The sequence below is a fragment of the Agrobacterium sp. 22-226-1 genome (assembly GCF_053522345.1).
Map to the genome: position 1 here is coordinate 115344 of NZ_JBNWCP010000005.1, position 55863 is coordinate 171206.

Sequence of the window (55863 nt, forward strand, 5' to 3'; positions counted from 1 at the left end):
AGCCAGATAAGGGCCGTAATGACGGGCCGCATCGGCATGAGCCTGCGAGGGCATGGCGAAGAGGACGATGCCGGCGCCGGCCAGCACATCGGGCTCGGCGGAAAATTCAAGCGCATCCGGCAGATCGACGCCCGGCAGGGCCGCCTCGTGCACGCGGTCGCTCCTGAGGTCGGCCATCAGGGATGGGTCGCGGCCGAGCAGGGTCACGTCATGCCGGTTTTCCAGCGCGATGACGACGGCGAGCGCTGTTCCGAAAGCGCCGGCGCCGATGACGACGATTTTCTCCCGCTGCATCAGGCCTTGGCTCCCCTTTTACCGAAACCGATCAATGTCTCCGCACTGCCATCCAGCGGCCAGCGCGAGCGCGGCGGGATTTCGAGCGGATCTGGGTCCCGGCCGTCCGCCATGCGCTCCAGCCCCGCCCAGGCGATCATCGCGGCATTATCGGTGCAGAGCCGGTGCGGTGGCGCGACGAAGCGGAAGCCATGGGTATCGCAAAGCGATTGCAGCGTCTGGCGGATTTCCTGATTGGCGGCGACGCCACCGGCGACGACCAGAGCAGACTCGGTTTCTGTATGCGGAAATTCCTGGCTGAAACGGGCAAGGCCGCGGCCGATCCGATCCTTGAGCGTGCGCGACACCGCTTTCTGGAACGAGGCGCAGATATCGGCAATATCCTGCTCGGAAAGCGGCGCGATGGCGGTAGCCGCCTGCCGCACCGCCGTCTTCAGCCCGGAAAAGGAAAAATCGAGCCGTGCTTCGCCGACCATTGGACGCGGAAGCGGAAAGCGGTTCGGATCACCCTTCGCCGCCGCCTTCTCGACCGCTGGCCCACCGGGATAGGGCAGGCCCAGAAGTTTCGCGGTCTTGTCGAAGGCCTCCCCCAGCGCGTCATCGATGGTGGTGCCCCAACGCTCATAATCGCCCACGCCACGCACCAGCGCGAGCTGGGTATGGCCGCCGGAGACGAGCAGCATCAGATAGGGAAAAGACAGACCGTCGGTAAGGCGCGCTGTCAGCGCATGACCTTCGAGATGGTTGATGGCGTAAAGAGGTTTGCCCGCCGCCTTCGCAATTGCCTTGCCTGTCATCAGGCCCACAAGAAGACCGCCGATGAGACCAGGCCCGGATGTCGCCGCGATGGCGTCGACATCGGCAAGGGTGACACCCGCCTGCTCCAGCGCTTCTTCGACCAGCGTATCCAGCGCCTCGACATGGGCGCGAGCGGCAATTTCCGGCACCACGCCGCCATAGGCGCTGTGTTCCTCAAGCTGCGACAAAACGACGTCGGAGACGATCTCGCCATGGCCGTCCGCATGCCGAACCACAATGGATGCGGCGGTTTCGTCACAGCTTGTCTCTATGCCGAGGATACGAAGAAAGGGGGTCATCAAATCTGTTCGTTCATTGCGATCATGCGCTGAGTTGGTCTAAGACAACTCCGGTAACAATGGATAGACGCGGATGCAAACAAAACCTTTCCGAATCGGCACGCGCGGCAGCCCGCTGGCGCTCGCGCAGGCTTACGAGACGCGCAACCGTCTGATGGCGGCGCATGGCCTGCCGGAAGAAATGTTCGAAATCGTCGTGCTGTCCACCAAGGGCGACCGGATAATCGATCGCGCTTTATCGGAGATCGGCGGCAAGGGCCTGTTTACCGAGGAGCTGGAAAGCCAGCTTCTGTCCGGCGAACTCGATATGGCGGTGCATTCCTCCAAGGACATGCCGACCGTTCTGCCCGAAGGGCTCTATCTGTCCGCTTTCCTGCCGCGCGAAGACATACGCGACGCCTTCATCGGTCGCACCGCACCGAAGCTGCTGGAACTGCCGCAGGGCGCCGTGGTCGGCTCCGCATCCCTGCGCCGCCAGGCGCTGATCCGCCGCCTGCGGCCGGATCTGAGCGCCATCATCTTCCGCGGTCAGGTCGATACGCGCCTGCGCAAGCTGGAAGAAGGTCAGGCGGATGCGACGCTTCTCGCCTTTGCCGGCCTGAAGAGACTTGGTAAGGACAATGTGCCGACGGAAATTCTCGACCCGAAGGAATTCCCTCCTGCTCCGGCCCAGGGCGCAATCGGCGTGGAAAGCCGCATCGGCGATACGCGCATGGACGAACTGCTTGCTCCCATAAACGACAGGCCCACTCATGATGCCGTCACCTGCGAGCGCGCCTTTCTGGCAGCACTCGATGGTTCCTGTCGCACGCCGATTGCCGGCTACGCCACCCGCGATGGCGAGGAATTGCATTTTTCCGGCCTGATCCTCACCCCCGATGGCCAGACGAGCCACGGCATCGAAGCGTCCGGCAACCGCCGCGATGCGGCAAAGCTCGGCCGGCAGGCCGGCGAAGACGTGCGCGCCAAGGCGGGCAGCAATTTCTTCGAAGGCTGGAACTGAGACGATGCGGATCGTCGTCACCCGGCCGCAGCGTTCGGGCGAAAGGACGGCCGCTAAGCTTGAAGCGCTTGGCCATGCGCCGGTGCTTCTTCCGCTGTTTTATCCCGCCCATCATGGCGAACGCGCCGTCTCGGCGCTATCCGCCCCGCTGGCGGCCATCGCGGTGACCAGCGCCGAGGCGCTGCGAGCACTGGAAACATCACGGGACGGGCTGGCTCCCTATCTGTCAAAACCGCTTTTCGCCGTCGGCGCAGCAACGGCGGAAGCGGCGGAAAAAACCGGCTTCGAACAGATTTTCACCGCCTCCGGCGACGCCGTGAGTCTGACCGCGCTGGTGACTGAGCACCAGACTCTGTTTTCCGAAGAAGAACCCCTGCTCTATCTCGCCGGCAGGCCCCGTGGCGCCGTCTTCGAGGAAGGCCTTGCCACCGCCGGCATTCCCTTCAGAACGGTGGATTGTTACGGGATGCTGCCCTCCGACATTTCGGAGACGATGCTAGAGACGGCGCTTGTCGAAAGCGCTGCCGATGTGGTCCTGCTCTATTCATCGGAAGCGGCGCGGGCCTTTTTCCATCATGTATCGACGGAAAAATACGTGGCGGCGCTGGCAACGACACAATTCATCTGCATAAGCCGCAACGTGTTTTCTCTCGTTCCGGAAATCTTCCACGCAAACGCCAAGGCCGCCGAAGAACCGAGCGAGGCGGCGATGTTTGAACTTCTACGCCATAACTCTGGAACCTAATTCGAGCTCGCCTCTTTCCTTTGCCGCCGTCACTGACTAGGTTTAGATTACTGCAGGCAGAAATGAGGTTGTCATGGTATCGGGAAAGCCGCCACGCCACTCCAAGTCCAAAGCCGAACCGGTCACCATCGACCTGGACGCCAAAGACGTGAAAGCAATTTCCGCCGACGTGGACGCTGCCAAGACGGACGAAAAGCCCGGTGACAAAACACCTGAGGCCACCGCAGAGCCGGGTGTTTCGGAGACAAAGCCCGAAGCAGCCGCAACGGGAAACCCCGCCCCCATCTGGGACCAGCCCAAGAAAACCCCTATCGAGCCCGAACCCAATGTCGGCAAAGCGGAATCCGTAGCCACGGCACCGAAGGCTGAGAGCCCCGCAGACGACCAGCCCGCAGACACGCAGAAAGAGCCCGTCTCGCCGGCCCCTGTTCCGCCCAAAGCCGATACAAAACCGTCGACGGGCACCACTGACACGAGCGCGGCTGCGGCTGCAGCAGCTGCTGCGAAGCCGGCCTTCGGCTCCACAGCGTCCTCCGGCGCATCCAGCAGCGCCACCGCCGCAAAACCATCGACGGCGACCTCCTCTTCAGGACCGGCAAAGCCCTCCACATCACAGCAGGCGGAGCGCAAACAGGCGGCGACCTCCGGCCTGATCGCGGCAGGTATCGTCGGCGGCCTTGTGGCGCTCGCCGCCGCCGGCAGCATGCAATATGCCGGCATCCTGCCCTCCTTCAATGCAGGCAGGGCGGGAAGCGAAGAAATCGCCGCACTGAAAACCGATCTCGGCAGCTTGCGGCAACAGCTTGCCAATGCGCCGGTCGGCGACACCTCCGCGCTGGAACAGCGCATCGCAACCCTCGAAGGCGCAAAGGGCGAGGCACCGCAGGTGGATGGGCTGTCGGAAAAAATCGCCGCGCTGGAATCCACCCTCCAGTCGGAGCGATCCGCGCAGGCATCGGCGACGGCGGAACTGACACGCCGTCTTGCGGATGCGGAAGCCAAGATCAACGAGCCGCGCGACGATATCGAAGTCGCCCGCGCCATCGCTTCCGCCGCCCTGAAGGCCGCGATCGATCGCGGTGGGCCGTTCCTGACGGAACTCGACACGCTGTCCAAGGTAACGCCCGACGATCCGGCCATAGCATCGCTGCAATCCTTCGCCGCAACCGGTGTGCCGTCGCGCTCAGAGCTGATGCAGAAATTCCCAGACGTCGCCAATGCAATGCTTTCCGCCATCAACCAGCCTGACCCCAATCAGGGCATCATGGAACGCCTGACAGAAAGCGCCTTTTCGCTGGTGAAGGTACGCCCGGTCGGAAATATCGAGGGCGAGACCTCTGAGGCCAAGATCGCGCGCATGGAAAACAAGCTGCGCAACGGCGATCTGCAGGGCGCAGCGCTTGAGTGGAACGGGCTTCCCGATGCCGCCAAGACGGCATCCGCCGATTACAAAAAATCGCTGGATGCGCGCATCGAGGTCGAAAATCTGGTCGGCGGCACGTTGAACCGCGCCATCACCAGCACCGGCAGGCAGGGGTAAGGGCATGACCAGAATTCTGACTTTCGCCGTTATCGTTCTGGCTCTCGGCTTCGGTTTCTCCTGGCTGGCCGACAGGCCGGGTGTGCTTTCCATCGTCTGGCAGGGCCAGCTGATCGAAATGAGCCTGATGGTCGCCGCCTCCATCATCGCGGCGCTGGTCGCCGCCGTCATGCTGGTCTGGTGGATCGTCAATGCCATCTGGACCTCACCCAATGCCGCCCGTCGTTATTTCCGCGCCCGCAAGCGCGACCGGGGTTATCAGGCGCTCTCCACGGGTCTCATCGCCGCCGGGGCCGGCAATGCCATCCTCGCCCGCAAGATGACGGCCCGTACTCAAGGGTTGCTCAGCGCTGATCAGGAGCCGCTGATCCATCTGCTCGATGCGCAGGCCGATCTCATCGAAGGCAAGTATGACGAGGCGCGGCGCAAATTCGAAGCCATGGCCCGCGATCCCGAGACTCGCGAACTTGGCCTTCGCGGTCTTTATATCGAGGCCCGCCGTCAGGGCGCCTATGAAGCAGCCCAGCAATATGCCGAGGATGCAGCGGAAAAGGCTCCCTATCTGCCCTGGGCCGCGCAGGCGACGCTGGAAAACCGCTGCCGCAACGGACAGTGGGACGATGCCATCCGCCTGCTCGACCAGCAGAAGGCAGCCGGCGTCATCGAACGCGGTGAGGGGGAACGTCTGAAAGCCGTGCTTCTTACCGCCAAGGCCGGCGAAAAGCTGGAAAGCGATCCGGTCGGCGCGCGCGAGGATGCCAAGCACGCTCTCAAGCTTGCCAGGAGCCTCGTTCCGGCAGCGCTGATCGCGGCGAAATCCTATCTCCGGGAAGACAATCTGCGCAAGGCAGCCACGGTTCTGGAACCCGTCTGGAAGAACGATCCGCACCCGCAGATCGCCGAACTTTATGTCCGCGCACGCAGCGGCGATACCGCCATCGACCGGCTGAAACGGGCCGAGCGGCTGGAAAGCCTGAAGCCCAACAACATCGAATCCCTGTTCGCGGTGGCGCAGGCAGCGCTCGACGCCAAGGAATTCGCCAAAGCGCGGGCCAAGGCCGAGGCCGCCGCCCGGATCGAGCCGCGCGAGAGCATCTTCTTGCTGATGGCCGATATCGAGGAGGCCGAAACCGGCGACCAGGGCCGTGTGCGCTACTGGATGGCGCAGGCGCTGCGCGCGCCGCGCGACCCCGCCTGGGTGGCAGACGGCGTCGTTTCGGAAAAATGGCTGCCGGTCTCGCCGGTCACCGGCCGTCTCGATGCTTTCGAATGGAAAGCGCCTTTCGGCCAGCTCGAAGCTCCAGTCGAAGACCTGACAATCGAAAACGCGATTGCCGCAGCGCCCGCACGGGCCGAACCGGCCGCGAAGACGATCATTGTCGAAGCCGCGCCGGAGACACGCATCGAACCGAAACCCGCCCCGGCCGCACCGATCGAGGTCAAGCCAGCCGTATCGGTCCCGCAGGAGAAAAAGCCGGTCACAATCGAAGCGCCAGTGGAACCCGATGCCACGGATGAAAAAGCGGAAGCCGTGCCGTTTTTCGGCGGCGCGCCGGATGATCCGGGCGTCAAGAAACCCGGTGCGGAAGCCGAACCCAAGACCCGGCTCAAACTCTTCTGACGAACAGGATATTGATGTTCCAGCAAATACAGTCGTTTATTCAGAACCTCGTCGGCCCGCATGGGGATGATTTCAGTCCGGACGATCTGAGGGTGGCGGTGGCCGCCCTCTGTTTCCAGGTTATGGAAGCGGATGGCACCGTCTCGAAAAGCGAGCGTGACCGCCTGCGCGAAATCCTGCAGGATTATTACCATCTCGATGCCGGCAAGCTGGACGCGCTTCTCACCGCCGGCCAGGAGGCCGGCAAGGAAGCCGTCGATTATTACCGCTTCACCACCGATATACGCCGCCATCTCGATGAAGATCAGCGCGTGGAGCTTATTGGCATATTATGGGATATTGTTTACGCTGACGGCGAACGAAGCGAAATGGAAGACCATGTGATCTGGCGAGTCGCCGACCTGCTTGGTGTATCCGTGCGCGACAGGGTTCTGCAACGTCAGCAGGCCGCCACGAGGTCCGGGCCCACTGAAGAAAGCGAAAACGAAGACGATGCTGTTTGACCCTTCCAGGCAACAGAGAAAACAACCATCGCTGCTCATCGTCCTGCATCAGGAACGTTCCACGCCCGGCCGTGTCGGCCAGATGCTGGTGGAAAAAGGCTATCGTCTGGATATAAGGCGCCCTGCGCTCGGCGATGACCTGCCGCAAACGCTGGAGAAACACGCAGGAGCCATCATCTTCGGCGGCCCGATGAGCGCCAACGATTCTCATGACTACGTCAAAGCCGAAATCGACTGGCTGAAGGTGCCGTTGAAGGAAAACAAGCCCTTTCTCGGCATCTGTCTCGGCGCGCAGATGCTGTCCAAACATCTCGGCGGCAAGGTGGAGGCCGACAGGGAGGGCAAGGTGGAGATCGGCTGGTATCCGCTTCATGCCACCGAACACGGGCGGCTTCTGATGCCGCATTGGCCGAAGATGGTCTATCATTTCCACAAGGAAGGGTTCGAGCTGCCGCGCGGAGCTGAACTTCTGGCCTCCGGCGAAACCTATCCCAATCAGGCTTATCGCTATGGAAAAAACGCCTGGGGCCTGCAGTTTCACGCCGAACTGACCCGCGCCATGATGCATAGCTGGGTGGTGCGCGGCGCGCAGCGCTTCGGCATGCCCAATGCGCAGGTTGGCAGCCAGCATCTGGAAGGCCGCATGCTGTTCGACACGCCGCTCAGGGCATGGCTCGGCAATTTCCTCGATCTGGTTTTTGAGGGCAAGGCGCAGCGCTAGAGCGGGATGGCGAAAAGTGTGAGCGGTTTTCGCCTGAAATCCCGCGTCTCAACTTTTTGATTTAGACCATGATGATTTTAGGTCGATTCGACCTAAAATCATCATGGTCTAATGCCCCTCGCCATCAGTGCGGCGCGTCCAGATTGTCTATCTTGCGCAGCGTGGAGAAACCGAGCGCCCAGATAACCGCCACAGCAAGCGTGCCGGCCCCGCCGATGACAACGGCCGGCACGGCCCCGACGACGTGGGCCATGGTGCCGGCGCGGAATTCGCCCAGCTCGTTCGATGCGCCGACGAACACCATGTTCACGGCATTCACACGCCCGCGCACCTCATCCGGCGTCCACAGCGCAATCAAGGTCTCGCGCACATAAACCGACACCATGTCGGATGCGCCCATGACAACCAGCGCGGCGATGGACAGCCAAGCGGTTTGCGAAAGCCCGAAGACCACAGTGGAGATGCCGAAGAGGCCGACGCCGGTAAACATCAGCAGGCCGGCGTGGTGACGAATGGGCCTGAAGGCCAGAATGACCGCAACGGTGATGGCCCCGATGCCGGGTGCTGCGCGCAAAAGCCCGAGACCCCATGGCCCGAGCGTTAGCACTTCCTTGGCAAAAATCGGCATCAGCGCCACCGCGCCGCCCAGCAGCACCGCGAAAAGATCGAGCGATATCGCACCGAGAACGATTTTTTCCTGCGCGATGAATTTGAACCCGGCCAGCATGGTTTCGAGACTGATGGCTTTTGCCGGGCCGCGTTGTTCCGGCTTGCGGATCGTCACCGCAAGTGCCGCCGATACGATGAAGAGCACGAGCGCCACACTATAGGCGACGGAAGCACCGAGGCCATAAAGCAGGCCGCCGGCGACGGGACCGAGAATGGACGCCATCTGCCACGAAGAGGAATTCCAGGCGATGGCGTTCGGCAAATCCTCCACCGGCACGAGATTGGGCGCCAGCGACTGGACCGCCGGTCCCATGAAGGCGCGCTCTATGCCGAAGACGACAAGAATGGCGAAGACCGGCCAGGGGGAAAAGCTGTGCGTCAGCGTAAGACCCAGAAGAGCGGCAGCGCACAGCGCCGCAATCAGCAGGCATATGGCCATGATGCGCCGACGATTGTGCCGGTCGGCGACCGTTCCGGTGACGAGGATCAGAAGCAGCGACGGCAGAAACTGGAAAAGACCGATCAGGCCGAGATAAAAGGCGTTGCCGGTCACCTCATACATCTGCCAGCCGACCGAGACGCTGACGATCTGGATGGCGAAAGCGGAAAAAAACCGGGCGCTGAAAAAGCGGCGATAGGAACTATGCCGGAAAGCACCGAAACGGTTTTCGGCGGAAGGGAGGGACATCGGCTGGGTGCTCGCGAGACAATATGAGAGCTTTGCAATAGAGCGATATCACAGGAATCGCCAGCCCTCACCAGCGGGATGACGAAAAGTGTGAGCGGTTTTCGTCTGAAATCCCTCTACAAAGCCATGAACCAGATTGTGATGATCGCCGGTCGATCAGACCAAAGATCATTACGATCCGGCGCGACACTTGCCGGTTCACGGTTCAATGTCTAAATGTCTTGCAACCAAGATACGGAGATATTGATGCTTGCCCTGTTTCAGACCATCGATCTGGCCTTGAACCTCTATACGTGGGTGCTGATCGCCAGCGCTATTTTTTCCTGGCTTTACGCCTTCAACGTCATCAATTCCCGCAACCAGTTCGTGAACGCCATCGGCAGCTTTCTGTTCAATGTCACGGAACCGGTTCTGCGCCCCATCCGCCGCATTCTGCCCAATCTCGGCGGCATCGACATTTCGCCGATCATCGTGCTCTTGATCATCTTCTTCATCCGCTCCTTCATGTGGAACACGCTTTACCCGATGGTCGCTTGAGCGGCTGCTGGCAGAAGCACAGTGACCATGTCCGCCTGACCGTCCGCCTCACACCGAATGGCGGACGGGACGCCATCGACGGCGTGGAAAAGGATGCGGAGGGAAACGCGCATCTGAAGGCCCGCGTCAGCGCCGTGCCGGAAGGCGGCAAGGCCAACAAGGCCCTGATTGTTTTGCTGGCGAAAAAACTCGGCCTGCCGAAATCCTCCATCAGCTTCGTTTCAGGCGAAACGGCGCGTAAAAAAATCCTCCGGATCGACACCGACCCGGAGGATTTCGAAGAGCTATTCAAAAAGCTCGAAAACTAAAGCGCATCGCGTTTAATCTGATTCATGCGACGCGCTTTAGATCTTTGTTTTTAAGCATGTCTTGGTCCCAAAACCGCTGCACACTTTTGGGAGACATGCTTTAGATCAGCCCTGCGCCTTGTAGCGCTCGATGGCTTCGACGATCAGCTTCTTGGCGACGTCGACATCCTGCCAGCCGCCCATCTTCACCCACTTGCCGGGCTCCAGATCCTTGTAGTGCTCGAAGAAGTGCTCGATCTGCTTCAGCGTGATTTCCGGCAGGTCGGTGTAGTTGTGGACCTTGTCGTAACGGCGCGTCAGCTTCGGAACCGGCACGGCAAGGATCTTCTCGTCCTTGCCGCCGTCATCTTCCATGATCATCACGCCGATGGGGCGGACATTGATGACGCAGCCCGGAACCAGCGGGCGGGTGTTGCAGATGAGAACGTCGATCGGATCGCCATCGTCGGACAGGGTGTGCGGCACGAAACCATAGTTACCCGGATAGGTCATCGGCGTGTAGAGGAAGCGATCGACGATCAGCGCACCGGCATCCTTGTCCATCTCGTACTTGATCGGGTGTCCACCGACCGGCACTTCAACGATGACATTCACATCATCCGGCGGATTCTTGCCTACGGAAATTGCATCGATACGCATTCGCTTCCCTCATTCGACGGGTTGGATTTGGTTTTCGATACTGGGAAAGTCGCCGCATTGCAACATGGCTTTGGGCGGATAAGGCAGAATGCGGGATTTGAGGCTATCGCAATTGCGCATGGCCGGCCGCGAGAATGAACCCACGGGCCAAATCACCCGGCATTGTTTGTCAGTTCCAGACGAAACCGACCTTGCGAAGCGACTTGCCGTCGAAATCTTCCATGCCTTCGGCAATATCGCGACCACCGTGCGAGCGGAAAAAGCGATTGGCCACATCGCTGTCTTCAAGGCACCAGACAACGATGCCATTGCAGCCAAGCGAGGTCAGCAGTCTGCGCGCTTCCGTAAACAGCAGCGAGCCAAGCCCGATGCCCTGATATTCCGGCCGGAGATACAGTTCGTAAATCTCGCCGTCCTGCGGCAGCCCGCGCGCGCGGCTGAGGCCCAGCGTCGCATATCCTGCAACCACGCCGGCCACTTCCACCACCAGCATGGTGGCGGATCCTTTGGTCGCCTTCTTCCACCAGATTTCCCCACGACGCTCGAGCATCTGCGTCAACGGCCGATGCGGGATAAGCCCCGCATAGGCCTGTTGCCACGACAGACGGTGCGCCTCGGAGATGGCGCGCGCATCATGCGGTTCAGCACGGCGAACATCGATGGATAACGTTTTCATAACGCGATTCTGGCCCCGGCCACGGAAACTTACCAGTCATAAAGGTTAACGCCGGCAAGCTTACCCACAGCCTATTCATGTGGACGACCAGGAAAAATTAACGCATCCTTAACCTTTGGCAAAGCGCCTTTCGACTCATGCACACATAAAAAAGAATGCATAAAAAAACCCAGCTCGAGGCCGGGTTCTTTCAAATTCGCAACGACAAGCCGCAATCAGACAGCGAGCTTGGCCTTTTCAAAACGCTTGCGATCGTTGGCGTCCAGGAACATCTTGCGCAGACGGATGGACTTCGGCGTCACTTCCATCAGCTCGTCGTCCTGAATCCAGGAAAGCGCGCGATCGAGCGTCATGCGGATCGGCGGCGTCAGCTTCACGGCTTCATCCTTGCCGGCAGCGCGGATGTTGGTCAGCTGCTTGCCCTTCAGCACGTTCACTTCGAGATCGTTATCGCGAGAGTGAATACCGATGATCATGCCGGCATAAACCTTCTCACCCGGCTCGATGATCATCGGGCCGCGATCTTCCAGGTTGAACATGGCATAAGCGACAGCTTCGCCCGAACCGTTCGACAAGAGAACGCCGTTCACGCGGCCGGCAATCTGGCCCTTGAAGGGCTGATAATCGTGGAACAGACGGTTCATGATCGCCGTGCCGCGCGTGTCGGTCAGCAGTTCCGACTGGTAGCCGATCAGGCCACGGGTCGGCGCATAGAACTTCAGACGAACGCGATTGCCGCCGGAAGGACGAAGCTCGGCCATTTCAGCCTTGCGCTCGGACATCTTCTGGACGACGACGCCGGAATGTTCTTCATCAACGTCGATCACGACTTCTTCGATCGGCTCCAGCAGGGTGCCGTTCTCATCCTTGTGCATGACGACGCGCGGACGCGAAACGGCAAGCTCGAAGCCTTCGCGACGCATGGTTTCGATCAGAACCGCCAGCTGCAATTCGCCACGACCGGAAACGAAGAACGAATCCTTGCCTTCTGCTTCTTCGATCTTCAGCGCAACGTTGCCTTCGGCTTCCTTGAACAGACGGTCACGGATAACGCGGCTCGTGACCTTGTCGCCTTCGGTGCCAGCCAGCGGGCTGTCGTTGACGATGAACGACATGGTAACGGTCGGCGGGTCAATCGGCTGTGCCTGCATCGCCTCGGTAACCGACGGATCACAGAAGGTGTCGGCGACGGTGCCTTTGGAAAGACCGGCGATGGCGACGATGTCACCCGCATGGGCCTCCTCAATTGCCGTGCGCTCGATACCGCGGAAGGCGAGGATCTTGGAAATGCGGCCTGTTTCAATTGTCTTGCCGTCCTGGCCAAGCACCTTCACAGCCTGGTTCGGCTTGATCGAACCGGACGCGATGCGGCCGGTGATGATGCGGCCGAGGAAGTTGTTGGCTTCAAGGATGGTGCCGATCATGCGGAACGGACCTTCTTCAACCTTGGGCTCCGGAACATGTTCGAGAACCAGATCGAGCAACGGCGCAAGACCCTGATCCTTCGGACCTTCCGGGTTGACGTTCATCCAGCCATCACGGCCGGAACCGTAGAGGATCGGGAAGTCGAGCTGCTCGTCGGTGGCGTCGAGGTTTGCGAAAAGGTCGAAGACTTCGTTGATGACTTCTTCGTGGCGGCCATCCGGACGGTCGATCTTGTTGATCGCGACGATCGGGCGAAGACCGACCTTCAGCGCCTTGCTGACCACGAACTTGGTCTGCGGCATCGGGCCTTCCGAGCTATCGACCAGAACGATCGCACCGTCCACCATCGACAGGATACGCTCGACTTCACCGCCGAAGTCGGCGTGGCCGGGGGTGTCGACGATGTTGATGCGGACCCCCTTCCACTCCACCGAGGTCGCCTTGGCGAGAATGGTGATGCCACGTTCCTTTTCGAGATCGTTGCTATCCATCACGCGCTCGGCGACACGCTGGTTGTCGCGGAACGAGCCGGACTGCTTCAGAAGCTCGTCCACGAGCGTCGTTTTTCCATGGTCAACGTGCGCGATGATCGCGATGTTGCGAAGTGCCATTGTTCAAAATCTCTGAGGTTGGGCGCTATATTGATGAGAAACGCCAATTTAGTTTGGCGCGCTCATAACCTTTTTTTTGCAAATGCGAAAGGGGGGGCCTTGTCATAAGCCCCCTGCACTCAGGTTCTAGCTCAGAAATATGACAGTCTTTTATACCGGAGCCTTATACCAGACCACGCTTCAAAAGCATGGCGTCCGGGCTTGGCATCTTGCCACGAAAAGCGAGATATGCCTCTTCCGGATCGATGGAACCGCCGACGGAATAGATATTGTCTTTCAACTTGCGCGCCATCTCGCCATCGAAGGGGTTGCCGGTTTCCTCGAAGGCCGAAAAGGCATCGGCATCCAGCACTTCCGACCACATGTAGGAATAATAGCCGGCCGAATATCCGTCGCCGGAGAAAACATGCTGGAAATGCGGGGTCGCATGCCGCATGACGATAGACTTCGGCATGTTCAGGGTGGAGAGCACCTCACCCTGCACGACCATCGGATCGCTTACGTTTTCCCGCGTGTGGAACGCCATGTCGACAATCGCCGACGAGGTGAATTCCACCGTGCTGAAACCGGCATTGAAGGTCTGCGCGGCCAGAACCTTGTCCAGCAGCGCCTTCGGCATCGGCGCGCCTGTGTCATAATGCAGGGCGTATTTTTCCAGAATTTCCGGCACCGTCAGCCAATGTTCGTAAAGCTGCGACGGCAATTCGACGAAATCGCGCGAGACGCCCGTTCCGGAAACGGAGGGGTAAGTGACATTTGACAACATGCCATGCAGCGCGTGGCCGAATTCGTGAAACAGCGTGCGCGCATCGTCGAGCGAAAGCAGCGCCGGTTTGCCTTCAGCCGGTTTGGCGAAATTGCAGACATTGTAGATGATCGGAATTTCTCCGACCGTGCCGTTCTTCAAGGGCAGCTTGTGCTGCGACTGGAAAGAGCTCATCCACGCGCCGGAGCGCTTGGAGGGACGGGCGAAATAATCGCCGAGGAACATGGCTTTCAGACCGACCTTTTCATCGCGGATTTCGAAAACCCGCACATCCGGGTGATAGACGGCGACGCCTTTGACTTCGACCGCCCGAATCCCGAACAGCCGCCCGGCCACATCGAAGCAGGCCTCGATGATCTTTTCGAGCTGCAGATAGGGCTTCAGCTCCGCCTCGGAGAAGCTGAATTTCCGTGCCCGCAGCTTTTCGGCATAATGCCGCCAGTCCCAGGGCAGCACTTCGTGATTCCTGCCCTCCTCGGCGATGATGGCGGCCAGTTCGGCCTCCTCCTCCCCCGCACGGCGCACGGCCTTTTCCCAGACCTGCCCTAAAAGGCCGTTCACGGCATCCGGCGTCTTCGCCATCGTGTCATCAAGCTTGTAGGCGGCGAAATTCGCGTAACCGAGAAGCTTTGACTTTTCCTCGCGCAGTTCGAGCGTGCGGTGGACGATCTCGCGATTGTCTGTCTCGCCGCCATTCTCGCCGCGCGCCACCCAGGCCCTGAAGGCCTGCTCGCGCAGATCGCGGCGTTCGGAAAAGGTCAGGAAAGGCTCGATGATTGAACGGGAAAGGGTGACGGCAAATTTGCCGTCCTCGCCATGCTCACGGGCCGCACCCGCCATCGCGTCGCGAAGAAAACCGGGAACGCCGGCAAGTTCCTCTTCCGTGGAAAGCAGAAGCTTCCAGTTCTTTTCATCCGCCAGCACATTCTGCCCGAATCTCGCACCGAGACCGGCAAGTTCCTCATTGATCGCCGCCAGCCGTTCCTGCCGGTCCTTCGGCAGCTTGGCGCCGGAACGCACGAAACCCTTCCAGTGCCGCTCGAGAACGCGGCTCTCCTCACCCGTCAGCCCAAGCGTTCCGCGCTTTTCCCACAATGCATCGATGCGCTTGAACAGCGCTTCGTTCATGCCGATCTTCGAATAGTGCCGCGACAGTTTCGGTGCGATCTCCCGCTCCAGCGCCTGGATCACACCATTGGTATTGGCGCCCGCCCTGTTCCAGAACAGCGCCGAAATGCGCGAAAGATCGTCTCCGGCGATTTCGAGCGCGGTCACGGTGTTTTCGAAGCTCGGGGTCTCAGCATTGCCGGCAATCGCATCGATTTCCTGTTCGTGGGACAGAAGGGCGGCATCGAAGGCCGGAGCGAAATCCTCATCCCTGACCGCATCGAATTTCGGCAGACCATTGTGGCCGTTCCAGTCAACGAGTGCGGGATAAAGCGCAGTCTTGGATGGCATTTCATCTTCCTTGTACAATTCCGGTTTAAGCCCATATGGGCACGCCTCCACCGGCAATTCAATGCCGGACTTTGATGCAAGGAAGATTGGCCACGACCTGTTTTTTGCTTTCGCCCCGGCTGCCGGCACAGACGCCGGATACCGATGGCAGGTGGCCGATAAAAAGGACCTGACCGACGATACGGACCGGCATGGCAGATGAAATAAAACGCGGGATGTCCGATCTTCTTTGCTTTGGCGTAACAATCGTCGATTATGTTGCCGACCGTAACGCAATCGAACTGACACATACTTTACTCGATTTTCAACAATATGATTTATGCGCCATTGATTATCGCCGGGATTTTAGTAAGGCTGACTTACGAAAAGGCGAAGCATGGGCACTAAACGCGAAAAAGACTCATTGGCATTTTTACTGAACAGCGGCGCACGCCTGCTGAACAGTGCGTTTGAGCGCCGAATTTCTGAAGCCGGACTGGGCCTGACGCCCGGCGAAGCGCGCGCATTGCTGACGGTTGCCGTCGTTGATGGCAGCAAACAGTCGGATATCGCCGCCCGGCTCGGCATCGAACCGATGACGATCTGCGCCTATCTCGACAAGCTGCAATCTCTCGATCTCATCGAACGCCAGCAGGACCCGCAGGACAGGCGCTCCAAGCGCATCGTGCTGACAAAAAACTCCGCCGAGATGCTGGAAGCCGTGCGCCAGGAAATCGATGAACTCGTGCGGCACGCCACACAGGGCCTGAACGAAGAGGAGGTCGCGCTTTTCCGCAGCTTCCTGCAGACGCTTCGCAACAATCTCCAGCCGGAACAGCCGGGCCAGAGCTGCTGATCGCAATGTCGCCAGAAACGATCATGTCCAGAAAGCGCACGGCCATACTCGGTGCGTTGCTGACGGCGCTGGCGCCGATTTCCATGGCCATCTACACACCGGCCATGCCGGAACTGACGCGGGTTTTCTCCACCACGGAATCCGCCGTCAAACTCAGTCTCTCGCTTTACTTCGCCGGTTTCGCCATCGCCCAGCTGCTCGCCGGCCCAGCATCCGATGCCTTCGGTCGGCGAAAGGCGAGTCTCGTCTTCCTCTCCATCTTTCTGGGCGGTGGACTACTGGCGATCTTCGCCCCAACGATTGAGGTGCTGCTCTTCGCCCGGCTTGTGCAGGGCATTGGCGCCTCCGTCGGCATGACGGTGGCGCGCGCCATCGTGCGCGATCAATTCACGGGCGCAGAAGCCTCCAGCATCATGAACCTTATTGGCATCATGCTGGCCGTTGGCCCCGCCATGGGCCCGACCATCGGCGGGCTTTCGCTTGCGGCTTTTGGCTGGCAATCGGTATTTTTCCTCATGGCCGGCCTCGGGGCCATCGCCATCTTCTCCGTCGTGGTCTTCCTGCGCGAGACGACGATCCCGGACAGGAACCTGATCCGCCCGCGCCGCCTCCTGTCGGCCTACGGGACATTGCTCACCGAGCCGCGTTTTCTTCTGGCCGCACTGGTGCTCGGCGGTTCCATCGGCGCGCTTTATGCGCAGGCGACCATGCTGACCTTCATCCTCATCAACAAGGTCGGTATGACACCCACCGCCTTCGGCATCGGCATGCTGATGCAGACGGGCGCTTATTTCTTCGGCTCCATCGCCCTGCGTTATATCGCACCGCGGCTGGGTGACCGCCGTTCGGTCGTCCTCGGCCTCTGTTTTTCGGGAACAGGCGGTCTCCTTATCCTGCTGTCGGTGTTCCTGATACCGCCATCCTTTCTTTCGATCATGGGACCCGTGGCGGTCGCAACGGTCGGCATCGCCTTATTGACGCCATCCATGGTGACGGCGGCCCTCGCCCCATTCCCACATATTGCCGGCTCGGCATCGGCGATGATGGGCTTCATTCAGATGGGGTCGGGGTTTGCAGGCGGTGCCGCAGCCTCGCTTATCGGTTCGCCTTTGACCGGCTTCGGCATCATCATCCCCGTGATGGAATTCACCGCAATCGCCAGCTACATCGGCTTCCGCATCGTCTCCAGACGAGAGACATGAAAAAACCCGCCGGCGTTGCCGCCAGCGGGTTTCATTATTTCCATTCCAGCAGAATTACTTGCTGATATTGCGCTTTGCGAGCGTGCGAAGACGCAGCGCGTTGAGCTTGATGAAGCCTGCCGCATCCTTCTGGTCATAAGCGCCGTGGTCGTCCTCGAAGGTCACCAGCGCGTCGGAATAGAGCGACTTGGCGCTCTCGCGGCCGGTTACCATGACATTGCCCTTGTAGAGCTTCAGCGTCACTTCGCCTTCCACATGTTCCTGGCTCTTGTCGATCAGCGCCTGCAGCATTTCGCGCTCTGGCGAGAACCAGAAGCCGTAATAGATAAGCTCGGCGTAACGCGGCATCAGCTCGTCCTTGAGGTGGGCTGCACCCCGGTCAAGCGTGATGGATTCGATGGCGCGATGCGCGGCAAGCAGGATGGTGCCGCCGGGCGTCTCGTAAACGCCGCGCGACTTCATGCCGACGAAGCGGTTCTCAACCAGATCGAGACGGCCGATGCCGTTTTCGCGGCCATAGTTGTTCAGTGTCGCAAGAAGCGTCGCCGGCGACATTTCGACGCCGTTGATGGAGCAGGCATCGCCCTTGCGGAAACCGACCTTGATGACGGTTGCCTTGTCGGGCGCGGCTTCCGGGGAAATGGTGCGCATATGCACATATTCCGGTGCTTCCTGCGCCGGGTCTTCCAGAACCTTGCCCTCGGAAGAGGAGTGCAGCAGGTTGGCGTCGACCGAGAAAGGCGCCTCGCCCTTCTTGTCCTTGGCAACCGGAATCTGGTGCTGTTCGGCGAAGTTCAAGAGGTCGGTACGGCTCTTGAACGTCCAGTCGCGCCAGGGAGCGATAATCTTGATATCCGGGTTCAGCGCATAGGCCGAAAGCTCGAAACGGACCTGGTCGTTGCCCTTGCCGGTGGCGCCATGGGCAATGGCGTCGGCGCCGGTCTTCTTGGCGATTTCGATCAGGTGCTTGGAAATCAGCGGACGGGCAATGGAGGTGCCGAGCAGATAGACGCCTTCATAAACGGCGTTGGCGCGGAACATCGGGAAAACGAAATCACGCACGAACTCTTCGCGGACGTCCTCGATGAAGATTTCCTTGATGCCCAGCATCTCGGCCTTCTTGCGCGCCGGCTCAAGTTCTTCGCCCTGGCCGAGATCGGCGGTGAAGGTCACGACCTCCGCGCCGAGTTCCGTCTGAAGCCATTTCAGGATGATCGAGGTGTCGAGACCGCCGGAATAGGCGAGAACGACTTTCTTAACGTCTTTCGGAAGTGCCATAGTGATGTCCATCTGCATGATGACGGCATTGGGACACCGTCATTTCCTTGGGATTTCGGCACTTTTACAGTGCAACCCGAAATGTGTGAAGCGCTTTTCCGTGAGATAAGCGACAAAACAATTGATGGGCGGGTACGACAGCGGGCGATGACCGGGCGCATCGATGGGAACGAAGCAATTGTCACATGCATTATGAAAATTCGCGCTTTATCATAAGCGGCGCGATCGACTTGAAGACCGTGAATGAAGCCACTCAGGTTCAGGCAACGTTGCAAACCGCTGGAAACAGCCGAAACGACGCGAAGGAGAAACCTATGACGACCATCCACCCCGCATTCAAGGAAGATAATGTCGCTGTCATCACCGGTGCGGCATCCGGCATCGGGCTTGCCGCCGCCCGCAAATTCGCCGGTTTCGGCATGAGTGTCGTGCTCGTCGATCTCGACGGCGACAGGCTTGCCGCAGCCCATGCGGATATTCTGGCCGTCGCCAAGGACGGCGAAGCGCAGATCGTCGCCATCCCGACCGACATATCCAAACTCGATGAACTGGAGGCGCTGGAGCGCGCCGTGATCCAGCGTTTCGGACGCGTCCACGTTCTGATGAACAATGCCGGCATCCAGCCCGGCAGCGCCATTTTCGGCCCGCAGGCCAATTGGGACAAAATCATCAACGTCAATCTGATGGGCGTCGTGAACGGCAGCCGTGTTTTCGGCCAGGGCATGATCGCCCATGGCGAGCCGGCGCTCATCATCAATACCGGATCGAAACAGGGCATCACCACACCTCCCGGCGATCCGGCCTACAACGTCTCGAAGTCCGGCGTCAAAACCTTCACGGAAGCGCTTCAGCACGAATTGCGCAATATTCCGAACGGCTCGGTTTCCGCCCATCTGCTGATCCCCGGTTACGTTTTCACCGGTCTCACCGCCCATGGCAGAACGGAAAAGCCGGAAGGCGCATGGACCGGCGAACAGACCGTTGACTTCATGGTCGAAAGTATCGGCCGGGGTGATTTCTACATTCTCTGCCCGGATGGCGAGGTGGACCGTCCGACGGATGAAAAGCGCATTCTCTGGGCGGCCTATGACATCGTTCAGAACCGCCCGCCACTGTCGCGCTGGCACACGGAATATTCCGCCGCCTTCACCAGCTTCCTGAAAAACTGAATGTTCCGGGCCGCCGCGATGTGACCGTTGCGGCGGCTTTTCGCGCCGATGCATTGGCGCTCAAAAACATTGGCAGAAGCGCGAAATCGCGTTAAGCACGGCAACCTCCAGATTTTACGGGTGCCGCGATGGATTTCGTTCCAGGCCTGCCAACATTGATCGCCTTCACCATCGCCATTCTGCTTCTGGCGGTGACGCCGGGGCCTGACATGACGCTGTGGATCAGCCGCTCGCTGCGCGAGGGCCGGACGGCGGGTTTCATGACGCTTCTGGGAACCAATATCGGCATTACCGTGCACACGATGCTCGTCGCCTTCGGCGTCGCCGCCCTCATCGTCGCTTCGCCGACCGCTTTCATGATCCTGAAGACCGGCGGAGCCGCCTATCTCGTCTGGCTCGCCATTCAGGCGATCCGCAAGGGCTCGGATTTCGTGATGGTGAAAAGCACCGGCGAAAAAGCGCAGTCCTCCCTGAAATCGGCGCTGTTGAACGGCATCTGGGTGAACCTGCTGAACCCGAAGATCATCATCTTTTTCATGACCTTCCTGCCGCAATTCGTCAGCGCATCCGACCCGCATGTAACCGGCAAGCTGATCTTCCTCGGCATCTGGTCGATCATCGTCGCGCTGCCGATCGGCATCGGCATCGTGATCGCCGCAGATGTTCTTTCAGCCTGGCTGCAACGCAACCGGAAAATTCTGCGCGGACTGGATTACACGATCGCCGGCGTCTTTTCGCTTTTTGCCGTCAAGATTTTCTTCACGCAGGCGCGCTGACGGCAAACAAAAAAGGCGCCTTACGGCGCCTTTTTACAATCAACCGATCAGCAACTCATCATCGTCGAGCTTCTGGCCGCGTATCTTGCGGAACATGTCGATCAGGTCCTCGACCTCGAGATCCTTGCGGCTATCGCCGGAGACGTCAAGCACGATCTCACCGGCATGCAGCATGATCGTGCGGGTGCCATAATCCAGCGCCTGACGCATGGAATGGGTGACCATCAGCGTCGTCAGCTTGCGCTCCGACACGACCTTGCGGGTCAGTTCCATCACGAATTCGGCCATGCCGGGATCGAGAGCAGCCGTATGTTCATCGAGCAGCAGCACGTCCGAGCCGGACAGCGTCGCCATGACGAGCGAGACCGCCTGCCTCTGACCGCCGGACAGAAGGTCCATGCGGTCCTTCAGACGATTTTCCAGACCGAGATTGAGCGAAGCGATACGCTCCTTGAAAAAATCCCGACGGCCGCGCCCAAGCGCCGGCAGAAGGCCGCGACGCTCGCCGCGCGACGCCGCCAGCGCCAGATTTTCCTCGATGGTGAGCGCGCCGCAGCTGCCCGCCAGCGGGTCCTGAAACACGCGCGCCACCCGTCCCGCCCGGCTGGCGGTCGGCTTGCGGGTAACGTCGGCACCGCCGATCATCACCTTGCCCGCCGTCGGCAGGACATCGCCCGCCAGAACGCCGAGCAGCGTCGATTTGCCGGCACCATTGGAGCCGATGACGGTGACGAAGGAGCCATCCTCGATGGTGAGGTCGATCTTGGAGAGCGCCTGCTTCTGCAGCGGCGTGCCGCGCCCGAAGACGACCTGGATATCGGAAAGGGAAATCACGATGTTGCTCCCCCGCGGCGCAGTCGGGGCAGGATCAATGCGATGGCCACCAATACCGCCGTTACGAAATTGAGATCGGACGCCTTGAGGCCCAGCACATCGCTCGACAGGGCAAGCTGGATGGCGAGACGATAGGCGATGGAGCCGAAAACGCAGCCGATCAGCGCGATCAGAATGCCGCGCGCGCCGAACAGCGTTTCGCCGATGATGACGGCGGCAAGGCCGACGACGATGGTGCCGACCCCGGAGGTCACATCTGCAAAGCCGTTGGTCTGCGCAAACAGCGCGCCGCCGAGAGCGACCAGCGCATTCGAAAGCGCCATGCCGAGGTAGATCTGGTTGCCGGTCTTCACGCCCTGCGCCCGCGCCATCCGGGCATTGGCGCCTGTCGCGCGCATGGCAAGGCCCGCATCGCTTTCAAGGAAACGCCAGACGAGGATGACCGCGATCACCACCAGCGCGCCGACGAAAAGCGGCCGCACCAGATATTCCGACAGGCCGAGGCCGTAAAACGGCGAGATCATCGTATCCTGATTGAGCAGCGCCACATTCGGCTTTCCCATCACGCGCAGATTGACGGAAAACAGCGCGATCATCGTCAGGATCGAGGCAAGCAGGTTGAGAATCTTGAAACGAACGTTGAGCGTCGCGGTCACGATGCCGGCGGCGGCACCGGCCACCATCGCAATCGCCGTCGCGACCCAGGCATTCAGACCGGCGATGATCAGCACGGCAGCCACGGCGGCGCCGAGCGGAAACGAACCGTCCACGGTCAGGTCAGGAAAATCAAGCACCCGGAAAGCGAGATAAACGCCGATCGCCACGAAAGCGAAAACCAGTCCCAGCTCCACGGCACCCCAGAAGGCGATTTGGCTCACGGTAATGTCCTTGTTATTGCCGCCATCAGGCGGAGACGGGCACCGTCTCGTGCCACGTAAAACGGGCGGCGAATTTGCCGCCGCCCGTTATTCAGTCTGGTTTCGGTTCAGTCGATGACCTTGGTGGCGCGCTTGGTGATGCTTTCCGGGAAGGTGACGCCGGCTTTTTCGGCGGCCTTCTTGTTGATCACCAGATCAGTGCCGACAGCAACGGTTGCCGGAATATCGCCCGGCTTTTCGCCCTTGAGGATGCGGACGACGACGGCGCCGGTCTGCTTGCCAACGTCGAAATAGTTGAAGCCGAGGGCAGCGACCGCACCGCGGGCGACGGAATCCGTATCGGCGGCGTAAAGCGGGATCTTGGCTTCGGAAGCAACGCCGGCAGCCGCTTCGAAAGCGGAAACGATGGTGTTGTCGGTCGGAACGTAGATCACATCGGCCTTGCCGACCAGCGCGCGGGTTGCGCCCTGCACTTCTGCGGACTTGGTGGCGACGGATTCAACAACCTTGAGACCCGCCTTCTCGGCTTCGGCCTTCAAGAGGGCCAGCGTCGAAACGGAGTTGGCCTCGGCCGAATTGTAGATGAAACCGATGGACTTGGCGTTCGGGGAGATTTCCTTGATGAGCGCCAGATGTTCGCCAACCGGCAGCATGTCGGAAAGGCCGGTCACGTTGCGGCCGGGCTTTTGCATGTCCTTGACGAGCTGTGCGCCGACCGGATCGGAAACCGCCGTGAAGACGACCGGAATGTCGCGCGTGGCGGCAACGACAGCCTGAGCGGACGGCGTGGAGATCGGCACGATGACGTTCGGTGCATCGCCCACGAACTGGCGCGCGATCTGCGCCGCGGTGCCGGGATTGCCCTGCGCGGACTCATAAAGGAACTTGAGGTTCTCGCCTTCCTTGTAACCGGCTTCGGCAAGCGCGGCCTTGACGCCATCACGGGCGGCATCGAGCGCCGGATGTTCGACGATGGCGGTGACGGCGACGGTGACGTTTTCAGCCTTGGCCGGCAGAACGAGGGCGCTCGCGGCAGCGAGAGCCAGAATGAATGCGCGCATGGATATCCTCCTGTTGGTTCCCTGTTTTCGTCTTCTTAGGAACAAGACAGCCCGAAATCAATCGGAGAACCGCTGCAAAACAAGCTTTCAGGCGGCAATTGCGGCTTATTCAGTCATCCGCGCCGTGGTTGGCGATCATCATCGCCTCGAAAGCCAACCTTTCGGTCTTGCGCATGCGCTCCGATTCCGACTTCAGCTGGCCGCAGGCGGCGAGAATATCGCGGCCGCGCGGCGTGCGGATCGGCGAGGCATAACCCGCCTGATTGATGAAATCGGCGAACTTCTCGATCTGCGCCCAGTCCGAGCACTGATAGTTCGTGCCCGGCCATGGGTTGAACGGAATGAGGTTGATCTTGGCCGGAACGCCCTTCAGAAGCTGCACCAGCATCTTGGCGTCTTCCAGACTGTCATTGACATCCTTCAGCATCACATATTCGAAGGTGATGCGGCGGGCATTGGAAAGGCCCGGATATTTGCGGCAGGCCTCGATCAGTTCCTTCAGCGGATATTTCTTGTTGATCGGCACCAGCATGTCGCGCAGCTCGTCGCGCACCGCATGCAGCGAAATCGCCAGCATAACGCCGATCTCATCGCCGGTGCGGAAGATTTCCGGCACAACACCCGAGGTGGAGAGCGTGACGCGACGCTTGGAGAGCGACAGGCCATCGCCATCGGTAGCAATCAGAAGTGCGGTCTTCACATGCTCGAAATTATAGAGCGGCTCGCCCATGCCCATCATCACGATGTTGGAGACCTTGCGGCCTTCACTCGGCACATAAGCGCCAACCGGCGTCGAACCATCCGGAAAATCGCCGAGCCGATCACGAGCCAGCAAAAGCTGGGAGAGGATTTCCTCAGCCGTCAGGTTGCGCACGAGGCGCTGGGTGCCGGTGTGACAGAAGGAACAGGTCAACGAACAGCCCACCTGGCTCGAAATGCACAGCGTGCCGCGACCCTCTTCGGGAATATAAACCGTCTCGATTTCGACCGGACGTCCCGCACCGCGCGGCGGGAACCGCATCAGCCATTTGCGGGTACCGTCATTGGAAATCTGCTCCTCGACGATTTCCGGGCGGGCGATGGTGAAGGCCGCCTTCAGCTTCTCGCGAAGCTCCTTGGCGACATTGGTCATATTGTCGAAATCGGAGACGCCGCGCACATAAAGCCAGTTCCACAACTGGCTGACGCGCATCTTCACCTGCTTCTGCGGCACGCCGATCTCGGCCAGCGCCTCACCCATGTCCTCACGGGTCAGGCCGATCAGCGACGGCTTGCCGGACATCAGATCGCTATTGGCGATCAGCGGGGTTTTGACTGCCAGGCCGGCAGGGGCTTGCATTACGGACATCACGCTATCCCACCATTCCATGCATCGCACGACCAGCCTTTCGGATAGGCGGAAAATCGTCTGCATGTCGAGAAAATCAAAGGCGGAGCACTTTTCGCGCATCCGCCTGTCAATGTTGCCGCGCCTTTAGCATCAAACAAGCAAAAACGCAAATGGCCGGTCAATGACCGGCCATCGTTAAATGCGAAAAAGCGTCAGGGTTACTTGCAGCTCTCGATCTGCTTGAGAGCCGCCGAAATACCGGACAGCGAATAGGAATAGGAGGTCGCGGTGCCACGGCCGGAAACTGCCTTGACGGTCATCGACTTGCCGCCCTTCATGGCGGCAACGAGTGCCGGTTCTTCAGCGGCGTTTTCAACCCAGGCGGCCTTGTCCTTGGTGAACATGACGAAGTTCTTGTTGTCGATCGTCACATTGACCTTGGAGCCCTGCTTCAGCGGATAGCCCACCATGGCCTGCGGCTCATAGGAAATGTTCTGACCCGGACGCTGCGAGACGATGAAGAAGATATCGCCGTGATCGACGCTTGCCGGTTCCTTGGCGGTCGGAATGGAAAGAACGTAGCAGACGGTGCTGTTGCCCGATTTGTACGAATAGGCACCCCATGCATTGAACTGCTGGATGCGCGTGGGCGACTGTGCAGATGCTACGCCGACGCTGGTCAGCAAAATGGCCGCTGCGGTTGCTACACTTCTTACAAACATAGAATTTCCTGCCGGGTTATTGTCTTCCATTGGCCCGAAGCATCGGCGAGCCCAGTTTCTGGATCGGCCACGTTCAGGTGCGGATCGTCTTTTCTCATTATGGTCGGGAAGCGGTTACCAAACCGTCAACAACACGCATAAAATGCCGGAAACGTCTTGCGGTGTTACAGATTGGCGACTCCCGACGCCCTGAGGAGAAGGGCGCGAAACACCCTTCCTCCGTGTGTATGACACATAAATTCAGGCAAGAATTTGTCGCCCGTCGGGCTCACCCGAACAGGCAGATCACAGAGGCGTTACCCGGCTTCCTGCTGCCGTTTCAGCATGGCGTCAGCCGCCTCGTAATGCTCCATCTTGATATGGGCGCGGATCATGGCGAGCGCTGCCGTGATGACGGCAATATCATCGGTGAATCCGATAACGGCCAGCACATCCGGCACGGCATCCATCGGCATGATGAAATAGGCGAGCGCCGCCAGAATGATACCCTTGGCGCGCAGCGGCGTATCGCGGTCGATCGCGCAATAATAGGCAGCCGCGGCATCGCGTGCGAAAGGCACCTTCGACATCACACGCTTCAGCTTGGGCCAGAATTTCGCCCGCACCACAGTCTCGCGTTCCTGCTGCCTGTCGGTTTCACCCGGCAGAAGAATTTCACCGATTTTCACATCATCCATGATCGACGGTCCTCCGGTCACGGCTATTATATGGGATTTAAGGTCCGCCGTTCAATTGCTTCGGCCCGCAGCCGCCTTCTGCATGGCCTCGGCCAGAAGAAAATCCCGCTCCGTCACACCCTGCGAATCATGGGTGGTAAGGCAGACCTTGACCCGCGAATAGACATTGGACCATTCGGGATGGTGATTGAGCCTTTCCGCGACAAGTGCCGATTCGGCCATGAAACCGAAGGCTTCCGCAAAACTTGAAAACTTGAAGGAACGGACGATCGCCGCTCCGTCCTCGCGCAGGGACCAGCCCTCGAGTTTCGACAGGGCCTGCCGGATGGCATCCGGCTCGAGTCTGGGATATTTCATGAACTTGCCTCCGCTTGAGACCCATTAACGCTTCAACGACCGGATCGACGCATATTCCATGAAACATACAGCTATTCTTTTTGTCTGCATGGGCAATATCTGCCGTTCACCGCTGGCCGAAGGGGTTTTGAGACACCTTGCCGACGGCGCGGCCATGACTGATCGGCTTACCGTCGATTCCGCCGGCACCGGCGGCTGGCACGCGGGTGACGCACCCGATCCGCGATCCATCGCCATGGCGCAACGGCATGGTGTCGATATTTCCTGGCAGCGGGCGAGACAGGTCACCCCTGCGGATTTCGAGACCTTCGACCTGATACTCGCCATGGACGAAAACAATCTGGCGAACCTGCTGCAATCGAGCCCGGAAAGGCAGCGGCACAAGATCCATCTCTTCATGGATTATGCCACTGGCCGTCGCGAGAACGTCCCCGATCCCTATTACGGGGCCGAGGACGGGTTCCTCAAGGTCTACAACATGCTCTTGGCAGGATGCAGATCGTTGCTCGAAAAGATGGAGCTGGACCGCGCCTCGTGAAGCGGAAACGCCTCTTCAACGATATACGGTCCGCCGCCCACCGATTCCTTCGACGACATCAGCACGAAACGGCCGACCGTGAAGGGCGAGGTGCGGAAGTTGCCGCGTCCGGAAAGATACTGCACCACATCGTCGACCCGGGAGGAGCGCAACCGCGCCAGCGTGACATGCGGCATGAACTTGCGCGGATCGGGTGGGAGACCGATCCTCTGGCAGATCCGCTCGATTTCCGCCTGAAGCGCATGCATTTCCGGCGAGGGAGAAACCCCGGCCCAGATGGAATGCGGCTTTTTGGAACCGAAGGACCCCATACCGGTGAGACTGAGCTGGAATTCCGGTCTTTCGATCCGATCCAGCCTGTCGACAACCTCATCGGCGGTTCGCCCGTCGATGTCACCGATAAAACGCAGGGTTATGTGATAATTCTCCACATCGATCCACCGGGCTCCCGGCAGACCACCGCGCAACAATGAGAGGCTCATAGCCGCATTGCGCGGAATTTCGAGGGCGGTAAACAGTCTCGGCATGGCGAGCTCCCCGAATCTCTTGGCAGAACAAGCATAGCGAATCACGCAATGCAGGCGGGCGCAAGTGCTTATTTTTTTTGCGCACCGATTGTCGTGATGAAGCTTTCAACAGCCGGCAAAGATTTTTCGACCATCATCGCCACACCCTTTGTATTGGGGTGCATCTTGTCGTCCAGCTTCAGCGCATCATCCGTCACCACGCCGTCCAGAAAGAAGGGATAAAGCGGCAGGTTGTATTTTTCGGCGAGCTTCGGAAAGATCGGATTGAAGCGCCTGGCATAATCATCGCCCATATTCGGCGGCGCCATAATGCCGACCAGCAACACGGCTATGTCGCGCTTCTGAAAACCGGAAATGATGGTGTCGAGGTTCTTTTCGGTCTGTTCGGGGGGGATTCCGCGCAGCGCATCATTGGCGCCGAGTTCCAGGATGACCCCGTCCGTACCATCGGGAACCGACCACTCCGCCCGCGCCAGACCGCCGGAAGAGGTATCGCCGGACACACCGGCATTGGCGATGGCGACATTGACGCCCTTGCCCTTTAATGCAGCCTCAAGCTGTGCGGTGTAGCTGTCGTTGGGGGGGAGCTGGTAGCCGGCCATCAGGCTGTCGCCGAGTCCGACCAGCTGCAATGCCCGCTCCTGAGCCATGACAACAGTCGCGGAAAAGGCGGCGGCAAAAATGACGATGAAGTGAAACAGGGCAGCTTTAAATCTCATCACGGCTTTCCTAACTTGGTTCCCATTGTCTGAAATACCGACCGCATCGACCGCCAGACCGTTTTCATCACCCTATATAGGAACGAGAATTGTGACGAAAAGCATCATAGAGCTGAAGAAAGCCGACCTCACGCTCGGCAATGCCGCCGCCTCCGTCCACGTTCTCAAGAACATCGATCTTTCAATCGGAGAGAGCGAAGCGGTTGGTATCGTCGGCCCCTCCGGATCGGGAAAGTCGACGCTTCTTATGGTGCTTGCCGGTCTCGAGAGGCTCGATAGCGGTGAAATCATCATCGCAGATACGGAACTGCACAAGCTCGGCGAGGACGCGCTGGCGGATTTTCGTGGCCGCAACATTGGCATTGTTTTCCAGTCCTTCCATCTCATCGCCAACATGACGGCGCTGGAAAACGTTGCCGTTCCGCTCGAACTGGCAAACGCCCCGAACCCCTTCGAGATCGCCAGACGCGAGCTCGTCGCCGTCGGTCTCGGCGAACGCCTCAACCACTATCCCGGCCAGCTCTCCGGCGGCGAACAGCAGCGTGTCGCCATCGCCCGCGCGCTTGCCCCCTCACCGGCCGTGCTGATTGCTGACGAACCGACCGGCAATCTCGATACCGATACCGGCAGGCAGATCGCCGATCTTCTCTTTGCCAAACAGGCCGAACGCGGCATGACAATGATCCTCGTCACCCACGATCCGTCGCTTGCCGCCCGGTGCTCACGCCAGATCAAGGTGCGCTCCGGCGAGATAGAGGGCGACAGCGCCACCTCCCATATGGCGCGCGCGGTGTCGGCATGACCGGATCCATTATCCCGTCTCTTGCCAATATCAGAAACGCCGCAAGGCTCGCGCGGCGCGAAATTCGCGGCGGGTTACGCGGCTTTTACATTTTCCTCGCCTGCATCGCGCTTGGAACCGGCGCAATCGCCGCCGTCAATTCAGTCTCGCGCGCGGTCACCAGCGCCATCGCCACCGAAGGTCAGTCCATATTGGCGGGCGATGTGCGTTTCGAACTGCGCAACAGGGAAGCGACGGCAGAAGAGCGGGCCTACCTTGATGGGTTAGGCAGCGTCGCGGTGTCCACCGGTCTGCGCTCCATGGCACGTCTTGCCGACGGTTCCGAACAGACGTTGACTGAAGTGAAAGCCATAGACGGCGCTTACCCACTCTATGGCACCTTCGTAGCCGAACCCAACCGACCGATAAGCGAGCTTCTGGCTGGCGACGGCAATAGCTATGGCGCCATTGCCGCGCCGCTTCTGCTGGAACGGCTTGGCATCAAGGTCGGCGATGAAATCCTGCTCGGCAATGTGAAGCTGAAACTGACCGGCACAGTGGTCGACGAGCCGGATGCTCTCTCCGACGGTTTCGGTTTTGCTCCACGACTGATGGTCAGTCGCGACGCCCTTTTCGCCTCGGGTCTCGTTCAGAACGGGAGTCTTGTCGAACACGCCTACAAGATCAGGCTGAACGATCCTTCGGCACGGTCAACGATGACCGATGCGGCCAACAAGGCCTTTCCCGATGCCGGCTGGTCCATCCGCACCAGTGACCGGGCGGCCCCATCGCTCACCGAAAACGTCAACCGCTTCTCGCAATTCCTGACGCTGGTGGGCCTCACGGCCCTCATCGTCGGCGGTGTCGGCGTTGCCAATGCCGTTCGCGCGTTTCTGGATTCCAAGCGCACCACAATCGCCTCATTGAAATGCCTGGGTGCGCCGGCCTCGGTGGTCACCATGACCTATCTTTTCCAGATCGCCTTCATCGCCGCCGTCGGCATCGTCATCGGCCTTGTCGTCGGCGCCGTCGCGCCCCTCATCGCCATGCGGTTTCTGGAGGGCGTATTGCCCGTGCCGGAGGAGCTTGCCTTCTATCCCGGCGCTCTCGGCCTCGCCGGCCTGTTCGGCCTCCTGACGACGCTCGCCTTCGCCATCGTGCCGCTTGGCCAGGCGCGCGAAGTGCCGGCAACGGCACTTTTCCGCGAACAGGGTTTCGAGGAGGGCAGCTGGCCATCCTGGCCCTATCTGGCCGCGACCGGCCTGCTGCTGGCGGCGCTCGCCGCGCTGGCCATCTTCTCGGCGGAAGACCGCTTCATCGCCTCGGTCTTCCTCGCGGCCATCGCTTTTGCCTTCGTGGTGCTGCGGCTGGTGGCCTCTTGCGTGAAAGCCATCGCCAAGCGCAGCCCGCGCGTTCATTCGGCTGCGCTCAGGCTGGCGATCGGCAATATTCACCGGCCGGGTGCGCTCACCCCCTCGGTCGTCCTTTCGCTCGGCCTCGGCCTGACCCTGCTCGTGACGCTCACGCTGATCGACGGCAATCTGCGCCGCGAACTGACAGACAGCCTGCCGGACCGCGCACCGAATTTCTTCTTCGTGGATATTCAGGGCAGCGAACTTCAGGGCTTCCGCGATCTTCTGAAACGGGAAGCGCCGGAAGGCGCGCTGACCGAAGTGCCGATGCTGCGCGGCCGCATTCTGGCGCTCAACGGCGAGGACGTCACGAAGATGGAGGTACCTCCGGCCGGGCGCTGGGTGCTGCGCGGCGACCGGGGCATCACCTATTCGCAGGATATTCCCGAAAACGCGACTCTCACAGAAGGAAGCTGGTGGGGACCGGACTATAGCGGCGAGCCGCTGGTCTCCTTTGCGGCCGAGGAAGCCGGGGAACTGGGTCTCAAGATTGGCGACACGGTGACCGTCAACGTGCTCGGCCGCAGCATAACGGCAAGGATCGCCAATCTGCGCAATGTCGAATGGGAATCCCTGTCGATCAATTTCGTCATGGTGTTTTCGCCAAACACCTTCCGCGGCGCACCGCATGCGTGGCTGGCGACACTCGCCGACCCTTCCGCTTCCGCAAGCGACGAAGGCCGTATCCTGCGCGCCGTCACCAACGCCTATCCGACGATCACCAGCGTGCGCGTGAAGGATGCGCTCGACGTCGTCAACCGGCTTGTCGGCCAGCTTGCCACCGCCATTCGCGCCGCCGCAGCCGTCGCCCTCATCGCCTCCGTCCTGGTTCTCGCCGGCGCTCTTGCCGCCGGAAACCGCGCCCGCACCCATGACGCGGTCATCCTGAAAACGCTGGGCGGCACACGAAACCTGCTCATCCGCGCCTTCTCCTACGAATATATGATGCTCGGCCTCGCCACCGCCGTCTTCGCACTTTTCGCCGGCGGCGTCTCCGCATGGTTCGTGATCGCCCGCATCATGAAGCTGCCCTCCAGCTTCCTGCCGGATGTGGCGATCGGAACGCTCGTCGTCGCCCTCGTCATGACGGTGGGCATCGGCCTCATCGGCACATGGCGGATTCTCGGGCAGAAAGCGGCCCCCGTTCTCCGGCAGGCAGGTGAATGATCGTCGGTTGTGCACCGCTTAACTTTAACGATTAATTCTTTGTAATGATCGCCAAAACGTGAGCGCTTTTCGCGCATATGGTGTCTTTTCGCAGGGAAAAGGCCTTGTATAGAACACGTTCTGCCATCATATTCTTGAACAGGCTTGCTGAAGCTCCGCAGCGGCGCCCGGGAGGTATCCCGACACCGTAGCAATCACGGAGCTCAAAAGAGGAAACAATGGCTGACTTCAATAACTACCAGAACCGCATGGCGCAGACCCGTGCCCAGTCTGGTGCGATGATCGATGAAGGTCTTCGCGCCTATATGCTCAAGGTTTATAACCTGATGGCGCTGGCTCTGGTCATCACCGGCGTCGCAGCGTTCGGCACCTATACGCTTGCCGCTTCCAACCCGGCTTTCGCCCAGCTGCTCTATGCGTCGCCGCTGCGCTGGGTCGTCATGCTGGCTCCGCTCGCACTGGTTTTCTTCCTTAGCTTCCGTATCCAGAACATGAGCGTTTCCGCCGCCCAGACGACATTCTGGATCTATGCGGCGCTGATGGGCGTCTCGCTGTCGGCGATCTTCCTGGTCTTCACCGGGCAGAGCATCGTGCAGACGTTCTTCGTGACCGCCGCCTCGTTCGGCGCGCTCTCGCTTTACGGTTATACGACGAAGAAGGACCTTTCCGGTTTCGGTTCGTTCCTGATCATGGGTCTGTTCGGCCTGATCATCGCCTCCATCGTCAATATCTTCCTTGCATCCTCCGCGCTGCAGTTTGCGATTTCCGCGATTGGCGTGCTGATCTTTGCAGGCCTGACCGCCTACGACACCCAGAAGATCAAGGAAATGTATTTCGATGCTGACGATGTTGCCGTGGCCGGCCGCAAGGCCATCATGGGCGCACTGACGCTCTATCTCGACTTCATCAACCTCTTCACCTTCCTCCTGCAGTTCCTCGGAAACCGCGACGACTAAGGTTAAGGGTTCGATTGCCAGACATATGAAAGGCGGCCCTTCGGCCGCCTTTTTATTTGGAAAGATTCTTCACACTTATTCGCCACAGGCGGGCAGTCCGCTTTTGCGAAAGCTCACTCGATGAGCTTCAAAACCTTGTCGAAGACCTTCAGAACCTGCGGCAACTCATGCCCACGTTTCAGAATGCGGCCATCCGTATTCACCACGCAGTAGGCGCCCTGTTTCGCAGCCAGCTTGGGGTTTTTCTCGATCCTGAAAAGCGGCATTTCACCTGAACGCTTAAAGACGGAAAATACCGCCTTTTCCTTGAGGTGATCGATGGCGTAGTCACGCCATTCGCCCTCTCCCACCATGCGGCCATAGATGCGCAGGATCGCATCCAGCTCGCGGCGGTGAAAGGTGACCGGCAAAGGGTCCTTGTTCTTTTTATATTCGCGGAGATCGATAACGGTGGAATTGTCACGTGAAGCGGTCTGCACCTGCTGCACATCCGGTTGATCGGTCATCCAATACCTCCGATTCCACCCAAATCATCCGTGCAGTGTGAGCCCGAGAGGGCGAAATTGCAAGTCTTTGCACCGGCATGGCGCACGGGACAGGGAATTCCGGGAAAGGTTCGACAAGCCTTCGATGCGCAGAGTAACCGGAAGACGGCAGCGCAGAATTGCGCCCGCCGATTCCCCGGCGAGCGCTGCCAACGGCAAAAGCAGGGGTTAAAAATGGTAACCATTTAGGCAGCCATTTTCACATGGGCTGCCGTATTTCGGTCAAACCATGGCCCGAATTGGGTGGAATAGTCCTATTGTCAATTGATGCCTAGGCACCAAGATGACCCGGTCCGGTGCATTGACCCTTTACCCCCAGCCCCCAATGCCCGGACCGGATCTTCCATCGCCCGACAGGCGATCAGGGGTTTTCATTTCCAAGCAGGATACTTGCGCCGACGATTGCCGCGGGATCGCCGCCGGCATTGGCCGTCTGCAACAGCACGGCGCAGCCGCCCTTTTTCACCTTGGCCACCACGCTCGCCGGAAGCTTCACCGTCATCGGCGAACCATCCCACATGCCGACTGTCTGCACATCATAGACGCTGTGCCAGTAGGACATTTTTTTCCCCTGGTTTTCGCCCTTCTGCACATCCACGGTCTGCTCGCGCGTGAAATAGGCGACGACGACATCGGCCTTGCCGCTGCCGGCGCCGATATCGATCTCCACCTCGTCACCGGCAAATTTCGACGAGACCGGCACGTTCAGTCCCTTGCCCTCGCGCTTGAACGCATCCAGCCTGTCATAGATGCCACGGACATCGGCACCCTTGACGTGGTCGCGGCCGTTCAGAATGGCCTGCGGCGTATAGACCCCGTTGCGGCCGAGCGCGCGCATATAACCATATTGCCGGTCGGTATTTTCCTTAGACGCCAGCGAATCCGTCCAGCCGAGATAGTTCCAGTAATCGACATGGTAGGAAAGACCGACGACATCGCCCTTCTGGATCATCTTGCGCAGGGCTTCATCGGCCGGCGGGCAGGATGAGCATCCCTGCGACGTGAACAATTCGACGACGCCCTTCACGGCCTCCTGCGCCTGCGCGGAGGTGACGAGGAACGTGCCGAGAAGACATATCGACAGGGGAAATTTCAGCGGCATTACAAAAACCTTTGTCCGGAAGAGATCCAGACGAATTGATGCGATCAATCCTGCCGGGATGCAAACCGGAAAATAACGTCTATTGCCCTTCAATAGAAAGTCACGAAGGGGTGAGCGACAATCACAAAAAAAGAGACGATGAAATGGAAAGACGCCGGGATTTCTCCCGGCGTCTTCGATTGTTGAAGCTTTATGCGGCCAGATCGCGAAGAACGGTCTGCAAAATGCCGCCGTTGTTCATGTAGATCACTTCATCCAGCGTATCGATGCGGCAAAGAAGCGGAACTTCCTTCACCGAACCGTCGCTATAGGTGATCTTGGCGATCTTCTTTTCACGCGGCCTGATTTCACCTTCGAGCCCGTCGATCTCGACGATTTCGTCACCCTTGAGATCGAGGCTCGCCCAGGTCGTGCCTTCCTCGAAGACAAAGGGAACGACGCCCATGCCGACGAGGTTCGAACGGTGGATACGTTCGAAAGACTGCGCGATGACAGCCTTGACGCCGAGCAGGTTGGTGCCCTTCGCCGCCCAGTCGCGGGAGGAGCCGTTACCATATTCGACACCGGCGAAGATGACGAGCGGGACGCCTTCGGCCTTGTATTTCATGGCCGCGTCATAGATCGACATCTCTTCCTTGGACGGATAGTGGATGGTGTAGCCACCTTCCTTGCCGTTCGGGCCGAGCATGTGGTTGCGGATGCGGATATTGGCGAAGGTGCCGCGCATCATCACTTCATGGTTGCCGCGACGCGTGCCGTACTGGTTGAAGTCAGCTACGGCGACGCCGTGCTCCGTCAGATAGGCGCCGGCAGGCGAAGCAGCCTTGATCGAACCGGCCGGAGAAATATGGTCGGTGGTGATCTTGTCGCCGAAGAGACCGAGGACACGCGCGGCCTTGATGTTCTTGAGGCCCGACCCCTTTTTGCCCATGCCGACGAAATAGGGCGGGTTCTGAACATAGGTCGACTGGTCGTCCCAGGCATAGGTCTGGCCCGGAGGAACCTGAACCGCCTGCCAGTTCGCATCGCCCTTGAACACGTCGGCATACTTCGTTTCGTAAAGCTCGCGGGTGACGTATTTCAGGATGAATTCCTGGATTTCCTTGGAGGTCGGCCAGATATCCTTGAGGTAGACCGGATTGCCATTCTGATCGTCGCCGATCGGCTCCTTGGTCAGGTCCTTCTGAACCGTGCCGGCAAGGGCATAGGCCACGACGAGCGGCGGCGAGGCCAGATAGTTCGCCTGAACATCCGGCGAAATACGACCCTCGAAGTTGCGGTTGCCGGAGAGAACACCGGCGGTGATCAGGCCCTTGTCGTTGATCGTCTTGGAGATCGCCGGCGGCAGCGGGCCGGAGTTACCGATGCAGGTCGTGCAGCCGAAGCCGACGAGGTTGAAGCCGATCGCGTCGAGATCCTTCTGCAGACCGGACTTGTCGAGATATTCGGCAACCACCTGCGATCCGGGCGCGAGCGACGTCTTCACCCACGGCTTGGACTTCAGCCCCTTGGCGACGGCGTTGCGGGCGAGAAGGCCGGCAGCGATGAGAACCGAGGGGTTGGAAGTATTGGTGCAGGAGGTGATGGCGGCAATCGCCACATCGCCGTGACCGAGATCAAAAGCCTCACCTTCAACCGCATAACGGCTCGAAAGCTGGCCGGGCTTCTTATAGTCGCTTTCAAGAGCCGTCGCGAAATTCGGTGCGATGGTTTCGAGCGGCAGGCGGCCTTCCGGGCGCTTGGGGCCGGCCATGGAGGGCACGACGTCGCCGAGGTCGAGTTCCAGCGTGTCGGTAAAGACGAGGTCGGAACCGTCGCCGGTGCGCCACATGTCCTGCGCCTTCGAATAGGCTTCGACGAGCGCGATGCGATCCTTCGCACGACCGGACATGGTCAGGTAATTGATGGTCTCGCTATCGACCGGGAAGAAGCCGCAGGTCGCGCCATATTCCGGACCCATATTGCCGATGGTGGCGCGGTCAGCCAGAGACATCGAATCGAGGCCGGGGCCGAAGAATTCGACGAATTTGGAGACAACGCCCTTTTTGCGCAGCATCTGCACCACGGTCAGCACGAGGTCGGTCGCGGTCACACCTTCCTTCACCTTGCCGGTCAGCTTGAAGCCGATAACCTCGGGCAGAAGCATGGAGACCGGCTGGCCGAGCATGGCCGCCTCAGCCTCGATACCGCCAACGCCCCAGCCGAGAACGCCGAGACCATTGATCATGGTCGTGTGCGAATCGGTGCCGACGCAGGTATCCGGATAAGCAATCGTCTCGCCATCCTCCTCCTTCGTCCAGACGGTCTGGCCGAGATATTCGAGGTTGACCTGGTGACAGATGCCGGTGCCGGGCGGAACCACACGGAAATTCTCGAACGCCTGCTGGCCCCACTTCAGGAAGCGGTAACGCTCGCCGTTGCGCTCATATTCCAGCTCGACGTTGCGGGCAAAGGCGCTCGGCGTGCCGAATTCGTCGACGATGACCGAGTGGTCGATGACGAGATCGACGGGAACCAGCGGGTTGATCTTTTCCGGATCGCCGCCAAGGGCCTTGATGCCATCACGCATGGCGGCAAGGTCGACAACGGCGGGAACGCCGGTAAAGTCCTGCATCAGAACGCGGGCGGGGCGATAGGCGATTTCGGTTTCGGTCAGGCCCTTGTTGTTCAGCCATTCGGAAACCGCCAGAATGTGTTCCTTGGTGACGGACTGGCCGTCCTCGAAACGCAGCAGGTTTTCCAAGAGAACCTTCATGGAATAGGGCAGCTTGGAAACGCCCTTCAGGCCATTGGCTTCAGCCTTGGGAAGGCTGAAATAGACGTATTCCTTACCGTCAACGGTAAGGACGGAACGACATTGGAAACTGTCGAGTGATTTGGGCATGGATAAAAACCCCGCTTACTCTGATAGCCAACACGTGCGTGCGGACACCTATGCACTCATGCACATCAGGATGCGGGTACGACCATTTCCGCTGTCCGCACGTGAAAATTGCTCCTCGCAATCGTCAAGTCCGGCGCAAGATGATGTTCACGCCGGCCGCTGGCGTGTTGACACCCATATAGATAATTTCTCTAAAACGTGCCAGACCATTCAACGAACCTAATCGATTTTTTTATGATCGAGACGACGAAATCGTAATCGGAACCGCAGCATGGATTTGACGGCGGAAAATCTTGGCGTGCGACGCGGCGAAGATTTCATATTCATGAATATTTCCTTCAAGTTAAGCGACGGTGAGGCTCTTGTGCTGACCGGCCGCAACGGTTCAGGAAAATCCACCCTGCTGCGCACGGTAGCCGGCCTGCTGCGGCCCGAACAGGGACGAATAAAGATAGCCGGCAAAGAAATAGAAGCTGACATGCGCCCGTCAGAGGCCTGCCATTATCTCGGCCATCGCAATGCGATGAAAACGGAACTGACCGTTTCGGAGAATCTTCGGTTCTGGAAGGACTTCCTCGGCGATTTTTCCGGCGGGGCGGGCGTGGCGATCGATGAGGCGGCGGAGATCGTCGGCCTCGCCGGCATTACCCACCTGCCCTTCGGTTATCTCTCCGCCGGCCAGCAGCGGCGTTTTGCCATGGCGAAACTTTTGATTGCATGGCGGCCGGTATGGATTCTCGATGAGCCGACGGCGGCGCTTGATAAGGCTGCGGACGGGATGTTTACCGATCTCGTGAAAAACCACCTTGGGAAAGGCGGCATCGTTCTGGCCGCGACCCATCAGCCTTTGGGGCTGGAGAATGCGCGGGAATTGCGGATGACGGGGTTTGCGGGTGTGGAGGCTTGGGCATGAGGGCGATGTGCGCGGGGCATACCCCCCTCTGCCCTGCCGGGCATCTCCCCCACAAGGGGGGAGATCGACCTGCGGCAAGGTCTCGGCCATCTCTACGCCTGAGAATAAAGCGGCGGAAGAGCCTCTTGCCGATCTCCCCCCCTGAGGGGGAGATGCCCGGCAGGGCAGAGAGGGGTGACGCCGCGAACTCGAGGGCGTCCCAATGACCGCCCTCTTCCTCCGCGACATCAAACTCTCCATCCGCGCCGGCGGCGGCGCGCTGATCGGCGTGCTGTTTTTCATGACAGTGGTTGCCGTCATCCCCTTCGGCGTCGGCCCCGATCTCAACCTGCTCGCCCGCATCGGCCCGGCCATCGTCTGGATCGGCGCGCTGCTCTCCGCCCTTCTCGGCCTCGACCGGCTGTTTCAGGCCGAGCGGGATGACGGATCCCTCGATTTGATCCTGATGCAGGAAACCCCGCTGGTCCTGACCGTGTTCGTGAAATGCCTGGCGCACTGGGTCACGACCGGTCTGCCGCTGGTGCTTGCCTCCCCTCTGCTTGGCCTCTTCATGAACATGGACGAAGTGGCAATTGGCGCCGTGATGCTTACCCTTTTCGTCGGCTCGCCCGCCATCACCTTCATCGGCGCGGTGGGCGCGGCGGTTGCCGTTGCTTTGCCGCGCGGAGGGCTTCTGGTTTCCATCCTCGTCCTGCCGCTCGCCATTCCCGTGCTGATCTTCGGCGTCAGCGCCTCCTATGCGGCGGTGCAGGATCCAGCGCCCTTCATGCCGCCATTTCTCATTCTGTGTGCGATCACGTTATTTTCAGCCGTGACCGGACCTTTCTTCGCCGCTTTGGCGCTGCGGAATGTTATGGATTGATGAAACCACGCCAGACGATCCCCGATTGACAGGGATCAATTGCGGGGCGGCCATTCTCGGGTTACACAAACGGCATGAACGAGCAGACCTTCACAATCACCAAATTCAGTGATCTCGCCAATCCCACCCGGTTTCTGGCGCTGTCGGCACGCATTCTGCCATGGCTCGCTGCGCTCACGGCGCTGGTGCTGGCCGCCGGTCTTTATCTGTCCTTCACCACCGAAGGCGATTACCAGCAGGGTTATACCGTGCGCATCATGTATGTGCATGTGCCCTCAGCCTGGCTCGCCATGATGTGTTATTCGGTCATGGCGGTCTCCGCCATCGGCACCCTCGTCTGGCGTCACCCGCTGGCGGATGTCAGCCACAGGGCCGCGGCCCCCATCGGCGCGGCCTTCACGCTGATTGCGCTCGTCACCGGCTCGCTCTGGGGTAAACCCATGTGGGGAACCTGGTGGGTGTGGGACGCGCGGCTGACCTCCGTCTTCGTGCTCTTCCTGATGTATCTGGGGCTGATCGCGCTCAACCGCGCCATGGACGATCCGTCCAGAGCCGCCCGCGTCAGCGCCGTGCTGATCCTCGTCGGTTTCGTGAATATCCCCATCATCAAATTTTCGGTCGAGTGGTGGAACACGCTGCACCAGCCGGCCAGCGTCATCCGCATGGGCGGCTCCGCCATCGATGCGGAATTCCTCTGGCCGCTGCTGACCATGGCCGTGGGCTTCACGCTATTGTTCTTCACCCTGCACATCGCCGCCATGCGCAACGAAATCTGGCGTCGGCGCGTGGCCGCGCAGCGGCGTCTCGCCGCCCGCATGGCGAACCGGGAGGGCTGAAGTGATGACGCACGCCTTTTATATCGGCATGTCCTATGCGGCGACCGGCCTTGTCGTTCTCTGTCTCATCGCCTGGGTCGTCGTGGACGGTCAGGCACGCAAACGGGAATTGAAGGAACTCGAAGCATCCGGCGTACGCCGCAGAGCGAAAGCCGGTTCCGCAGGTGGCGCGCAATGACGCAGGCTGACCGGGACGCTAAGGCCAAAACGACAGGCCGTGCACGCTATGCGCTTGCGCTTCTGCCGTTGCTGCTGTTCGGCGGTTTCGCCCTCGTCGCCGGCAAGATGCTTTACGATCAGGATGTGAACGGACTGGATATCAGCGCCATTCCCTCGGCGCTGATCGGCACCAGGGCGCCGACCCTGTCGCTACCGCCGCTGGAAGGCTCCAACCTGCCGGCGCTGACCGATGCCGCCATCAAGGGCAAGCTGACGCTGGTGAACGTCTTTGCCTCCTGGTGCATTCCCTGCCGGCAGGAGCATCCGCTGCTTCAGGAATTGGCGAAAGACAGCCGCATTACCGTCGTCGGCATCAATTACAAGGACAAGCAGGATAATGCGCTGCGCTTCCTCGGCGAGCTCGGCAATCCCTTTGCTGCGATAGGCGTCGATCCGAACGGCAAGGCCGCGATAGACTGGGGCGTCTACGGCATTCCCGAAAGTTATCTGGTCGGCGCGGATGGCACTATCCTTTATAAAAAGGTCGGCCCCTTCGATGCCCGCAGCGTGGAGCGCGACCTGCTGCCAGCCATTGCGGCCGCAGCCGGGAAATAACCCGCTCGGTAAGGCATCACCCCTTGGTAACGACCCTCAGCGAAGGGCCTTCAGCCGGCAGACGTACGCCTTCCAGCACCACCTGATCGCGACCGCCGCGTTTTGCGGCATAGAGACTGTCATCGGCCCGCTTGATGGCGTCATGAATGGAATGATCTCCCCTCGCGACGGCCGAGACACCGAAGCTCGCGGTGATCTGGCTGGTTACACCCCGGTTGCGCCAATCGAGCGACGAAAGACCTGTCCGCATGGCATTGGCCAGCTGGCCGGCTGCGGCGGCTGTCTGGCCGGGCAGGAAGACCACGAATTCCTCACCGCCAAAGCGCGCCACCAGCGCATCCTCGGGCGCATTTCGCCTGAGCAGATCGGAAAGGCCGATAAGAACGATATCGCCGGCCGCATGACCGTAGACGTCATTGATGCGCTTGAAATGGTCTATGTCGCAGGCGATGACCGCACCCTCAGGGGTATCGTTGCGAAAATCCGGAACACGGCGGTCGAAGCCGCGCCGGTTCAGTACGTCCGTCAGCGGATCATGCTCTGCCGCATGCAGATGCCGGTCGACAGTCACGGAAATCTGGCTCGCGAGAACGGAGAGCGCCAGCAGGAAGCCGAAGATGCTCGCCGCAAGCTGCATGTAGAAAGCATAGTCGGATTCGAAGAATTCGCTGAGCTCGATCATCGAGCCGCTCGGCGTCATCACCAGCAGCATGCCGATGCGCACCAGCGTCTCCAGCACCACAAGACAGGCAATTCCCACCATCAGCCTGTCGGCAAGCGCCACCGGCCGCTTCCGCACGATCCAGACCGGGATCGCGAGCAAAAGGGCGCAGACGAGATCGCCGATGACGAGCTCGCGTTTCAGATCCGGCGTGACGAAGACATGGAAAGAGACCAGCAAAACCGCGGCAACCACGATCGACAGCCTGGCCGCGATATAAAGCGGCCGCCCGAAATGGACGAGCAGAGCGTGGCCATAGAGGAAGAAGGCGCAGAAAAACAACAGGTTCGAAACAATCGCCTGTATTTCGAAGGGCAGGCCGCCGAGCACCAGAGGTGTGGCAAAACCGAAGGCCGCCGAAAGATATCCTATACCCCAATAGCGGGCAGAAGCGTGGCCGATCCTTTGCAGGAACAGGAACACCACGCCGAATGTCAGCATGATGAAGGGGAGAAGATAGGCGAAGTTGTCTTGCAATGGGTTCTGCCGGAGGGAGAGACGAGCCTTTGCCTGACACTACCGCAATGCCATTAAGAAAACCTGCATATATTGCGCGGCTTCCGTGCCTTTCGGCCCGCGGCCCAGGAAAACCCGTTCACATTTGCGGGAGCGCGTTCTGCCATTCCTTGATCGCGTCCACGGGCCAGAGCAGCATCACCACGTTCAGCGTCAGGTTGTCACGGATCAGCCAGCCGGTGAAGATTTCGAAGAAGATGGCGATCGCCACCGTCAGCCACACCGGCACACGGGCAGCGAACAGGAAACCCAGCACCATGAAGACGGTATCCATCGCCGAGTTCAGGATGCTGTCGCCGGTGTAACCCAGCGCCATCGTCGCGGTCCGATAACGATCGATGATAAGAGGCGAGTTTTCGAGGATTTCCCATGCCGCTTCCACCAGAACAGCAAGCGAAAGCCGCATGGAAAGCGGCTTGTTGCGGAACAGCAGCCAGGCGAACCAGTAGAACAGGAAGCCATGGATGATATGCGAAGGCGTATACCAGTCGGCCAGATGCTGGGAATTGCCCGGCGTGTTCACACCCGGTTCGAACAGCTTCACGTAACCGCATTCGCAGATCGGAATGCGGCCCATGAAATAAAGGATGACGATCTGCAGGAGAAGCAGCCCGGCGGCCACGCCGAACCATTTGAGCGAGCGCGAACGGGAAGCCGACATCTCTGCAACTGTCATTTTTCGTCCTTGTTAAGCGGTTCCAGCGAATGGCGCATGACGAGCGGCATTTGCGCCATGGTGAAGATGATGGTGATCGGCATCGTGCCCCACACCTTGAAGGCAACCCAGGTGTCGGTGGTGAACATGCGCCAGACGACCTCGTTCAGCACCGCAAGGAAGAGGAAGAATACGCCCCAGCGCAGCGTCAGCTTGCGCCAGCCCTCATCCGTCAGCTTGAAGGCCGAATTGAAGACATAACCGAGCAGCGATTGCCCGAAGAACAGGCCGCCAAGCAGAATGACACCGAACAGCGTGTTGACGATGGTGGGCTTCATCTTGATGAAGGTGTCGTTCTGCAACCAAAGCGTCAGCGCTCCGAACACGAACACGACGATGCCCGATATCAGCGGCATGATCGGCAGTTTCCGCGTCAGCACCCATGAAACCGAAAGCGCCAGCGCCGTCGCGATCATGAACAGGCCGGTGGCGATGAAGATCGGCCCGCCGAACTCCGTCAGCACGGGGAAAGTGGAGGCCAGCCATTCGCCGCGGGAATTGGCGAAGAAAAACACCATGAGCGGGCCAAGCTCGAGCACGAATTTCAGGAGCGGGCTGATTTCCGCCACCATCTTTTCGCTTTCCTTGGAATTGCTTTCAATATCCATACTCAAACTCCCGCAATGGCCTTGGCGAAATCTTCCGCCTCGAAGGGCTCCAGATCATCAACACCTTCACCCACACCGATGAAATAAACCGGCAGCTTGTGTTTGGCAGCGATGGCGACGAGGATACCGCCCCGCGCCGTGCCATCCAATTTTGTCATAATCAGGCCCGAAACGCCCGCGACATTGCGGAATATTTCCACCTGGTTCATGGCGTTCTGGCCGGTCGTCGCATCCAGCGTCTGCAGCACGGTGTGCGGCGCGTCCGGATCGAGCTTGCCAAGCACGCGCACGATCTTTTCCAGTTCCGCCATCAGCTCCGTCTTGTTCTGCAGGCGGCCGGCCGTATCGATGATGAGAACGTCGCTTTTCTGCGCCCGCGCCTGCTCATAGGCATCATAGGCAAGCCCGGCCGCATCTGCGCCAAGCTTGGTGCCAATGAATTGCGAACCGGTGCGGTCCGCCCAGATCTTGAGCTGCTCGATGGCCGCCGCGCGGAACGTATCGCCCGCCGCCAGCATGACCTTGAGACCCGAACCGGAAAGCTTGGAGGCAAGCTTGCCGATAGTCGTCGTCTTGCCCGTACCGTTCACACCGACAACGAGAATGACATGCGGCTTGTGTGAAAGATCGAGTTCCAGCGGTTTGGCGACAGGCTTCAGGACCTTGGTGATCTCGCCCGCCATGATGCGCGCCACATCCTCGCCGCTCACATCCTTGCCGTAACGCTCGGAAGACAGGGCACCGGTGATGCGCATGGCAGTCTCGACGCCGAGATCCGACTGGATGAGAAGATCCTCCAGCTCGTCGAGCGTATCCTCATCCAGCTTGCGCTTGGTGAAAAGCGCCGAAATCTGCGTGGTCAGCTGCGACGACGTGCGGGCAAGCCCGGCCCGCAGGCGCTGAAACCATGTCAGTTTTACCTGCGGTGCGGCAGGGGCAGGCTCCTGCCGCTCACTGGCGGACGAAAAACCCTTTGGTAGAGCTGGCGGTATAGCGAAGGGCTCGGCGGCAGTCGCGGCTTCGGCCTCGTCAAGCAGCGCATCCATCGCATCCGCATCCAGCACGACATCGGCTGCTTCGGTGGCAGATTCCACCTGCTCTTCCGCGGCTGCTTCCGCCTGTAGCAACGACAGCGGCACTACACCCATATCGCCGGAAAGCTCAGCACCGGGCAGAAGCGGTGCGTCCTCTTCCTCGTCATCGTCGGAAAGGACCACGTCCGTGGCCTCGTCCGGGGCTGGCCCGCCGGCCGTCTCCATCTCCAGTTCGGAAACCGGGTCCTTGTCGACAGGGCCATGCGCTTCCGCATCGCTCAGCGCCGCTTCGAAGGAGGCGTTTTCATTGCCGCGCTCGGGCGCGGCGTCCTCTTGCGGCCGGTCGTCCGTTTCGGCCTTGTCCTTGCCGAACGAAAAGACTTTTTTGATGAAGCCGAGGGCCATGGTCGTTCCCGTGTCTTTTCTCTTGTGCCGCCTCAGGCCGCATCCGCCGCCAGAAGCTTCATGTTCAGATGTTTGCCGTTGTGGCCGGTAATCGCAACCTGCGCAAGAGTGCGCGGGGCAAGATGCGGCGCCTCCACCAGCGTGAAATTGTCGGTATGGGCAAAACCGTTGTTTTCAACGAGGATCGTCTGCACCGACCCCACCATATTTTGCAGATGCGCAAGCTTCAGCGCCTCGCCGCGCTCCCGAAGCCTCGCCGCCCGCTCCTTCACCAAAGCCCGGTCAAGCTGCGGCATGCGCGCCGCCGGTGTGCCCGCGCGCGGGCTATAGGGAAACACATGCAGGCTGGAAATGCCGCATTCTTCCGCAAGCGTCGCAGCGTTTTCGAACATGTCTTCCGTCTCGGTCGGAAAACCGGCGATCATATCCGCCCCGAAGGCGATATCCGGCCGAAGCGACCGCACCTCGTGACAGAAGTGAATGGCATCTGCCCGCAAATGGCGGCGTTTCATGCGTTTCAGGATCATGTCGTCGCCATGCTGGAGGGACAGGTGCAGATGCGGCATGAAACGCGGCTCATCGGCAATCAGATCCATCAGATGGCGGTCGGCCTCGATACTGTCGATGGAGGAGAGCCGCAGCCGCAGGATGTCCGGCACCTGCTTCAGCAATGTCTTGGCGAGGTAACCGAGGGAAGGCTCTCCCGGCAGGTCCGCGCCATAGCTCGTGGCGTCCACCCCGGTCAGCACGATCTCGCAATAGCCGCTTTCCGTCAGCCTGCGCGCCTGATCCACCACGGCGCCCATCGGCACGGAGCGGGAATTACCGCGCCCATAAGGAATGATGCAGAAGGTGCAGCGATGATCGCAGCCGTTCTGCACCTGAATGAAGGCGCGCACATGTCCGTCTATGTGCTTCACCATCTGCGGCGCGGTCGCCTTGATGCTCATGATATCGTTGACGCGCAGCTTTTCTTCCGCCGAGACGCCGAAATCCGGCAGCGCACGATAGGAGGCGCTTTTCAGCTTCTCTTCATTGCCCAGCACCGCATCCACCTCGGGCATCTCGGCAAAGGTCTGCTTCTCGGTCTGGGCCGCGCAGCCGGTAACGATGATGCGCGCATGCGGATTGTCGCGCCGCGCCCGACGGATGGCCTGGCGCGCCTGGCGCACCGCCTCGCCCGTCACCGCGCAGGTATTGACCAGCACGGCATTGTTGAGCCCGGCCTTCTCGGCCTCCGCCCGCATCACTTCCGATTCATAGGTGTTGAGACGGCAGCCGAAGGTTATGACCTCGACGCCGCTCATACGGCCCCCTGCTCCGCCGCAACATCCCGCGACCACGCGCCGGTGACGGGATCGACGGAACCCGACCATTCCCATTCGGCAGGGCCGGTCATGATGACGTGGTTGTCCTCGCGCCAGTCGATGGTCAGCGGCACACGAATGGGGCTTGATGCGACATCGATGGTGACCTTCCGGCCAGTGCGGCCAGTGCGCGCCGCAGAAACCGCTGAAGCGCAGGCGGCCGAACCGCAGGCGAGCGTCAGCCCGGCGCCGCGCTCCCAGGTACGGGTGCGCAGCGCGCTGTCGGAAATCACCTGCGCCAGCGTGATATTGGCCTTTTCCGGAAACATCGGGTGATTTTCGAGCAGAGGTCCGAAACGTTCGAGATCGAACTCCATCGGATCGCGATCCACCCAGAAAATCGCATGCGGGTTGCCCATGGACATCACGGCCGGCGAATGCAGGATCGGCGCATCGATCGGCCCGATCTGCAATTCGATGCGGCTGGTATCATGGAATTCTTCCGAAAGCGGAATATCGCTCCAGCGGAAACGCGGCAGGCCCATATCGACGGAAATCATGCCGTCTTCATGTTCGACGGCATTCAGAATGCCCGCCACCGTCTGAAAGGTGAAGCTGGTCTTGCCGGTTTCGGAAGACAGCGCCTGCACCACACAGCGCGTGCCATTGCCGCAGGCCTGCGCCTTCGTGCCATCGCAATTGAGAATATCGATAAAGGCATCCGTGCCACTGACACGCGGATCGTGGATGGCCATGATCTGGTCGAACTGTGTGGCAGCATCGGCGTTCAGCGCAATCGCCGCCGCTGGCGTGACCATATCCTTACGGCCGCGCATGTCGATAACGAGGATCTTGTTGCCAAGCCCGTTCATCTTCGCAAATTCGACCGTATCCGCCATTGCCCTAAACCTGAAAGCTGTCTGAAAATCGGATTGCATAGGGAATTTCCCCGCACTTTCGCCCTATATGGCGGAAAGGACAGCAAATTACCAGACTGTTGCGGCGCAAACGCGGCAGCGATCAGGCGGAAGGCACGTCGAAAACCTCACCGGGGCGCATCGGCCGAAAACGGCTCTCATCCACCCCCTGCTCCTTCAATGCGACCTTCAGGGCCGCAAGCGGCGCATCGACCGCCTCATCGGTGAGTTGCACCGTACCCCAGTGATGACCACAGACATGCGCCGCACCGCAAAGCTTCATGCCTTCCACGGCTTCGGCCGGGTTCTGGTGCTGGCCCTTCATGAACCATCGCGGCTCGTAAGCACCGAAGGGCAGGTTGGCGAGGCGGAAATCGCCGTGCTTCTTGCGCGCGGCGTGGTAGTTGAGGCCCTCGTGGAAGCCGGTATCGCCGATATGGTAGATTTTACCGCCCGGCGTTTCGATGACGAAGGCAGCCCATAATGCCATGCGCCGGTCGTTCAGACCGCGGGCCGACCAGTGATGGCACGGCTCGAAGTGGATTTTAACCGGCCCCGTCTCCACCACATCGCCCCAGTCGCCCACCTTGATGCGGGCTGCCTCGACCCCGGTACGGATGATGACGTCATTGCCGAGCGGCGTGATGAAAAGCGGCTTGTGCGCCATATGCAGGCGCTTCAGCGTCTCCATATCCAGATGGTCGTAGTGATTGTGCGTCACCAGCACCAGGTCGATGGGCGGCAGATCCTCGAAACGGATACCGGGCGCATTGACCCGTTTGGGACCGGCGAAGCTGAACGGGCTGGTGCGCTGCGACCACACCGGATCGATGAGAATATTCAGCCCCGCTGTCTGGATGAGAAACGAGGCATGGCCGACGAAAGTGACGCGCATATCCCTGCCTTCGATCCGGGCTTCCGGTTTTGCGAAGGGAAAGGGGCTCGGATAGCTTTCCGGCCATGTGGCGCGCTCGCCATTGAAGCGCCATTTCAGCAGACCCATGAAATTGCCCGGCGGCGAACCACCGGGATTGAAGAAGCGCACCCCGTCGAAATGATCGGAGATCGGGCCGCTATAATAAGCGCTCGCGTTCGAACGGCGGGCATAGAGGCCTCCACCCGCCAGAGCGAGCAGGCCAAGAGCGGAAAAACGAAAGAAGTTTCGACGTTTCATGACAAAGGTATAAGGAGCGAAAGGGCCCCGTTCAAGCGCCGCCAATGGCCGCCTGCGGCCAATCACGCAAAGATGAAATGCGGGCCTTTTCGGCCACAAACCCGCGCCGCCTTGACTTTTCCCGCACTTTCCTGTTTATCCCGCCCATCAGCTGGCAGTTTCACGACTCCAAGCCGCCGACCGGGACCCGCAAAGGTATAAAGAGATCCCGGAGGTCAACACCCGACAGCGCGATGCGCCCTCGGGTGCTTTTTGGCTTTGCGTCTTGTTTTTGCCAGCGAAAGCACCGACGTTTCGGAGACCCCGGAACGAAGAAGGAAGAAACGATGTTTGAAAACCTCCAGGACCGCCTTGGTTCCATTCTGAATGGACTGACCGGCCGTGGCGCGCTGACGGAAGCCGATGTTGCTGCCGCGCTGCGCGAGGTTCGCCGTGCGCTTTTGGAAGCGGACGTTGCACTGGAAGTCGTGCGTTCCTTCACCGACAGGGTGCGTGAAAAGGCTGTTGGTGCCGCCGTCCTGAAGTCGATCAAGCCCGGCCAGATGGTCGTCAAGATCGTGCATGACGAGCTTGTCGAGATGCTCGGCACCGAAGGCGTCTCCATCGATCTCAACGCCCCTGCCCCCGTCGTCATCATGATGGTGGGTCTGCAGGGCTCGGGCAAGACCACCACCACCGGCAAGATCGCCAAGCGCCTGACCGACCGCGATAAGAAGAAGGTGCTGATGGCATCTCTCGACACGCGCCGTCCGGCCGCGCAGGAACAGCTTCGCCAGCTCGGTGTCCAGACGAGCATCGACACGCTGCCGATCATCGCCGGCCAGTCGCCGACCGATATCGCCGCGCGTGCAGTGCAGGCTGCAAAACTCGGCGGCCATGACGTCGTGATCCTCGATACCGCCGGCCGCACGCACATCGACGAACCCTTGATGCTGGAAATGGCCGACATCAAGAAGAAGTCCAACCCGCATGAAATCCTGCTGGTCGCGGATTCACTGACCGGTCAGGACGCCGTTAATCTCGCGCGTAATTTCGATGAGCGCGTCGGCATCACCGGCCTCGTGCTCACCCGTATGGATGGCGACGGACGCGGCGGTGCGGCCCTCTCCATGCGTGCCGTCACCGGCAAGCCGATCAAGCTGATCGGTATCGGCGAGCGCATGAACGAACTCGACGAGTTCCATCCGCGCCGTATCGCCGACCGTATTCTCGGCATGGGCGACATCGTCTCGCTGGTCGAAAAGGCGGCCGAAAACATCGATGCGGAAAAAGCCCGCGCCATGGCCGAGAAGATGGCCAAGGGCAAGTTCGACCTCAACGATCTCTCCGACCAGCTTGCCCAGATGAAGAAGATGGGCGGCATGGGCGGCATCATGGGGCTGATGCCCGGCATGGCCGGCATGAAGGACAAGATGGCTTCGGCCGGTCTCAACGACAAGATGTTCGACCGCCAGATCGCCATCATCTCCTCCATGACCAAGGCGGAACGCGCTAATCCCGACATTCTGAAACACAGCCGCAAGAAGCGCATCGCCGCCGGTTCCGGCACCGACGCCGCTGAAATCAACAAGCTTCTGAAGATGCATCGCGGCATGGCTGACATGATGAAGGCCATGGGCGGCAAGGGCAAAGGCGGCATCATGAAGCAGATGATGGGCGGTCTTGCCGGCAAGATGGGCCTCGGTGGCCTTGGCGGCGGCATGCCTGATCTGTCGAACATCGATCCGAAGCAGCTCGAGGCGCTCCAGAAGCAGGCGGAAGCCGCCGGTCTCGGCAAGCCGGGCGCAATGCCCGGTCTTGGCGGTCTGCCGGGCGGATTGCCGGGTCTGGGTGGTGCCAAGCTGCCCGGTCTTGGCGGCATGCCGGGCCTGCCCGGCTTTCCGAAAAAGAAGTGAGGGGGACACCAGTGAACAATGCAGAGGTGAAAGCCCAGCTTTCCGAATACCGCCAGTCGATCGACAATATCGATGCCGCACTGGTTCACATTCTTGCCGAACGTTTCCGCTGTACCAAGGCGGTGGGCGTGCTGAAGGCAAAGTACAATTTGCCGCCGGCAGACCCGGCGCGCGAGGAATACCAGATCGAACGCCTTCGCCATCTGGCGAAGGATGCCAATCTGGACCCGGATTTCGCCGAGAAGTTCTTGAACTTCATCATCAAGGAAGTCATCCGGCATCATGAAGCAATCGCCGCCGAACATGGCGGCACCGAAAAGACCGCCTGAACGGCGGACAAGCCATCCTAAGGAGTAAATGACATGGCACTGAAAATTCGTCTCGCACGCGGTGGTTCCAAGAAGCGCCCGTATTACCAGATCGTCGTTGCTGACGCCCGTTCGCCCCGCGACGGCCGTTTCCTCGAGAAGGTCGGTTCCTGGAACCCGATGCTCGGCAAGGACAACCCGCAGCGCGTTGAGCTGAAGGCTGACCTCATCAAGGAATGGATCGCCAAGGGCGCACAGCCGACCGACCGCGTTCTGCGCTTCCTCGCAGAAGCCGGCCTTGCCGAGCGCGCCGCTCGCAGCAACCCGGAAAAGGCAAAGCCCGGCAAGCGCGCTCTCGAGCGTATCGCTGAAAAGAAGCAGAAGGCTGAAGATGCAGCCGCTGCTGCTGCGGAAGCCTCTGCTGCAGAATAATCTGCACGGAATCTTTTGAAGAACGGGTGGTGTGGTTTTCCATGCCGCCCGTTTTTTGTTTATTTTGGCGTCAACAAACCTTAAAGCTGACGCAACCAACACCAGAAGACGGACGGCCCGATGGCAAAGCTGGAAAACCCGGTACTCATGGCAAAGATCGGCGGCGCACAGGGCCTGCGCGGCGAAGTCCGTGTCAGCACCTATACGGCCGATCCGATGGCGCTTGGCGATTATGGCAATCTGGTTACCGCCGATGGCCGTGTTTTCGAAATTCTGGAAGTGCGCGAGGGCAAGAACGTCGTCGTCGTTCGTTTCAGGGGCATCAACGACCGCAACGCGGCGGAGAGCCTGAACGGTCTGGAACTGTTCATTGACCGTGACAATCTGCCTGACGACGAGCTTGACGATGACGAGTTTTATTATGCCGACCTCGAAGGGCTGGAAGCCGTCGATGCCGATGGCAAAAGTTATGGCGCCGTCAGCGCCGTCTATGATTTCGGCGCAGGTGATCTGCTGGAGCTGAAAGGTGCAGGCCGTCGCCCTGCCCTCATTCCCTTTTCGGAAGCAGCCGTGCTGGAAATCGACCTCGAAGCCGGTCGCATTCTCATCGATCCGATGGCCGCCGGCCTGGTCGACAATCCTGACGACAAGGACGAAACCGGCGTATCGCCGTTCGGCAAGAAATAAAGTCATGACCTTCAAGGCTACCGTTCTGACGCTCTACCCGGAAATGTTTCCGGGGCATCTCGGATATTCGCTGGCGGGCAAGGCGCTGGAGCGGGGGCAATGGTCGCTGGACGCTGTGCAGATCCGCGAATTTGCCACCGACAGACACAGAAGCGTCGATGACACACCGGCAGGCGGTGGCGCCGGCATGGTGCTAAAGCCCGATGTTCTGGCTGCGGCCATCGACCATGTTTCGGATGGCGACACACGGCCGCGGCTGCTGATGAGCCCACGTGGCAAGCCGCTGTCGCAAAACCGCGTGCGTGAACTGGCGGCCGGAGAAGGCGCGATTATCGTCTGCGGCCGTTTCGAAGGCGTCGACCAGCGGGTGATCGAGGCGCGCGGGCTGGAGGAAGTGTCGATCGGCGATTACATCCTCTCCGGCGGTGAGCCGGCGGCACTGACGCTTCTTGATGCCATCGTCCGCATCCTGCCGGGCGTCATGGGCAACGATCTTTCCGGCGTGCATGAAAGCTTCGAGGGCGGACTGCTGGAACATCCGCACTATACCCGCCCGCAGGTCTGGGAAGGCCGCGACATCCCAGCCGTTCTCACCTCCGGCAACCACACCGTCATCGACAGGTGGCGTCATGAACAGGCGCTGAAGCTGACGCAGGAAAGACGCCCGGACCTTCTGGTAAAGGCTCAGGCTGAAACGAAATAATAGGCGGTCAGCACCAGCCCGACGGCGATCACCAGCCAGCGGATGATCCACTGCGGCACCCGCCGTGCCGTATGCACGCCCACATAGCCGCCAAGTGCGGCCGCAGGGAACATGATGAGCGCTGCCCACCAGGAAACGACGCCACCGCTGACGAAGATCGTGATTGCGATGACAGCGATCACGACTGACAAGAGGTTTTTCAGCGCGTTCAAATGATGATAGCTGCCGCCCGAGGTTATTCCGAGGATGGCCAGCATCATGATGCCCATGCCAGCACCGAAAAACCCGCCATAGACGGAAGCGAGACCCTGAAAGACGAGGCTCGGCAGATTCCCGGGCGAACGTTCGGCGCTCGCCTTCGGCCGCAGCCACGGGCCGGCAGCGAAAACGGCGGTGGCAGCCAGAAGCAGCCATGGCACGAGCTGACGGAAGGAAGGATTGTCGAGCGATAAAAGCAGCAGCGATCCGGCCAGCCCGCCGACGACTGAAACGCCCGACAAAAGGATCGCCTCGCGCCAATGGCCGCGGATTTCCGGCCCATAGGCGATCACGGAGGTGATGTAGCCCGGAAACTGCACGATGGCTGACGTGGCGTTGGCGACAATGGGTGGCAGACCGGCCAACGTCATCGCCCCGAAGGTCAGGAAGGTGCCGCCACCGGCAATCGCATTGACGACGCCCGACAGAAAGCCGGTGGCGAACAGCATGAGAATAATGAATATGGACATGGCCCCTCCCAAGGTTCCCATGCCATATCCGCCAGCGCGCCGCTTCGCAACTGCCGGAACGCGGCGCGTAATTGATAAAATATTGTCATGAAAGGGATGACAAACGGCCCATCCTCGTGTATGTGCCCGCGTGGAAATGGGAAATATCCCAACCGAAAGCAAAGAATGGCGAACCCGCTCCTGCCGAAAGGCATGGTCTGGAGGCATTGACCGACAGACGAACCGTTGAGCGCTCTGGCTGTTTCAGAAGAAATCAGAGGTTAACATGACCAACATCATTCAGCAGCTGGAAGCCGAACAGGCCGCCAAGATCGAAGCAAAGCGCACCCTGCCCGAGTTCTCTCCGGGTGACACCCTGCGCGTCAACGTGCGCGTTACCGAAGGTAACCGTACGCGCGTTCAGGCTTACGAAGGCGTTTGCATCGCCCGTTCCGGCGGCGGTCTTTCCGAGAGCTTCACCGTTCGCAAGATCTCCTACGGCGAAGGCGTCGAGCGCGTATTCCCGATCTACTCCCCGCTGGTCGAAGGCGTTGAAGTCGTTCGCCGCGGTAAGGTTCGCCGCGCGAAGCTCTACTACCTGCGCGACCGTCGCGGCAAGGCTGCCCGTATCGTTGAGAACACCGGTACGCGCGCCCGCAAGCTGAACGAGTCCGAGCGTCAGGCACTTGCCGACGAAAAGGCACGTCTGGAAGCCGAAAAGGTAGCAGCAGCACAGGCTCTCGCCGCCGAGAAGGCAGCAGCCGAAGCCGCAGAAGCCAAGGCAGCGGAAGAAGCAGCAAAGGCTGCTGAAACCGCAGCGGAATAAGATTTCCATTTCGATGGATTGATCAAAAGGCGGTCTTCGGGCCGCCTTTTTTGTTGCGACGATATAACATAGCAAGGCACGCATGCGGCTTGAAAGCCGCGTTTGGCGAGCATTGGCTGGCCGGAGAATACCGAAGCTCTTTCAGTCATTTCCTTTGCGGAAAGATGCGGCAGATTTCGACCGGCAACAAATGCCTGCCTGATTTCTTGCTCGAGTCTTTTAGACCATCCTCGAACAGCATTGCCTAAATGCATTTATTGTGCGATTTTCTTGCTGTTTCAGGTGTTATTATGTTTTTATTTAATTCTTTTTTAACAAAAAATAAGTCCGCTTTTTTCGCCGTTGGTCTCGCCAGCGCGTTGATGAACATTCTTAATCTTTCCGGCTCGCTTTTCATGCTGGAAGTTTACGACCGCATTTTGCCAAGCAAGAGCATTCCATCCCTTGTGGCACTGGTCGTTCTCCTGATCGTTCTCTACGCGTTTCTGATGGGGTTCGACGCGCTGCGAGGCCGCATATTGGCGCGCATTTCGGACAATATGGACGACGCGCTCAATCAGAAGCTTTTCAGGGCGTCGATCAGCGCGCCGCTCCTTGCCTCGGGAAAGGTCGATGGGCTGCAGATCGTCGGCGATCTCGATCAGATCCGCCAGTTCCTCTCAGGACCGGGACCGGCGGCCTTTTTCGACATTCCCTGGCTACCCATCTATCTGCTGATCTGTTTTGCCCTGCATCCGTGGATCGGGTTCGCTGTGCTCGGCGGAGCCGTAGTTCTCATCGTGCTGACGCTCCTTACGAACTGGCTGACCGAACGGGCGACAAAGCAGGCTTATACCGCGCGAGGGCAGAGAAACGTCCTTGTCGGCAGCAGCCAGCGCAACATCGAATCCATCAAGACCATGGGCATGATGGGGGCGGTGACATCCATGTGGGACGAGCTACATTTCAGATATCGCGCCATCACCCTGTCGACATCCGATACGGCCGGCATGCTCGGTGCCATGTCGCGAACCTTCCGGCTATTGCTGCAATCCGGCGTCATGGCCATCGGCGCCGTTCTTGTCATCGACGGCAATGCATCGGCGGGTAGCATCATCGCAGGCTCGATCCTCTCGGCAAAGGCGCTCGGCCCTGTCGAACATGCGATTGCAAACTGGCGCAGCTTCATGACCGCAAGACAGGGCTGGAAACGCGTCAACGAGTTCCTGGAGCTGGTGCCTGAACCCTCACCACCGCTCTCTCTGCCTCGCCCGCAATTTACCGTCGCGGTTGACCATGTAACCGGCGGGCCGCCCAATGGCGCACGCGATACGGTCGCCGATATTTCCTTCACGCTGAACGCAGGCGATGGTCTCGGCATCATTGGCCCAAGCGCCTCCGGCAAATCCACGCTGGCACGCTTGCTGACCGGCATCTGGCCCTATGAACGTGGTTCCGTCCGCTTCGATGGGGCCGCGCTCAACCAGTGGGATTTCGAGTTTCTCGGCAAATCCATCGGTTACATGCCCCAGCAGGTGGAGCTGATGCCGGGGACCGTGGCGCAGAATATCGCACGCTTCGACCGCGATGCGACAGCGGAAGCGATTGTCGCCGCAGCCAAGGCCGCGCAGGTGCATGAGCTGATCCTCAACCTGCCCAACGGTTACGATACCTATATTGGCGATCGGGGCGAGGCTTTATCGGGCGGGCAGAAACAGCGCATCGGCCTTGCCCGCGCACTGTTTGGCGAACCCTTCTTCGTTCTTCTCGATGAGCCGAACTCCAATCTGGACAGCCAAGGCGAAGCGGCCCTGCGCAATGCCATTGGCGACATCAGGGCGCGTGGCGGCATTGTCGTCGTCATTGCCCATCGCCCCAGCGCCATCGAAAGCGTCAATCTGGTGATGGTGATGAGCAACGGCCGAATGCTTCGCTTTGGCACCAAGGAAGAGGTGCTCGCGCAAATCCTGCGGCAGAATATCCGCCAGGTGCCTGAGGAGAAAGAAACGCGCAAGATTGAAAACCGGGTGAGCGAAAATGGTTGAGGCGGAAAAACCCGGCATGACGAATGCCTCCATTCTCAGGCACTCGACCGCAGTGACCGTTCTCGCCCTTGGCCTTCTCGTCGGATTGGGCGGCTGGGCAGCTTTTGCAAAGCTTGCCGGCGCGGTGGTAGCCACGGGCCGGGTTGTCGTTGAAGGCAACTCCAAGAAAATCCAGCATCTTTCGGGCGGCATCGTCAGCGAGATCAATGTCGCCGAAGGCGACAGGATCGAGGCCGGTCAGGTCCTGTTGCGGCTGAGCGCCACCGTCGTGCAGGCGAACCTCTCTATCGTCGAAAATACGCTTGCGCAGCTTTATTCGCGTCGGGCTCGTCTGCGTGCGGAAATTGCCGAGGCGCCGTCTTTCACCGTGCAGGAAGATCTGGCGGCATTGACAAGTCCCAAGGCGGCCAAGACCTTTATCGACAGCGAACAGAACCTTTTCGGCAGC

The 55863-nt window shown here is 60.0% G+C and carries 58 protein-coding genes (2 of these 58 running past the window's edge); 30 read left to right on the forward strand and 28 right to left on the reverse strand.

Translation table 11 applies throughout. From position 1 onward, the window contains the following. Together ACQZ5K_RS10730 and tsaD are read right to left on the reverse strand one after the other, a co-directional pair. Positions 1-294: the 5' end (the start) of an NAD(P)H-dependent glycerol-3-phosphate dehydrogenase gene (locus ACQZ5K_RS10730; RefSeq protein WP_304981854.1), read on the reverse strand. Its footprint begins 690 nt before the window's first position; the window shows 294 of its 984 coding nt (coding positions 1-294); the start codon lies at positions 292-294; its stop codon lies off the left edge, out of view. After that, on the reverse strand, positions 294-1391 hold the full coding sequence (tsaD, locus tag ACQZ5K_RS10735) for a tRNA (adenosine(37)-N6)-threonylcarbamoyltransferase complex transferase subunit TsaD (protein WP_448740338.1): 1098 nt from the start codon (positions 1389-1391) through the stop codon (positions 294-296). Before tsaD ends, ACQZ5K_RS10730 begins: the two co-directional genes overlap by 1 nt. Before the next feature lie 73 nt (positions 1392-1464). On the opposite strand from tsaD, the gene hemC reads away from it, so the two are divergent. The 6 genes from hemC (at position 1465) to ACQZ5K_RS10765 (ending at position 7524) form a co-directional block, all read left to right on the forward strand. After that, positions 1465-2394, forward strand: coding sequence for a hydroxymethylbilane synthase (hemC, locus tag ACQZ5K_RS10740; protein WP_448740339.1), 930 nt, complete (start codon positions 1465-1467; stop codon positions 2392-2394). 4 nt (positions 2395-2398) lie between these two features. Further along, positions 2399-3139: a uroporphyrinogen-III synthase gene (locus tag ACQZ5K_RS10745; RefSeq protein ID WP_448740340.1), complete on the forward strand. Its 741-nt coding sequence runs from the start codon at positions 2399-2401 to the stop codon at positions 3137-3139. 73 nt (positions 3140-3212) lie between these two features. After that, positions 3213-4679, forward strand: a complete 1467-nt coding sequence (locus ACQZ5K_RS10750; protein WP_448740341.1) for a mitofilin family membrane protein — start codon at positions 3213-3215, stop codon at positions 4677-4679. Positions 4680-4683: 4 nt separating this feature from the next. Then, the gene (locus ACQZ5K_RS10755; RefSeq protein WP_448740342.1) at positions 4684-6300 is read left to right on the forward strand and encodes a heme biosynthesis HemY N-terminal domain-containing protein; all 1617 of its coding nucleotides are present in this window, start codon (positions 4684-4686) and stop codon (positions 6298-6300) included. A gap of 14 nt (positions 6301-6314) precedes the next feature. Further along, positions 6315-6803, forward strand: a complete 489-nt coding sequence (locus ACQZ5K_RS10760; protein ID WP_448740343.1) for a tellurite resistance TerB family protein — start codon at positions 6315-6317, stop codon at positions 6801-6803. Next, positions 6793-7524, forward strand: a complete 732-nt coding sequence (locus tag ACQZ5K_RS10765; protein ID WP_003523491.1) for a glutamine amidotransferase — start codon at positions 6793-6795, stop codon at positions 7522-7524. The genes ACQZ5K_RS10760 and ACQZ5K_RS10765 overlap by 11 nt, the downstream gene beginning before the upstream one ends. 124 nt (positions 7525-7648) lie before the next feature. Here ACQZ5K_RS10765 and ACQZ5K_RS10770 read toward each other — a convergent pair whose 3' ends face one another. Then, the gene (locus tag ACQZ5K_RS10770) at positions 7649-8881 is read right to left on the reverse strand and encodes an MFS transporter (protein WP_448740344.1); all 1233 of its coding nucleotides are present in this window, start codon (positions 8879-8881) and stop codon (positions 7649-7651) included. Between the two features lie 246 nt (positions 8882-9127). On the opposite strand from ACQZ5K_RS10770, the gene ACQZ5K_RS10775 reads away from it, so the two are divergent. Both ACQZ5K_RS10775 and ACQZ5K_RS10780 read left to right on the forward strand, forming a co-directional pair. Next, a complete protein-coding gene (locus ACQZ5K_RS10775) occupies positions 9128-9418 on the forward strand; it encodes a YggT family protein (protein ID WP_003523487.1) in 291 nt (96 codons plus the stop codon). After that, positions 9415-9726, forward strand: coding sequence for a DUF167 domain-containing protein (locus tag ACQZ5K_RS10780; protein ID WP_003523486.1), 312 nt, complete (start codon positions 9415-9417; stop codon positions 9724-9726). Before ACQZ5K_RS10775 ends, ACQZ5K_RS10780 begins: the two co-directional genes overlap by 4 nt. 105 nt (positions 9727-9831) lie before the next feature. Here ACQZ5K_RS10780 and ppa read toward each other — a convergent pair whose 3' ends face one another. From ppa to ACQZ5K_RS10800, 4 genes are all read right to left on the reverse strand, one after another. After that, positions 9832-10365 carry an inorganic diphosphatase gene (gene ppa / locus ACQZ5K_RS10785; protein ID WP_003523485.1) on the reverse strand — a complete coding sequence of 178 codons (534 nt, stop codon included), beginning with the start codon at positions 10363-10365 and terminating at the stop codon, positions 9832-9834. 169 nt (positions 10366-10534) lie between these two features. Further along, complete coding sequence (locus ACQZ5K_RS10790; RefSeq protein ID WP_080815633.1) at positions 10535-11041, reverse strand: GNAT family N-acetyltransferase; 507 nt, start codon at positions 11039-11041, stop codon at positions 10535-10537. Between the two features lie 215 nt (positions 11042-11256). Further along, complete coding sequence (typA, locus tag ACQZ5K_RS10795; protein ID WP_065656937.1) at positions 11257-13077, reverse strand: translational GTPase TypA; 1821 nt, start codon at positions 13075-13077, stop codon at positions 11257-11259. A 163-nt stretch (positions 13078-13240) separates the two neighbouring features. After that, positions 13241-15301 (reverse strand): M3 family metallopeptidase, encoded by a 2061-nt coding sequence (locus ACQZ5K_RS10800; RefSeq protein ID WP_448740345.1) that lies wholly within the window; start codon positions 15299-15301, stop codon positions 13241-13243. 191 nt (positions 15302-15492) lie between these two features. Between ACQZ5K_RS10800 and ACQZ5K_RS10805 the strand changes: the two genes are divergently transcribed. From ACQZ5K_RS10805 to ACQZ5K_RS10815, 3 genes are read left to right on the forward strand one after another with little or no spacing between them, the layout of a single operon-like run. Then, positions 15493-15720: a hypothetical protein gene (locus tag ACQZ5K_RS10805; protein ID WP_174036562.1), complete on the forward strand. Its 228-nt coding sequence runs from the start codon at positions 15493-15495 to the stop codon at positions 15718-15720. Then, positions 15678-16136 carry a MarR family winged helix-turn-helix transcriptional regulator gene (locus tag ACQZ5K_RS10810; RefSeq protein WP_448737965.1) on the forward strand — a complete coding sequence of 153 codons (459 nt, stop codon included), beginning with the start codon at positions 15678-15680 and terminating at the stop codon, positions 16134-16136. Before ACQZ5K_RS10805 ends, ACQZ5K_RS10810 begins: the two co-directional genes overlap by 43 nt. A 5-nt stretch (positions 16137-16141) precedes the next feature. Further along, on the forward strand, positions 16142-17338 hold the full coding sequence (locus ACQZ5K_RS10815; protein ID WP_269831291.1) for a multidrug effflux MFS transporter: 1197 nt from the start codon (positions 16142-16144) through the stop codon (positions 17336-17338). 54 nt (positions 17339-17392) lie between these two features. Here ACQZ5K_RS10815 and ACQZ5K_RS10820 read toward each other — a convergent pair whose 3' ends face one another. Beyond that, entirely contained in the window at positions 17393-18616 is a 1224-nt protein-coding gene (locus ACQZ5K_RS10820) for an argininosuccinate synthase (protein WP_003523477.1), read from the reverse strand. 314 nt (positions 18617-18930) lie between these two features. Between ACQZ5K_RS10820 and ACQZ5K_RS10825 the strand changes: the two genes are divergently transcribed. Both ACQZ5K_RS10825 and ACQZ5K_RS10830 read left to right on the forward strand, forming a co-directional pair. Further along, a complete protein-coding gene (locus ACQZ5K_RS10825) occupies positions 18931-19785 on the forward strand; it encodes an SDR family NAD(P)-dependent oxidoreductase (protein WP_448740346.1) in 855 nt (284 codons plus the stop codon). Positions 19786-19913: 128 nt separating this feature from the next. After that, the gene (locus ACQZ5K_RS10830) at positions 19914-20561 is read left to right on the forward strand and encodes a LysE family translocator (RefSeq protein WP_003523192.1); all 648 of its coding nucleotides are present in this window, start codon (positions 19914-19916) and stop codon (positions 20559-20561) included. A 39-nt stretch (positions 20562-20600) separates the two neighbouring features. Here the strand turns inward: ACQZ5K_RS10830 and ACQZ5K_RS10835 are convergent, their stop codons facing one another. From ACQZ5K_RS10835 to ACQZ5K_RS10865, 7 genes are all read right to left on the reverse strand, one after another. Next, positions 20601-21395 carry an ABC transporter ATP-binding protein gene (locus ACQZ5K_RS10835; RefSeq protein WP_003523190.1) on the reverse strand — a complete coding sequence of 265 codons (795 nt, stop codon included), beginning with the start codon at positions 21393-21395 and terminating at the stop codon, positions 20601-20603. Continuing rightward, positions 21392-22273, reverse strand: coding sequence for an ABC transporter permease (locus tag ACQZ5K_RS10840; protein WP_174057468.1), 882 nt, complete (start codon positions 22271-22273; stop codon positions 21392-21394). Before ACQZ5K_RS10840 ends, ACQZ5K_RS10835 begins: the two co-directional genes overlap by 4 nt. Before the next feature lie 107 nt (positions 22274-22380). Then, on the reverse strand, positions 22381-23334 hold the full coding sequence (locus tag ACQZ5K_RS10845; RefSeq protein WP_003523186.1) for an ABC transporter substrate-binding protein: 954 nt from the start codon (positions 23332-23334) through the stop codon (positions 22381-22383). Positions 23335-23443: 109 nt separating this feature from the next. Continuing rightward, complete coding sequence (gene rlmN, locus ACQZ5K_RS10850) at positions 23444-24616, reverse strand: 23S rRNA (adenine(2503)-C(2))-methyltransferase RlmN (protein WP_078052458.1); 1173 nt, start codon at positions 24614-24616, stop codon at positions 23444-23446. Positions 24617-24882: 266 nt separating this feature from the next. Then, on the reverse strand, positions 24883-25386 hold the full coding sequence (locus ACQZ5K_RS10855) for an invasion associated locus B family protein (protein ID WP_003523183.1): 504 nt from the start codon (positions 25384-25386) through the stop codon (positions 24883-24885). 296 nt (positions 25387-25682) lie between these two features. Then, the gene (locus ACQZ5K_RS10860; protein WP_003523181.1) at positions 25683-26063 is read right to left on the reverse strand and encodes a YkvA family protein; all 381 of its coding nucleotides are present in this window, start codon (positions 26061-26063) and stop codon (positions 25683-25685) included. A gap of 51 nt (positions 26064-26114) precedes the next feature. Next, positions 26115-26420: a 4a-hydroxytetrahydrobiopterin dehydratase gene (locus ACQZ5K_RS10865; protein ID WP_003505045.1), complete on the reverse strand. Its 306-nt coding sequence runs from the start codon at positions 26418-26420 to the stop codon at positions 26115-26117. A gap of 58 nt (positions 26421-26478) precedes the next feature. Here ACQZ5K_RS10865 and ACQZ5K_RS10870 point away from each other — a divergent pair, with 58 nt between their 5' ends. Beyond that, complete coding sequence (locus tag ACQZ5K_RS10870; protein WP_448740347.1) at positions 26479-26958, forward strand: low molecular weight protein-tyrosine-phosphatase; 480 nt, start codon at positions 26479-26481, stop codon at positions 26956-26958. On the opposite strand, the gene thpR is transcribed toward ACQZ5K_RS10870, so the two are convergent. Further along, positions 26892-27485, reverse strand: a complete 594-nt coding sequence (gene thpR, locus ACQZ5K_RS10875) for an RNA 2',3'-cyclic phosphodiesterase (protein WP_003523177.1) — start codon at positions 27483-27485, stop codon at positions 26892-26894. The two genes, ACQZ5K_RS10870 and thpR, sit on opposite strands and share 67 nt — an antisense overlap. Before the next feature lie 68 nt (positions 27486-27553). Next, on the reverse strand, positions 27554-28204 hold the full coding sequence (locus ACQZ5K_RS10880) for an arylesterase (RefSeq protein WP_448740348.1): 651 nt from the start codon (positions 28202-28204) through the stop codon (positions 27554-27556). A 91-nt stretch (positions 28205-28295) separates the two neighbouring features. Here ACQZ5K_RS10880 and ACQZ5K_RS10885 point away from each other — a divergent pair, with 91 nt between their 5' ends. The 3 genes from ACQZ5K_RS10885 to ACQZ5K_RS10895 all read left to right on the forward strand — a co-directional run bounded on the left by ACQZ5K_RS10885 (position 28296) and on the right by ACQZ5K_RS10895 (position 32520). Beyond that, complete coding sequence (locus tag ACQZ5K_RS10885) at positions 28296-29006, forward strand: ABC transporter ATP-binding protein (protein ID WP_003523174.1); 711 nt, start codon at positions 28296-28298, stop codon at positions 29004-29006. Continuing rightward, a complete protein-coding gene (locus ACQZ5K_RS10890) occupies positions 29003-31564 on the forward strand; it encodes an ABC transporter permease (protein WP_448740349.1) in 2562 nt (853 codons plus the stop codon). The genes ACQZ5K_RS10885 and ACQZ5K_RS10890 overlap by 4 nt, the downstream gene beginning before the upstream one ends. A gap of 218 nt (positions 31565-31782) precedes the next feature. Beyond that, complete coding sequence (locus tag ACQZ5K_RS10895; protein ID WP_448737971.1) at positions 31783-32520, forward strand: Bax inhibitor-1/YccA family protein; 738 nt, start codon at positions 31783-31785, stop codon at positions 32518-32520. A 113-nt stretch (positions 32521-32633) separates the two neighbouring features. Here ACQZ5K_RS10895 and ACQZ5K_RS10900 read toward each other — a convergent pair whose 3' ends face one another. From ACQZ5K_RS10900 to acnA, 3 genes are all read right to left on the reverse strand, one after another. Continuing rightward, entirely contained in the window at positions 32634-33026 is a 393-nt protein-coding gene (locus ACQZ5K_RS10900; protein ID WP_003523170.1) for a DUF2794 domain-containing protein, read from the reverse strand. Between the two features lie 400 nt (positions 33027-33426). Beyond that, the gene (locus ACQZ5K_RS10905; RefSeq protein ID WP_003523168.1) at positions 33427-34167 is read right to left on the reverse strand and encodes a DUF1223 domain-containing protein; all 741 of its coding nucleotides are present in this window, start codon (positions 34165-34167) and stop codon (positions 33427-33429) included. 190 nt (positions 34168-34357) lie between these two features. Then, positions 34358-37051: an aconitate hydratase AcnA gene (gene acnA, locus ACQZ5K_RS10910; RefSeq protein ID WP_448740350.1), complete on the reverse strand. Its 2694-nt coding sequence runs from the start codon at positions 37049-37051 to the stop codon at positions 34358-34360. A gap of 271 nt (positions 37052-37322) precedes the next feature. On the opposite strand from acnA, the gene ccmA reads away from it, so the two are divergent. The 5 genes from ccmA (at position 37323) to ACQZ5K_RS10935 (ending at position 40436) form a co-directional block, all read left to right on the forward strand. After that, entirely contained in the window at positions 37323-37964 is a 642-nt protein-coding gene (ccmA, locus tag ACQZ5K_RS10915; protein ID WP_142779846.1) for a heme ABC exporter ATP-binding protein CcmA, read from the forward strand. 202 nt (positions 37965-38166) lie between these two features. After that, positions 38167-38826, forward strand: a complete 660-nt coding sequence (gene ccmB / locus ACQZ5K_RS10920; RefSeq protein ID WP_448740351.1) for a heme exporter protein CcmB — start codon at positions 38167-38169, stop codon at positions 38824-38826. Positions 38827-38900: 74 nt separating this feature from the next. Next, the gene (locus tag ACQZ5K_RS10925) at positions 38901-39662 is read left to right on the forward strand and encodes a heme ABC transporter permease (protein WP_448740352.1); all 762 of its coding nucleotides are present in this window, start codon (positions 38901-38903) and stop codon (positions 39660-39662) included. 4 nt (positions 39663-39666) lie between these two features. After that, the gene (ccmD, locus tag ACQZ5K_RS10930) at positions 39667-39840 is read left to right on the forward strand and encodes a heme exporter protein CcmD (RefSeq protein WP_448740353.1); all 174 of its coding nucleotides are present in this window, start codon (positions 39667-39669) and stop codon (positions 39838-39840) included. Then, positions 39837-40436 carry a DsbE family thiol:disulfide interchange protein gene (locus tag ACQZ5K_RS10935; protein WP_448740354.1) on the forward strand — a complete coding sequence of 200 codons (600 nt, stop codon included), beginning with the start codon at positions 39837-39839 and terminating at the stop codon, positions 40434-40436. The genes ccmD and ACQZ5K_RS10935 overlap by 4 nt, the downstream gene beginning before the upstream one ends. A gap of 16 nt (positions 40437-40452) precedes the next feature. Here ACQZ5K_RS10935 and ACQZ5K_RS10940 read toward each other — a convergent pair whose 3' ends face one another. The 7 genes from ACQZ5K_RS10940 to ACQZ5K_RS10970 all read right to left on the reverse strand — a co-directional run bounded on the left by ACQZ5K_RS10940 (position 40453) and on the right by ACQZ5K_RS10970 (position 47833). After that, a complete protein-coding gene (locus tag ACQZ5K_RS10940) occupies positions 40453-41634 on the reverse strand; it encodes a GGDEF domain-containing protein (RefSeq protein ID WP_448740355.1) in 1182 nt (393 codons plus the stop codon). A 118-nt stretch (positions 41635-41752) separates the two neighbouring features. Next, positions 41753-42349 carry a DUF2585 domain-containing protein gene (locus ACQZ5K_RS10945; RefSeq protein ID WP_448740356.1) on the reverse strand — a complete coding sequence of 199 codons (597 nt, stop codon included), beginning with the start codon at positions 42347-42349 and terminating at the stop codon, positions 41753-41755. Further along, a complete protein-coding gene (locus ACQZ5K_RS10950; RefSeq protein WP_035221720.1) occupies positions 42346-42996 on the reverse strand; it encodes a septation protein A in 651 nt (216 codons plus the stop codon). Before ACQZ5K_RS10950 ends, ACQZ5K_RS10945 begins: the two co-directional genes overlap by 4 nt. 2 nt (positions 42997-42998) lie before the next feature. Then, complete coding sequence (gene ftsY / locus ACQZ5K_RS10955; protein ID WP_448740357.1) at positions 42999-44435, reverse strand: signal recognition particle-docking protein FtsY; 1437 nt, start codon at positions 44433-44435, stop codon at positions 42999-43001. A gap of 32 nt (positions 44436-44467) precedes the next feature. Then, positions 44468-45742 carry a tRNA (N(6)-L-threonylcarbamoyladenosine(37)-C(2))-methylthiotransferase MtaB gene (gene mtaB, locus ACQZ5K_RS10960; RefSeq protein WP_448740358.1) on the reverse strand — a complete coding sequence of 425 codons (1275 nt, stop codon included), beginning with the start codon at positions 45740-45742 and terminating at the stop codon, positions 44468-44470. Then, positions 45739-46641: a diaminopimelate epimerase gene (dapF, locus tag ACQZ5K_RS10965; protein ID WP_448740359.1), complete on the reverse strand. Its 903-nt coding sequence runs from the start codon at positions 46639-46641 to the stop codon at positions 45739-45741. The genes mtaB and dapF overlap by 4 nt, the downstream gene beginning before the upstream one ends. Positions 46642-46762: 121 nt before the next feature. Continuing rightward, on the reverse strand, positions 46763-47833 hold the full coding sequence (locus ACQZ5K_RS10970) for an MBL fold metallo-hydrolase (protein ID WP_448740360.1): 1071 nt from the start codon (positions 47831-47833) through the stop codon (positions 46763-46765). 326 nt (positions 47834-48159) lie between these two features. Here ACQZ5K_RS10970 and ffh point away from each other — a divergent pair, with 326 nt between their 5' ends. From ffh to trmD, 5 genes are all read left to right on the forward strand, one after another. Further along, positions 48160-49728, forward strand: coding sequence for a signal recognition particle protein (gene ffh, locus ACQZ5K_RS10975; RefSeq protein ID WP_003520512.1), 1569 nt, complete (start codon positions 48160-48162; stop codon positions 49726-49728). A gap of 11 nt (positions 49729-49739) precedes the next feature. Further along, the gene (locus tag ACQZ5K_RS10980; protein WP_003520511.1) at positions 49740-50057 is read left to right on the forward strand and encodes a chorismate mutase; all 318 of its coding nucleotides are present in this window, start codon (positions 49740-49742) and stop codon (positions 50055-50057) included. A gap of 33 nt (positions 50058-50090) precedes the next feature. After that, positions 50091-50468: a 30S ribosomal protein S16 gene (gene rpsP, locus ACQZ5K_RS10985; protein WP_003520510.1), complete on the forward strand. Its 378-nt coding sequence runs from the start codon at positions 50091-50093 to the stop codon at positions 50466-50468. A gap of 120 nt (positions 50469-50588) precedes the next feature. Beyond that, the gene (gene rimM / locus ACQZ5K_RS10990) at positions 50589-51155 is read left to right on the forward strand and encodes a ribosome maturation factor RimM (protein WP_448740361.1); all 567 of its coding nucleotides are present in this window, start codon (positions 50589-50591) and stop codon (positions 51153-51155) included. 4 nt (positions 51156-51159) lie between these two features. After that, positions 51160-51858, forward strand: a complete 699-nt coding sequence (gene trmD / locus ACQZ5K_RS10995; protein ID WP_448740362.1) for a tRNA (guanosine(37)-N1)-methyltransferase TrmD — start codon at positions 51160-51162, stop codon at positions 51856-51858. On the opposite strand, the gene ACQZ5K_RS11000 is transcribed toward trmD, so the two are convergent. Further along, on the reverse strand, positions 51840-52586 hold the full coding sequence (locus tag ACQZ5K_RS11000; RefSeq protein ID WP_448740363.1) for a sulfite exporter TauE/SafE family protein: 747 nt from the start codon (positions 52584-52586) through the stop codon (positions 51840-51842). The two genes, trmD and ACQZ5K_RS11000, sit on opposite strands and share 19 nt — an antisense overlap. A 265-nt stretch (positions 52587-52851) precedes the next feature. Here ACQZ5K_RS11000 and rplS point away from each other — a divergent pair, with 265 nt between their 5' ends. The 3 genes from rplS to ACQZ5K_RS11015 form a co-directional block, all read left to right on the forward strand. Further along, entirely contained in the window at positions 52852-53391 is a 540-nt protein-coding gene (rplS, locus tag ACQZ5K_RS11005) for a 50S ribosomal protein L19 (protein WP_003520506.1), read from the forward strand. Between the two features lie 290 nt (positions 53392-53681). After that, positions 53682-55415: a type I secretion system permease/ATPase gene (locus tag ACQZ5K_RS11010; protein ID WP_448740364.1), complete on the forward strand. Its 1734-nt coding sequence runs from the start codon at positions 53682-53684 to the stop codon at positions 55413-55415. Then, positions 55408-55863, forward strand: the 5' end (the start) of a protein-coding gene (locus tag ACQZ5K_RS11015; RefSeq protein ID WP_448740365.1) for an HlyD family type I secretion periplasmic adaptor subunit. It continues 858 nt past the right edge of the window; 456 of the gene's 1314 nt are visible here — the first part of the coding sequence; the start codon lies at positions 55408-55410; the stop codon falls past the right edge of the window. The genes ACQZ5K_RS11010 and ACQZ5K_RS11015 overlap by 8 nt, the downstream gene beginning before the upstream one ends.

Bases quoted from the DNA above. Each gene is read 5' to 3' on its own strand.
- tsaD (WP_448740338.1), bottom strand. From the start codon at position 1,391: ATGACCCCCTTTCTTCGTATCCTCGGCATAGAGACAAGCTGTGACGAA.
- hemC (WP_448740339.1), top strand. From the start codon at position 1,465: ATGCAAACAAAACCTTTCCGAATCGGCACGCGCGGCAGCCCGCTGGCG.
- ACQZ5K_RS10745 (WP_448740340.1), top strand. From the start codon at position 2,399: ATGCGGATCGTCGTCACCCGGCCGCAGCGTTCGGGCGAAAGGACGGCC.
- ACQZ5K_RS10750 (WP_448740341.1), top strand. From the start codon at position 3,213: ATGGTATCGGGAAAGCCGCCACGCCACTCCAAGTCCAAAGCCGAACCG.
- ACQZ5K_RS10755 (WP_448740342.1), top strand. From the start codon at position 4,684: ATGACCAGAATTCTGACTTTCGCCGTTATCGTTCTGGCTCTCGGCTTC.
- ACQZ5K_RS10760 (WP_448740343.1), top strand. From the start codon at position 6,315: ATGTTCCAGCAAATACAGTCGTTTATTCAGAACCTCGTCGGCCCGCAT.
- ACQZ5K_RS10765 (WP_003523491.1), top strand. From the start codon at position 6,793: ATGCTGTTTGACCCTTCCAGGCAACAGAGAAAACAACCATCGCTGCTC.
- ACQZ5K_RS10770 (WP_448740344.1), bottom strand. From the start codon at position 8,881: ATGTCCCTCCCTTCCGCCGAAAACCGTTTCGGTGCTTTCCGGCATAGT.
- ACQZ5K_RS10775 (WP_003523487.1), top strand. From the start codon at position 9,128: ATGCTTGCCCTGTTTCAGACCATCGATCTGGCCTTGAACCTCTATACG.
- ppa (WP_003523485.1), bottom strand. From the start codon at position 10,365: ATGCGTATCGATGCAATTTCCGTAGGCAAGAATCCGCCGGATGATGTG.
- ACQZ5K_RS10790 (WP_080815633.1), bottom strand. From the start codon at position 11,041: ATGAAAACGTTATCCATCGATGTTCGCCGTGCTGAACCGCATGATGCG.
- typA (WP_065656937.1), bottom strand. From the start codon at position 13,077: ATGGCACTTCGCAACATCGCGATCATCGCGCACGTTGACCATGGAAAA.
- ACQZ5K_RS10800 (WP_448740345.1), bottom strand. From the start codon at position 15,301: ATGCCATCCAAGACTGCGCTTTATCCCGCACTCGTTGACTGGAACGGC.
- ACQZ5K_RS10805 (WP_174036562.1), top strand. From the start codon at position 15,493: ATGGCAGATGAAATAAAACGCGGGATGTCCGATCTTCTTTGCTTTGGC.
- ACQZ5K_RS10810 (WP_448737965.1), top strand. From the start codon at position 15,678: ATGGGCACTAAACGCGAAAAAGACTCATTGGCATTTTTACTGAACAGC.
- ACQZ5K_RS10815 (WP_269831291.1), top strand. From the start codon at position 16,142: ATGTCGCCAGAAACGATCATGTCCAGAAAGCGCACGGCCATACTCGGT.
- ACQZ5K_RS10820 (WP_003523477.1), bottom strand. From the start codon at position 18,616: ATGGCACTTCCGAAAGACGTTAAGAAAGTCGTTCTCGCCTATTCCGGC.
- ACQZ5K_RS10825 (WP_448740346.1), top strand. From the start codon at position 18,931: ATGACGACCATCCACCCCGCATTCAAGGAAGATAATGTCGCTGTCATC.
- ACQZ5K_RS10830 (WP_003523192.1), top strand. From the start codon at position 19,914: ATGGATTTCGTTCCAGGCCTGCCAACATTGATCGCCTTCACCATCGCC.
- ACQZ5K_RS10845 (WP_003523186.1), bottom strand. From the start codon at position 23,334: ATGCGCGCATTCATTCTGGCTCTCGCTGCCGCGAGCGCCCTCGTTCTG.
- rlmN (WP_078052458.1), bottom strand. From the start codon at position 24,616: ATGTCCGGCAAGCCGTCGCTGATCGGCCTGACCCGTGAGGACATGGGT.
- ACQZ5K_RS10855 (WP_003523183.1), bottom strand. From the start codon at position 25,386: ATGTTTGTAAGAAGTGTAGCAACCGCAGCGGCCATTTTGCTGACCAGC.
- ACQZ5K_RS10860 (WP_003523181.1), bottom strand. From the start codon at position 26,063: ATGGATGATGTGAAAATCGGTGAAATTCTTCTGCCGGGTGAAACCGAC.
- ACQZ5K_RS10865 (WP_003505045.1), bottom strand. From the start codon at position 26,420: ATGAAATATCCCAGACTCGAGCCGGATGCCATCCGGCAGGCCCTGTCG.
- ACQZ5K_RS10870 (WP_448740347.1), top strand. From the start codon at position 26,479: ATGAAACATACAGCTATTCTTTTTGTCTGCATGGGCAATATCTGCCGT.
- thpR (WP_003523177.1), bottom strand. From the start codon at position 27,485: ATGCCGAGACTGTTTACCGCCCTCGAAATTCCGCGCAATGCGGCTATG.
- ACQZ5K_RS10880 (WP_448740348.1), bottom strand. From the start codon at position 28,204: ATGAGATTTAAAGCTGCCCTGTTTCACTTCATCGTCATTTTTGCCGCC.
- ACQZ5K_RS10890 (WP_448740349.1), top strand. From the start codon at position 29,003: ATGACCGGATCCATTATCCCGTCTCTTGCCAATATCAGAAACGCCGCA.
- ACQZ5K_RS10895 (WP_448737971.1), top strand. From the start codon at position 31,783: ATGGCTGACTTCAATAACTACCAGAACCGCATGGCGCAGACCCGTGCC.
- ACQZ5K_RS10900 (WP_003523170.1), bottom strand. From the start codon at position 33,026: ATGACCGATCAACCGGATGTGCAGCAGGTGCAGACCGCTTCACGTGAC.
- ACQZ5K_RS10905 (WP_003523168.1), bottom strand. From the start codon at position 34,167: ATGCCGCTGAAATTTCCCCTGTCGATATGTCTTCTCGGCACGTTCCTC.
- acnA (WP_448740350.1), bottom strand. From the start codon at position 37,051: ATGCCCAAATCACTCGACAGTTTCCAATGTCGTTCCGTCCTTACCGTT.
- ccmA (WP_142779846.1), top strand. From the start codon at position 37,323: ATGGATTTGACGGCGGAAAATCTTGGCGTGCGACGCGGCGAAGATTTC.
- ccmB (WP_448740351.1), top strand. From the start codon at position 38,167: ATGACCGCCCTCTTCCTCCGCGACATCAAACTCTCCATCCGCGCCGGC.
- ACQZ5K_RS10925 (WP_448740352.1), top strand. From the start codon at position 38,901: ATGAACGAGCAGACCTTCACAATCACCAAATTCAGTGATCTCGCCAAT.
- ccmD (WP_448740353.1), top strand. From the start codon at position 39,667: ATGACGCACGCCTTTTATATCGGCATGTCCTATGCGGCGACCGGCCTT.
- ACQZ5K_RS10935 (WP_448740354.1), top strand. From the start codon at position 39,837: ATGACGCAGGCTGACCGGGACGCTAAGGCCAAAACGACAGGCCGTGCA.
- ACQZ5K_RS10945 (WP_448740356.1), bottom strand. From the start codon at position 42,349: ATGACAGTTGCAGAGATGTCGGCTTCCCGTTCGCGCTCGCTCAAATGG.
- ACQZ5K_RS10950 (WP_035221720.1), bottom strand. From the start codon at position 42,996: ATGGATATTGAAAGCAATTCCAAGGAAAGCGAAAAGATGGTGGCGGAA.
- ftsY (WP_448740357.1), bottom strand. From the start codon at position 44,435: ATGGCCCTCGGCTTCATCAAAAAAGTCTTTTCGTTCGGCAAGGACAAG.
- mtaB (WP_448740358.1), bottom strand. From the start codon at position 45,742: ATGAGCGGCGTCGAGGTCATAACCTTCGGCTGCCGTCTCAACACCTAT.
- dapF (WP_448740359.1), bottom strand. From the start codon at position 46,641: ATGGCGGATACGGTCGAATTTGCGAAGATGAACGGGCTTGGCAACAAG.
- ACQZ5K_RS10970 (WP_448740360.1), bottom strand. From the start codon at position 47,833: ATGAAACGTCGAAACTTCTTTCGTTTTTCCGCTCTTGGCCTGCTCGCT.
- ffh (WP_003520512.1), top strand. From the start codon at position 48,160: ATGTTTGAAAACCTCCAGGACCGCCTTGGTTCCATTCTGAATGGACTG.
- rpsP (WP_003520510.1), top strand. From the start codon at position 50,091: ATGGCACTGAAAATTCGTCTCGCACGCGGTGGTTCCAAGAAGCGCCCG.
- rimM (WP_448740361.1), top strand. From the start codon at position 50,589: ATGGCAAAGCTGGAAAACCCGGTACTCATGGCAAAGATCGGCGGCGCA.
- trmD (WP_448740362.1), top strand. From the start codon at position 51,160: ATGACCTTCAAGGCTACCGTTCTGACGCTCTACCCGGAAATGTTTCCG.
- ACQZ5K_RS11000 (WP_448740363.1), bottom strand. From the start codon at position 52,586: ATGTCCATATTCATTATTCTCATGCTGTTCGCCACCGGCTTTCTGTCG.
- rplS (WP_003520506.1), top strand. From the start codon at position 52,852: ATGACCAACATCATTCAGCAGCTGGAAGCCGAACAGGCCGCCAAGATC.
- ACQZ5K_RS11010 (WP_448740364.1), top strand. From the start codon at position 53,682: ATGTTTTTATTTAATTCTTTTTTAACAAAAAATAAGTCCGCTTTTTTC.